Origin of the sequence: Paenibacillus rigui, assembly GCF_002234615.1 — a bacterium.
In the GTDB taxonomy this organism is placed as follows: domain Bacteria; phylum Bacillota; class Bacilli; order Paenibacillales; family NBRC-103111; genus Paenibacillus_S; species Paenibacillus_S rigui.
Window position 1 is genome coordinate 1 of the sequence record NZ_NMQW01000022.1, and the last position, 57671, is coordinate 57671.

The window sequence follows — 57671 nt, forward strand, 5'->3', positions numbered from 1 at the left end:
GGTTTTGGAGTTTACACAAACCAGCTAATATAATGTCAATAGGATTGAGATAGATTTTTAATTTGTTTAGAATGATAAAAAGACAATATGAAACTAATCCCAGTCCATAACTGGAATTAAATGGTATTCTGTCTTTTAGGACTATGAGGAGAAGTAGGGAACGGAACGAGTCAGCATGGCAAATATGATATGAAGCAACTTATTGGTGCAAGCAATAAGTGCTACACGATGAGGCTTTCCTTCGAGCCGTTTTTTATCATAGAAAGCCCGAATTCGCGTATGTCTGGCTGCTCCTCTAATCCCACAAAGAACGGCTAAATATAAGGCTCTTCTTAACCGAGTGGACCCACGCTTCGTAATACGGTTTCTAGTAGCTGTAAACTTGCCAGAAGAGAAGACACTTGGATCTAAGCCTGCGAAAGCTACTAGCCTTTTAGCATGATCAAAGTTATTAACGTCGCCAATTTCAGCAATAATTGTAGCGGCAAGCTTATGCCCTATTCCAGGAATGGAGCACAACAAATGATAATCTTCCATTTGCGTTGCCGTAACTTGAATTTCTCTTTCTAAATGAGAGAGATGTGTTTGATACTCCATCAACAAATCAATCATAAGCCGTAAAGAGATAATTTGACTGTGGTTAGAAGAGTCTATCCATGAGACTGTTTTTAGCTGCAGTTACAAGGGCCTCCGTCTTCTTAATCGCCCAAGAATTTGATCGATTACATGAAGAACTGATGGTGCGTGTGATTTCTTCTATATCAGACAAAAGGACTTGTTCTGGCGTTGAGTACTTCCTTAACACCTGCAACGCAGTTTTAGAAAATAACTGACCAAACAAGTTAGTGTAAAGAGGGAATAGTTGGTCCAGTATGGACTGGAAATTAAGCTGTGCTTGTACATAAGCATGAGTAATCATCTCATGTTGCCTACTTAAAAAACGGAGCTCTATTTGTTCGCTTTGTTTTAAAGGTGTAGTTTTTAACTCCTCTTTATAGAACAATTCAGCTAGATGCTTAGCATCTTCTGCATCCGTTTTCACTTTTCTCAACTTTGATTTTCTTGCCCGTTGAGGAATTAAAGGGTTCAGGACAATAACCTGATAAGCTTGTTTTTGAAGAGCAGCCACCAGTCCTAGATGATAATGTCCTGTCGATTCCAAAACAATAACAGGCTTTCTCCCTGTCAAGGCGTACACTTCCTGAAGCTTTAAAGTGAAGTTATGAATGCCCTCATGTGTATGCAAGAAGCGAAACGATTTCCCCAATGGTATATTGCGCTCAAGAAAAATGAAACCTTCACTTTCTCCTTTTGATACATCAATACCAACAACAGGATTCATAATATCCTCCTCAAATAAAAATGACCGGATCCTACTAACCATTGCACGACCATAGCTTCGCGTGTTATACGAGATCTATGTCTCAACCAGCCCAATCATGGTTTGTGCAATAGCAGGTGAACAGTTTGTGTAACGGGCTAAGAGCCCACCTATTTTATCGTTCTCACCGGCTAATGCTAATTTTAACGCAAAATGAGGTTAACCAGACAAACTGGTTAACCTCATAATACGAAACTATTTTACAGACTCCTGGTATACTCATATTGTTCAATTTCTAACAATTAAAGTAGTCTTTCAAAAAGTCATAGAAGGATGACCATGATTCTTGTAACTCTCCACTTAACAATAATTCGTCGCCACCCTCAAAATTAACCTTGTAGACTTTATCCGTTAAAGTATCAAGAACCAGTACCGTATTAGCTGACATCTCACTTAAAACAAGAAATTGCTTTGACCACCCATGCTCTTCCCGAACAATATACGTATATGACTCGATGTTATTTTTCTCCTCAGCAATATCAAGCAACTCAAATGGCACGTTTTCTTCCCAAAACGGTCCTGCATACGTATTGTAAAATTGACGAAACGCATTTGATACATTAACACCCAAACGAGTAAGAGCCTCATGTACTACATTTCTATTTTGACGTTTATACATGTCTTCTTCAAGGATATTTTCCAGACCGTCAGGTAACATCTATTCCCCTCCAAGTTCAATACTTCCCCGTTTTTTCCAGTAATTAATTGAGTCTACTTTTTGGAACGCTTCTCTAGTTGCTTCATCCATAGGGTAAAACGGATTCAACTTACCTTTATATGGATGCAAAGGCGGTCTTTTCGCATTACTTATGTTATGGTATCGAGTTGATGCTTCAAATAATGGCCCGATTCCTTTTTGCTGTGAATGATGTAAAGTTGCTACATTGCCTGCATCATCTAGTATTGGTGCTAAACCATATTTGGCGGCGGCTTCTGCATTGGTTAAACCACGTCCTTTTTTTGCTCCTGTTGTTCTAACCATTTTCCAATCAATATCATTTCGTTGGTAAACCTTATAGGTGAATCCTGTACCATCCTTACCTGCATTATACTCTACGCTTCTTGTAAAGTATTTATTGTTCTCGTAGTCCTTGAGGTGGCGATAGGTATCATCTCCCGTCCCCTTAGCAGCAGACTTCTCGGCATTTCCCGTAACTTCAATATACTGAAGCTGTCTTTCATTTTTAGGCAGGGCCTTTCCTGCGTTGCTTCCCTGTAAGATTGCGCGAAGCGGAGCTCCGTTGGCAGTTTGCAATCCCGATTGAAGCTGTGATTTAAAAGATCCGTCTAGCTTCTGTATGAGTCCTTGCGCTTCCTTCAAATACACTTTGCCAAGATTGCTGCCGTATCCAGCTAGTTGTTTAACATAGTTGCTGAACCCTATACAGCCCCTCATCAGCCACGGGGTCGCAACCATAAATCCTCCGCTAAGCAACATCCCATCCTTAAAGGCTTCGATTGATTGTCCTAAATTCGGATTTCGTCCATCTAATGTCTCATTTAACACATAGTCTGTGTAGTTGGTTGCGCCTCCTACAAGTAGCGTTGTACCGATCCCTAATGCAAGTTGTCCGGTTGTCTGCACTGCCAGTGCTTCGGCTCCTACAACGCCACCAACTGGACCGAATACTGCTCCAACCACTAGACCAATTAATGCACCTCGCGCCGCACTTTCCAGGTACTCTCCCAAACTACTACGCGTGTGATTCGCCCGATCTGCCGCCGCGGTTCTTGCCACAGCCCCGATTGCTCCAAACGCTGCGGCCACTAGCGCTGCCCCGACTACCGCTCCGGCTCCGAACGTGGCCACTGAGACCGCGACAGCCGCTACTACCACTACTACCGCTACTGCACAAACAAGCAGCTTCCCCCAGTTGAACTTCTTTTTCTTCTCCGGTTCCGGAGGAGGCGGCGGTGTCCCCTGCTTCGGCTCGTCGTCAAATGGCGTGTAAGTGGCGCGGTCCCTTCCTTCCGCCTTTACGTTCGCGCCCAAGAAGTGGTACTCGCTCTCAATCGCGAACCCGCTTTGTGCGCTCAGCTTCTTCGCCATCAGCTGGCTCTGCGCCCGGATCACTATTCGCTTGGGCGTATACAGCGAGATGTCCTCCATCGCGTTCAGCGTCAGCTTCTTATGGCTGGTCAGGCTGACGCCCGTCGCATCGTCGAAGCTCAGCTTCAGCGGCTCCTTGCTCCCGCCTGAGATATGGACCGCCGTCGGCGTGATCTCCAGCTCGCTGCCGTGCTCCGTCCCGAAGTAGCGCTTGCTCGGGTCGCTCGTTTTGGCATGGCTTCCGCCATCGGTACGCACCGCCCCGACGACGATCCCCTGCCGTCCTTCGGCATCAGGAATGTACAGACTCGCGCGAGTCCCCGCCTTGGGCATGCTGTACATCGCGCTGCCTGTCGCCGGTGCGAACGGGTACCAGTGGGCCTTGTCCTTGGGCTGCTCCGGATCAACGTTCAGATGCAGCTTTACCTGCTCGCCCTGAACCGCCAGGACTTCGCCTTCCAGCGATATGCCCGTCAGCTTCTCGTTGTAGATAGAACTCCTGCGAATCCCGTCTGTTCTGGATAAGCGGTACGTATACTTGAACTGTCCGCGGCTCATGCGGCCCACCACTTCGCTTATGACCATTCGCTTGTTGCGAAATTCGAGCTCGTCCCCCAGGTTGAAGCGTTCCAGGCTCTCTATCTCATAATAAAAGAAATCCGTATCGTGCAAGCCTGCCTCATAACCACCGGCTCTCCGAAAGGCCAGCAGGTCCTTGTTTGCCGTATAGGGCGTTTCCTTCGGCAAACTGATGCTCTTTCCTTGCGGCATGCCGAAATACAGCTTGGGTCTTGCTTCCAATATATCACAGACGATAACACTCTGAAAGTGGCTCGCCAAGCGCTGAAGCAGCTCCCAGTCCGTCTCCTCGTATTGGAGGACAGGGAATCCAATTGCTGCATCCTGCCCCACGCTGCACAGCACATCATACCCCTCATAGGTACTGCCTATTTCTGCCGTCAGCGCTCCATACGTCATCTTTACATCCTGAAAGGTTCGCCGCCTCTTGTGCGCATCTAACCTGCAGCTGCCCGACAGCCCCTCCAGCTCCAAATGATGCACGCCATTGGCATGTGTCGTCTTGATGGAGCTCACGAAGCCGTGGAACAGCGTAGTTTCGGACGGCCCGTCACTTTCATAGACACGGATCTCATCGCTAGCCGTAGCTTGCATCGCCGCGCTTACGTTGACAGCCTCATCTACGATGCCGCGCAAGGTCAGCCGTCCATGCTCGCCAGGCCTCCAATGTATCTGTACATCCTCCAAACGGTGGATCGGAAATGCCGTTTGGACCCGGATTTGCTCAAAAACCGCCAATCTCCTCACCCCCGCTTCGTTTACTCATCCTGCTGGCCATTGTTTACAAAAGTAATCTGGCCTTTATGGCCACAGACCAACAATGATTCCGTCGTCAACGCCGGCTTCCCCTCCACCTTCGCCGACGCCTTGGTCTTCATCCATTTTTCCAGCAGCATCGGACGGCACGGTGGACCGCTGATTGTCGCGCCTTCCTCGCTGATCAAGTAAATCGTATCCCCGGTTTGATTCGATGGGCTTTTGCATATGCCGAAGTGCGGCACGTTGACCGTGAACTGCTTGTCGTCCTCGTTCATCATCGGCTTGCCGTTTACATACGACCCGTGACTCTCCGGCAGGTTGATCCGCCGTTTGTGGGACCCGCAATCGCATTGCATTTTCGCCCCCCGAACGATGTAATACTCGTTTTCTGCCATCCTTGCTCCCTCCTCCGCGTCGCCGGAGCCAAACCGGCCGTTTTCTCCGGTTCTGCTATTCTGATTCCCCTCGTTTCTACTCAGAGCTCGCATACCATGGTTACGCTCTATTCCATTGCCACCCTCTCCAAGCGGATTCCCTCAAAATCCCGTCGCAGGATGCTCTCCGCCACATCCAGCCGAACGACAATCAGCGGCTTGGCGCTTTCCCGGACTCTCGCGATCCTCTTGCCCTTCATCTTGTCCTTATGCAGGACAAGCTTCTTGATCACGCTGCCATCCCCTACGCGTTCGCTGCTTGGACCAAGAGCCTCGACTTCCTCGAAGATTGGCAAATAGTAGCTGCTCTGCCGATGATGAGTGACGTCCACCAGCGGAGTCATTTTGAATAACGTATCCGGTACATACGCTTCGATCAGCCGCTTTAACCGTTCGGAGACCAGAAACAGCTGGCCGTCCAGCACATCCGAATAGCAGCTTTCTCTCTCCGCCTTGACCTGGAAAATTAACGTATCCGCAATCTTATGCGCGCTTGTCCAGCGGATATCCCGAATGTCGAGCTGCTTCCTTACATCGAGCAGAATCGGTGCGTCCGATACCCGCTCATCTTGCTTCAGTACAAAATAATCCATTATTCGTTATCCACTCCAATGGTTCCGCCGTTTGCCGCTCGTTCTCCGTCAACCAGCAACTCGCTTTGATCTCGAAACTCCCCCATCATCCAACGGATATTCGGAGACTTGGCCACCTGCCTATAAGCGCTGCTGTTCAGCAGCAGCGGCAGCATCGATTTCATAAACTCGACGGTCAGCAAATGATATTTTACCGCCTCGATCTGCTGAATTCGGGCCAGGTCCATCGGAGTTACCTTCCTTGCATAAGCGGTTTTCGCCGTCTCCAGCCCGGCCATTCGACGAAACAGCGGTTCGAAAATAAAGTCCGCCCTCCACAGGGCCGAACAATCGACGGTGTCCAAGTACCAGTTATGGTCATGAACATCAATCCGGTAGCAAGGGATGTTTTCCATGATGCCGGTCCGAAGCAAGGAAATATACACATAATGGATGTCGCCCTTGGTCCCCTGCTTCTGAAGCTCCGCTGTCCGGATCCACACCGTGTCGAATGTGTCGCAAAGTCCCGTTTCTATGCTCTCCCCCTGTTCACTCAGCGCCTTGCCAATAGGCTCCAGATCCTCCAACCACTTGTCGAACACATGCCTTTCCAAGAAGTCGTCCAATGCCGCTTGCCTGCTCATCCCATTCATCCCGCTCACCGCCTGCTTCTAAACAATATTGACCTTGCCGCCGCTGATGGTCACTTCTTCATTAATGTCCAGGCTGGCATTCGCCTGCTTCAGGTTAACGCCCTCTTCCCCCTGAATCAGCACCTTGGCGCCCCCCGTAATCTCGATATCGTCTTCGGCGGAGAGCACAATCTTTTTATCGCTGTTGATTTCAATGCCGCCCTCATCCGTCAGCCTCATCAATAGCTTGCCGCTCCCGATAATTTCCACAGAGCCCGGTTGAAACACAATTTGCTTGCCGTATTTGGTGCTGATGCTTTTGACCTCCGGGTTACTCCGCTTTGCAGGATCCGAGGATGCGGTATCTACGGAGCTTGCTGCAAATGCGTGCTTTTCCTGCGCGTCGGGAAAATAAAGCCTTACCTCATCCCCTACCTCCGGCATGCAGTACCATCCGCTCCCGTCAGGAGAAGAATATACGGTAGAATAGGGGAACCAGATCTCCCCGCCACGACCTCCGTCGATATGAAGGCCCACCCGAACCTGATCCTTCGCTACGCCCGTAATTTTGCCGAACAACGAAGCCCCCGCCAAGGCATACGCAAACTCCGTCGGTATTCGGAAGCCGTCCCGTTCCTTGAGCACATAGTGGTGGTTCAGCACCCCGCCTTCGATACGGGACTCCACCCGGAATACGTAAAGTGTCCGCTGCAGAAATTGGACGGGACTCCCCAAACCTATGATCTTGCTGCTGCTGACCTCATAGCTGATGCTGTCCTGCTCGCTCCAATCGTCGATGCCGCCCCCGGACTTCCGTTTGTATTCCTCCAAGTCTTTTTTGATCGTGTAGTTATAGGCCTCCAGCGTTTGCGGTTCCCCCGAATCCGGCAAGCCTGCGGCGAATTTCACGCCGGTTTGGGTACCTATCGGTACAAGTGGGGCATGAAAATGGGATGCAAGCCTTCTCACAAACTGCCAATCCGTCTCCTGATACTGCACCAGCAGTCCGCCAATGCTTTTTCCTTGCGAAGCGGTATCGCTCACATCCGCTTGCGGATATTCCGCGATCAAACCGGCAAACAAATCGCTGTACAAAAGTCCTGTGTTTTGAAAGGAACGCGTCCTTTTCTTCATATCCAGCAGTACTGTTGAACTGTTAGCTTCCACCGTCAAGGTTCTGACGCCCCGGACAGCCCGAACCGACAGCTGCGTCACTACGCCTTCAAAAAGAACTATGCTGCGTTCCTCATCCTGCACGGATACCTGAATCCGCTCCTCGTCGTCAGCCCGTTCTACATATTGATCGAGCTTCTCTTCGGGTACGATACCGCTTAACCGCAGCCGGGTATGCTCTCCCGCTTGCTGAACAAGCTCGAAATCCAGCAGGCTTTCAAACTCATAAGGCAAGACAGCCAGATTGGCATAGGTATGGACCTTTTCACTCATAAAATCGCGTCCCCTTCCTCCTCTTTTACGATGCTTATCGTACGGATCACCTGAAACGCCGTATCCCGCCAATCCGCATAATCCGCATATAGGCAGCAAAAGGTGCCCATGACCGTCTCGCCTTCAAACTCAAGGAAGAACATGATGTAGTAAACGTAACCATCCAAAGCCGTGCCCTTGAATTCAAAATAACCGATCGGCTTGCCGTCTGCGTATTCAGTCCCATCCGAATAAAACACATTGGACGGGTTGGCTCTCTTCATCATGGCTTTCATACCGTCCGTCAGTTCTTCGACCGATTCATCATCCAACTCCTGATCGATGCGGGTCAACGTAAAATTGATAACCCCGGTTTCATCGCTTTGGATGATCTGCGGGCGCTGCTCGTACGGATATTTGAGCTTCCTTTGCTCCTCAGGCATGTCCGAAAAATCCCTTGGAATGTATATTTTGAGCTTATCCTCGAAAAAAACCTTCTGTTCGAACTCGTAGTACCGCTGCCCGACACGGACAGGCCCTGTGCGAATGTCGCTGGGCTGTCGTTGTTTTTCTGCTTCGTTCAGAAAGGCCAATATTTTCTCATCGGCGAATTCCATTTGTTCCCCCTCCTTTGTTCCGCTTCCAGCTCAATTCAACCCTTCAAGCTCCTGCCTGCGCTTGTTTAGAGCCTTCGAAGCCTTAAAGCACCGGTCTTCGCCTATCTTTTCACACAGCAGTTTGACCAGCTCGGCAGTCCCGACATAATCTATCGAAACCCACGCGGAACGTCGTGCTCCCTTCACAAGGAGCTGCCCTCCGAAAAAACGCGTATGGCCCACTTCCGTAATGTCCGTGAAATGAATCATCTTTGCACCATACCACCGATAAAAGCGCAAACCCTGCTCCGTAACGACAACTTTGGAAAAGGTAAAGACAATGGAAAGAAAACCGAGCAGCACTAGAGCCGATCCTATACCTAAAACAAATAAAGCCCTCTCGTCCACTTCGAAGCTATCGTCAAACTGTTGATATACTAATAAGGCAAGCGTCATAAGAAAGATCAGGTAGGTAAGCCAGCGAATAAGCGCGCTCTTTTTAAATACCATTTCTCCTCTTGAATTTCTTACTGCAGGTTGAAACGGATACCCTATGTACTTTTTAGCCAATGTTCGTTCCAATGATGATTGCATACTTTTACTTTCGCTCCTTCAATAAATTAGTGAATTCTTCTAGTCCACAACCATCCGTCGGGGACCATGGGGTCTGGAATCCGGCACCCGTCGGCTCCCCCCCTGGGCTTCATCCAAAATGCGCACCAAATACCTGTGAATTTGGACATGATCATATGGCTTATAACCCATACCGAGCCGCTGGCTTATATAATGCAGAACCAGCTCCCGGTCGACGGCTCCCTGATTCATGCACTGCATGGCAAAGGCAATGTCGTATGCGTTCGTGCTCCCCTTCTCCAGCAGCTGTGCCGCATAAAACCGTGTCACCGCCGGGTGAAGAGAGCTCCCTCCGCGCCCTGCGTATTGCACATGAAGGAGGTTCCACGTGTTGTATTCGGTGGCGAAGTCTGCAAAGCTCTGATAGGCCGACCGCAGCTTCGCCCCTTCCTTCAGCTTAAACCGCCCGAGCTCCAGCTCGTTGCCGCCCACCTGAACCTCGTCGTCGAGCACAAGCGCTGCCCCATAGTGTTGAAAATCAGGCTGCTCCTCCGGGTCCTGAAACCGGATCTTCAGCAGGGTGTCCCTGCCTGTCGCACGATAAGGGACGCGGCATTCGTCCTGGAGCAGATAGATCCAGCCCCTGTGCTTGACGATCCCTCCGGTGACAACCAGCCACTCATCCTCGATACGAACGTCAGTTCCTGAAATGACACCATCCGCGTAATCCTTGAAATACAGCTCGGTGAATTGCCTCGGGTAATCCCGCAGGCTCTCCAGCATTGACCGCTTCAATATCCGGCCCTTCGTGAAATACGGATAGACGTTAGAGTACATCTCGTTTATTTCCTTCCGTCAAAAAAATCGAGCTCGGACAAGCCGTTCTCAAACGCAAAAAATTGCTTTTCGCCCCAATACAGCTGTTCATCCCTTCTTGCAACAGGAAGGACATGAAAGCCCCAGGCATTCGCCTCCGCGAAAACAAAATATTTCGCTTCCCCGTTCACGATGGAATCGGTATCGTCCTGAGGAATCTTGCCGCCGTAAGCCTCGGCAATGTCTTCATGCCGTATCGGCCGGTAGCGGGACGCATCACCGGCATACACATACTTGTGCCGCACCTCTCCGTCCGCCCCCGCCAAATAAAACTCGACCTCCGCCGTGCCGATCGGCCGGGATACCGATCCTTGAACGCGGTTCAGCCTCTCTTGGCTGCTGATCAGCAGCTTCTCCTGCCGATCGTGGGTGAAGGCACTGACCGAATACGGAATGACCGGCGCATGGTTCGCAATGACGGCTTCGATCGTTCCGTTCTTTCGCGCGCTCAGATAACGGATCGCTCCCCGAAGGCAGGCCAGCTTCAAATCCGGTACCTGTCCGGCATGCTCCGTCTTGCGTCTGAACTCGATGCTGCGCCCGGCGACGAACTCCTTTAATGCTTCCCGGAATACGTCAATGGTGCACGATTGGCCGGTAAGCTTGATAATGGAATAATCCTGCAGCCTGCCCTGCTCGTAGTAATCCTCCAGAAATTTACGGACAATCTCGTAAATGTCCGCTTTGATCAGTTGATTAATTTCCTTAATGTTGAATATGACATCCGGAAACTCGTACACATCCTTCATTTCCCCGTTCGCCTGTAAGGATAAGCACCAGCGGTCCACCGCTGTAATTTTCAGATCGTTTTCCTGCCGGTGCTCGTTCGCGGATTCGAACCGGTTGCGGATAATGCCGGTCTTGCGAAAAAACTCCTTCTTCATCGCATCCGCCATTTCCCACAAAAAATAAAAATTGCTTTTGACCCGCAAATATTCCTCGCGCGTCCGGTTTTCATATTCCTTGAACCGGGTCGGAATCAGCGCCTCCGCTTCAAGATAAGCGGCTTCGAAGGCACCGTATACCGACTTCACTCCAAATTCATCCACATGACGATACAGGTCCGTCCCCGGAATAGCGATCAGGCTGTCGATATCGACCGTACTCCTCCGGCGGCTGTAATAGTCGGCAAACACAATTTTCATGTATTGGAGAATACGAAAGGTGATGTTGTTGCCGCCGAAGTTCGTATCCCCATTCTCATAGGCTGTCTGGATATCGATCCGGTACGAGAGGGGGCCGTTCTCGATCCGAAACCGGCAGGAGGAGAGATCCGTCGTTCCCCCGCCGCAGTCGATAACGAGCGCATGATATTCCTCGCTGTCCACAAAGCTGTTCTTCTCCATCTGATCAGCGATCGTGTTGTACAGCACCGCCATTCCTTCATCCAATCCATGTGCGGCTTCGATGCTGTATTCCGGCAGCAGCTCGCGAAACATATCGTTGAATTGGGTTTTGAGCTTGACCGGACTGGAAATATGCAGCTGCCTGAAACGGCATTTGAATTGATGCTCCGCCATTTCTACAACATGGCGCATATATGCCCTGAGGATATCGCTTCTTGGGACCATGGCAGTATTCCCATGCGCGTCCATCACTTCTTCCATCTGCCTGTAGCTGTTAACCCAGCGCTTAATCCCTTGAAAGACGGTACCATGGCTCGTGTAGCCGCTTTTTTTCATCGATTTCTGGGCAGCATAGCCGAACAAATATCGGATGTGACCCGCATCCGAGCAATCCGCTACACTGACGATGGTCGGCAGCAGCTCGATCCACTGCTCCTCCTTGGAGGTTGCATCGGGAAAGGCCACATAATTGATATCGTTAAGCCGGATCGTCCGATTCAGCAGATCATGGTCCGATGGCGCGGAAATATACCTGCTATCGAGATAAGCCCCCGCCGTCGTATTCGTCGTGCCGAAATCGATGGCCAGCACCGTATCCGTCTCCTCCAGCTCCCGGATGTCCAAATCCGCGATCGGAATGCGGCAGTAGTGCAGATTGACCGGGGGCAGAGGCCTCTCCTGGTCATATGTCTTATAGATATATTCCGAATCCTGCTTGCGGAAAAACAAAAAGCTGTAATTTTTATTCGCTGTCCTGCGAAACGGAATGTCCCTGGATGCAGCCAAATAGTAGGCGCCTTGCTGTGAGCCGTCCTTGACAACATGCATAATGCCGCAAAGCTCCTGAAGATCGTTGATGACCAGTACATTGGATTCGGTAAAAATACCGGGCAGCTCAACCCGGTACCGATCCCGCCGATCTACCGGAAGTCCGGTATAAAGCGTTAAGCGCGCAGGCGCCTTAATACTCCCGTCATCGCGAAGCGGCGTATTCAGATACCGGCTTAATGCAGCCTCCACTCTCTCCATCCCGTCTTTTCGATAGCTTCTTATGATCAGGCTCGTTTCCGAGCTTCTGAATTTCAGAATCGTTCGAATAAGCGCCTCGCGATCGAGTGTGCCTGACAGCCCTCCGACAAGCTTTTCCTTGTGCACGATATTTCTTAATTGAAGGGTCGTCATGTCTGACAGCTCATCCCGGGAATACTTGATAACGGACTGTTCCCCCGGCGCTCCGTTCGCAGGCGAATTCAGCTTGTAGCCATAGCTTTTCATTCATTTCCATCCTCTCAATAAATCCCGATACGGTCCAACTGCATCGTTTCCTCCACGTCGATGATACCGAAATGCTCCACCCAGTAAGTCTCCGTATGAAACCGCACAGGCAAAAAGATTTGCTTGATCAGCTCCAGCTTCGCCCGGGCCGTCTCCGTCTCCGGCTGCCCGACATAGAACAACAGCTCGTCCTTTTCCTCGCAATTGGCATAGATCGTCGAATGCCTGAACAGCTTTCGCATCGTATCCTTCAGAAGATAAACGGCCTCTCCCGTTTCATACAGTCTCAACAGGTTGCCGGCAACGATCTCGCGTTCCTTCTTATCCAGCAGCCTGATCTTCCTCGCGACGTCAGCTCCGAATATTCCGGCCTCCAAATCGTCCAGCATAAAGCGGATATAAAACTCGCGCCGGTTCATGCCCTGAAGCAGATCCATATCCGTCACAAAGTGGATGACGATATCGAAAAGCGCCTGCCGAAGCTCCTTATCTTCTTTATTGTTGCTGTCAAACAAGTCCCTGAAAATGTCATAAAAACGGTAATACGGGTTAATCTCTACCAGCTTATCGACTGTCTTGGCGTTCAGCGTCTCATTACTGAGCTCCATATAAGGAGAGAAGACCTGAGCCGGGGCAAAATAAAGCTCCCGCTTCCTGATACCGGTCTGCTCCGCCTTGATAACCAGATCCCAAACGTAATTCAAGCCCATTCCCCTTCGCACTTATATTCGGGAAAATACATTTGAACCTCCGATACCAGAAAGCTCATCATATCTTGATCAATAAAGCTTGTGCCGCCCAGACGCCGGAACCGCAGCCGCATGATCTTCTTATCGCTCTCCACTCTCACGTTGTCGCTGATAAACGGGTTCATGCTGTAGGTGGACGCTGCGCCTTCCGTCCTGTCGATAATGTCCACCTGCTCCAGCTCCAGCCCCTCCGATGCCTCGAAGGAGCTGACGATTCGCATGATCTCGCCTTGGGCGCGGACGGTTATCGCCTGCTTGCGAGCAAAGCCGCTCGTAAAGCTGTTTTTTTTCTTATTGGATACAAGCCGGTAAGGGAGACGCCCGAGCTTGGTCGGCACAGGCTTCGTCATTTTGAGGACGCTCCATATGCCTGCCTTTTCCTGCGGGGACACGATCGTCAGCTCCTCCGGCGAGCGCTTGATATAGCGGATCGCTTCCTCCTCCCCGTCCACCAAATAACCGTGCTCCGTCCCCGTCTTGCGCAGTGAAAGCACATGCTCGAAGTTCACCTTGTCCACCGCCGGGATCGGAAACCCGACATTTTTCAGCTCCAGCCGCTCGATATTCCACATTGGAACCATGTGCAGCTTCTTGAAAGGATCAAATTCCTCCAGGTGAAACCGGATTTCGGCAATCTCCTCATCATCCCGCAGCGTATCCTCACAGCTTGTCCAGATGACGTCGAAAAATTTATGGGCATAAGGGAAATTGACTGTTTTCCAAGGCATGTTATTTTTCTGAAAAACGGTATACAGCCGCTCCAGCTCGTTCAGATATGCCCGGTTTGGCCGGAGGCTTACGGTCACGGCATGTCTTCCGTTCGCAGTTACGGCCTCCCCGGTGAACCGTCTCCTTCCGTCCAGCAGCGTTCGTAGCTTACTATACTCGCATTGCAGAAATACCGTCATGAGCACCGGTTCTTCATGGCGTCTGGCTTGGGCCAATAACCCCTTAAGTTCGCATGGCTTCCGCTCTGCATCCTCCGGAATAACGGGAAACAAATACTCGTGGATCGGATCCATTTCCTCCTTGGGGCAGACCGTGACATAAATGTCATGATGGTCTTCACGGGCTTCCATTTCCATGAACACCCTCTCTTCGAGCTTGCGATTCAAGTCCTCCTGATACTCCACCAGATTCAAGAAGACGCCCGTCAGGATGCTTTTCAATAGCTTGCGCTGTTCAAGGTCCTCGATTCTTGCCAGTCTGTCCTGAACGATGTCCTTCATGACAATCTATTTCCCTCCCTCATTTGAACCCGTGTTACCGGGAGCGCTGCTCTGTACTGCGACTGCCGGATCCTTGGCTCCGGCGGCCGTCCCTTCAGTACCGGCTCCCTGCTCAGGCTTTGCCGAAGGGGGCGGCGTCAGCTTCTCCTGCGCCTTCGTTATTTTCCGTTCTACACCCAGCACCTTTTCCAGCAATCCGATTTCCTGATAAATCTCCTGCGCCATCGCAAAAGAGGAGATGGACCCTTCGAAGTCCTTGGCAGCATAGCTTTGGTCGCCTTTCTTCTCCAGCTTGTCGGCATCCAGCTGCCTCTTCTCCTTCTGGACCCCGGCCATTTTGGCATCGGCGGCTTCCATTTTGCCGGCCAGCTCCTTCTCCCCGCCGGAGAAAGACGCTGCAGCCGCTTCCTTCCTAGCCTTGGCGTAGACTTCCTTGGCTCCCTCATAGTCTTGCGCCTGGAGCTTCTGATCTCCCTGCTGCATCAGTTCGGTGACATGAAGATAAGCGCTTGCTTTGCCGATCTTCTCCCCCAAATCCTTCATGTCATAATCGTCCTGCGAGCGCGCTTCCTTTTGCGCCTTCTCGTAGCTGGACAAAGCACCGGCATAATCGCCGTCCTTGAAGGATGCGTTCCCATCCACAATCAGCTGCGCCGTCCTTTGCTTTTGGCTCAGCAATTGCGTATGCAGCTTGTCCGACAGCTTCTTCGCCGCATTCCGTGCTTCGCTGTATTCCTTCACGGCATTCGGGTAATTCCCGTCCTGAACAGCGGTGTCTCCGTTCTTTTCATGCTCGATCAACGCTTCCACCGCTTCGGCCTTTGCCGCCGCAGCCCGCGCTTTATAATAAAAGGCTATTCCTCCAACGATGAGAAGAGGAATCAGCACTAATGCAATCGTTTTTATAAGCTTCCACCTGTTTTTCGGGGGCTCCTGATATACTTTGTCCGCATATACGGCGGCAGCGGTATAGTTAGGGACTACCGCAGGCTGTTTGCTGAGCAGCACATCCTCCAGCATATCGATGAAATCGGAAGGCTTCTGTGCCTCCTCCAACGCATCCAGCATCTCGGCTCCGTCCACGCCTTCCCATAGCCCGGACGTACAGAGAAGCACCACATCCCCATCGGACAACGGAGTCTTCTTCGATACAAACGGAAGAAATTCATTTTGCTTCCCTACATACCACAACAGGTTATTTCTTTCATCATGCCGCTCCAGCATGTCCTCCGAAATCTTCTCCTCATCCGCCATCACTTGAGACAAGCTTTGGTCCTTGCTTCTTGCAAGCAATCGACCGCTGCGGAAATGATACATCCTCGTATGCCCGGCGACCGCCCAAATCATTCGTGTATAATCGGTGACGATCAGGGTCAAGCTCGATTTACGTCTGAATTTCCTGCTCTCGATTTGCAGCAGCTCATGCGCTTCCCGCAAATAAGCATAAACCGCACGCCGGGAGAGCTTAGGCATTTGCATAAAATGACCGAGAACGCACTTTACGGCCAGCTCGGCGCTTTCCAGCTCTTGCTCCGAATCCAGACCCTGCGCAATGACATAGCAGGCCAGATCCTCCAGCTCCGTGCAGGCAAAGTAGTCCTTATTGCGGATCGAGGTACCTTCCTCCGACAAAAAGCTTAAAGCAAATTTGCTGTTTTCCTTTCTCATCCTTACCTCCCGCTGCTCCGGCTCCCGCAGCCTCTCGAAGGGCGCAGGCCAGGTTACCAGCCTTTTTCCAAAATGACGATCGTTGCATTATCTTGATGCTTCAGCTTCTTCTCCTCGATGGCGGCAATGATCTCCTGGGCGGCGTCGTAAGGGGAAAGCGGCTTGGTCAATATATCCTCCAGCTCTATCTCTGTCAGCGTGTTATAAATCCCATCGCTGCACAAGATAACTTTATCCCGCTTCAGCAGCCGGATCGGCTCCGAGCCTATCTCGATGTTTTTGAACGCCTCATAGCCCAAATAGTTGACCAGCTGCTTCCTCATCGGGCTGCCCAGCGCCTCTTCCCTGCTGATGTCTCCTGATGCGTAACGTTCCTCCAGCACCGATTCCAGTGTGTGCTTCGAGTTCACATCGATAAATTCTCCATTGCGGAAAATACGCAGCAAGCTATCCCCTACAGCGCCCCAATAGAGCAAGCCATCCGAGATTACGGCTGCGACCAGCGTGGTCCCTCCCTGCGCTCCTTTGAGGCTTTGCATCACTTCTTTATTGGCCAGAGCTGCGGTTTCCGTAAAATAGCCGGTCATATCGCTTGCATGCTCCAGCTTCAAAAATTGCTTGACGAACGTGCTCACCGCCGTCGTGCTGGCTGCACGGCCTCCCGATAATCCGCTGATGCCATCCGCCAGCACGGCTATCGTTCCGTTCGGACTTACGATCGCGGAAAAATAATCATCCTGCTCCTCACGCTGCCCCATCGTCTGACCGTTGCCGATAACAATTGGCTGCTCCGCCTGCGAGCGCACCAGCGCCTGTCTGACCATCAGCAAAATAATCAGGGAAACGCCCAAAGCCAGCAGAACCACATAAGGGAACGCACCGGATTGCGACAGCATGCTCATCCTTCCTTACCTGCCTCGTTGTCCCATTCAAAGTGAACGCCGCATAAGGGAATAAACAAAAATTTGCTCCTGCCGAGCTGAACCACGTCATACCCCGTCAATTCCACCGGAGTGTAGACCGCCTCATTGTTGTGATAAGCAAGCCCCGATGCGTCTCCCGGCAGCAAAAAAAAGTTGCGTTTCTTCGGATCGTACACAATCACCGCATGGTTCCGTCTGGAAATGGTGTTATCCCCGATCATCCGGATATGCATATCCTCCGACCGGCCGATAAAATTTTTCTCCGCAATAATCCGGTAATCTTGTCCAAGCTGCGGTCCTTCAATGCAGACCAGCCATCCGGTCACCGGCTCGATCCCCTCGGATTCTCCCAGGTAGGGCATCGTTTTGTCATCTTCCTGCACTTTCGCTGCCCTGGAGCTATCGCCTTTAGATGCCGGCTCCACCACCATACTGCAATACGGGCATACGCTCCCGTGCTTTCTCGTGCTGAACATGTGTCCGTTGGCGCATCTTGTCAAACTCATCGTATCCATTCCCCCGTATTGATCTTTGTCGAACCGATTGCCCTGCTTACTTCACCAACAGCCTTGTATTCGCAATGTAAATGATATCCCCCGACTCAACCTTGTGCGGCGTCTCATTCTCCAGCACCTGCTTGGGTCCGCCGGCCCCCTGCTTCTTCAGGCCGACTCCGTTTCGCGAGTCCAGGTCTTCCAGATACCAGACTCCCGACGCAAAGTTGAGCACAGCATGCTGCTTGCTGATTAAAGACGCATACTCCGCTTCCGACAAATCGATATCGGCCTCGTTATCGCTGGCGCTCTTACCGATTAAGAGAGAAGTTTCCCCCTGGATGAACCACTCCTTGACTCTTTGTCCGTCCTCATTCAGCAGGGCCAGCTTGGAGATGGCCGCAGGGGACGCCAATGCTTCCGGATTTGCGGAAAACCGGTGCTTCTTCAGCATGAACGCCGCCACACAGGCCATCAGAATGAAAGCCACGATCAGCTTCAAGCCGCTTACCGGATTCCATATATACGTGTACGCCAGGGTTATTACCACAAGCAAACCGATCAACAGATCGATTGCGGTCACCCAAACGGATTTTTCTGCATTCGGTTTCAAGGAATCGGCCGTACCCTTCATATCCAATACCCCCGTTGAAACTTTATTTTTTCTTCATGCCAAAATACTTCTCGAACAATACTGTCGTATCGAGCGGATTTCCACCGCTTTTCTTCTTCAAATCCGCTTCACCCGTCTTCGGGTGATAACCGAAAAATCGTTCAAACTGCTGTTCCATCTCTTTCATATCCCAATGAGGCTGTTCCTTCCCGGAACGTCCTGCTCCTGCCTGGGAGCCCTTACTTCCTCGAGGCGCAGTGTCCCCCTTTGTTTCCTTCGCGTTCAGCCGGGCATCGTACGCCTCCCGTGCCGAACCATCAGATAGCGTCTGATAAGCTTCGCTCACCTGCTTGAACAATAGCTCCGATTGCTTGCTGCCTGCGTTCACATCCGGATGATGCAGCTTGGCGAGCCGTTTGTAGGCCTTCTTGATCTCTTCAGGAGCAGCACTGCGCTCAACCCCGAGAATTTCATAATAATTGCTCATTGCATTCGTCCTTTAGATCAGAATGATATGCGAAAAATAGATAAGGGGCCGCAGCCCCTTATCCTGCTTTTGCTGGCAGCACCAGCCGAAACCCTAATCGATTAAACGGCGTAGCCGCCTTCAATCGTCGTGAATTCCGTTTTGTCTTTCTTTTGCTTAATGAAGATGCTGAAGGAGCCTACGCCCTCGGTGTCACCGAAACGCTCGCTGTAATCAACGACAAACGCATTAGGGAAATACACCTTGCGAATAACTTGGTCAGCTGCAATCACTTCCAGCGTAACTTTTCTGTAGCAATCCGCTTTTTCAGCCGGAACCAGGGACCACAAAGCCAGCTTCATTGTATCGTCAGCGCTGTCGCCATCGGTAGCCGTAATGATTTTACCGGTAATTTTCAAAAATGCACCTACATCCGTCGATCTTGCGTTGGAATCGTCCGGCGTATCCGTTTCATAAGCTACGGTTTGGATGTTATCCAAGCCCAGCTCGATTGTTTCTGCACCTTCAACTTTTAATCTGAATCCCATTGATAAATCCTCCTCTAGTGTGATTGTCTTTTTGGTAAGCGCTATGCGCTTCCTTGATTTATGTTGAAGGGTGAGCTTATGAAAGCCCACCATTAACATCTGTTTGAGCCTTGTCAGCCATTGCATCAGGCTTTGACAGGGGTAGTGCCTTTGGTGATCATGACTTCAAGATTTTTCACGTTGCCATTGAACACCAAATCGATATGACATAGATTGCTCTTATCGTCGATAATGTAGCTCATATCATCTCCGTCATGAATAATGGAGTTGACGAACCCGCGTGTGCCAAGCCACCTGCTCTTCTGGCTGTTCGGGTTGTTGCTGAAAAACTTGACGATGTTGTCATGCTTGAAATCTCCGGTCTGGAACCTGAGAATCCGCTCGATATAGGTGCTGACCAGTGTCTTGTACAACGGATCGAAGCCTTCCTCCGCTGCAGCAAGGCTTCTTGCCTTGTACACGGTGATTCGCTTGATATCCTTGCCTTGAAGCTGCGCATTCTCCGACGAGAATACAAACCCGAAATTTTTACGGTTGATCGCGTCCTTAATATTGTTCGTGAACCCCGAAATTTCCTTCGCCATCGTCGTAACGGCACGAAGGCCGTTCTCTCCGGCTTCGATATCGAAGCGGACGCCCGGGAAATCCCTGCTCACATTTTTGAACGTTTCCCGTAAATATTCGGCACACTGGTAAGCCGCTACAATACCGGCCCCGACGTAAGCCGCACCGACATAGACGCCCTCGATCCACAGCTTAAGGATATCCTCCTTCTCCTTGGACAGCTGGACTCCATCTTCGGTTTGCAGCATTTTACTGTCGATCACGACACCCGACTTATCCTTTGGAATGATCGTGAAGTTAGGAACACACGGCACGGCGAATTCACTGTATTCTTTCCTGACCAGCACGCCGCACTTGTCAATATATTTATCAATGCCGGAGGTAGCCATGCTGTTGAACGTAGTTTCCTCTCCGGTCTCAAAGCTGAAGAAAACCTGGACCTTGTAGTCTTTAATGACCTGCAGCAGCATCGATAACGACTCCATCGTATTCCCGTCCTGCTTCGCTACCTTCTCGTTGCCTCTGAACCTTTCTCTGCTGACCTTGGATGCGTCGGAGGATTCCATTTGCACCGAAGGAACAATACCGAACCAGATGGTATCCGAGAAATCGTTTTTCGAGTTCACCGTGTTCAAGTACGTTTCCAAGCGCGGAATATTGCTGCTTTTCACAAGCAGGTCCAGCTTGGTGTTCGTAATGAGCAGCGACGGCTGCATGCCTTTGTTCTTGGTGGAATATTGGTCGAAGTACATTTTGACACCGAGTATTTTTTCGACCAAAGGCTTGACGGTCTTGACGAATTCGTCCTTGGCATTTTTGTAAAACTCCAGGTACGTATTGTAGTTTTGTACTTCCTTCTCGACATCGATTTCACTTTGTACGGCAGGCAGCGGGCAAAACGTACGCACTACCAGATCCTTCACGTAAGTGGACGGTGTATCGGATACGGACTCGTAATCGTCCTCGAACACGCCAATCAAGCCGGTGCCTCCGTTGTCATCCGCTACCATCAGCTGCAAGCTGTCATTCTTCGGGGTTTCAACAATTTTCAACTCACCCGTCTCACCGATCATCAGCTGACCGATCTGGATGACCTCGGACTGATTCTCTTCCTGGGAGCCGCCCAGCAGAAGCCTTGTCTTGATGTCTTCAATCGCCAGAGGAAGCATCGCCATGACGTTGTTATAGTTTTTGCTGGCATCCTCGAACATGATGTTCAGCTTATCCCCCAGGTCCAGCTTTTTCGGGTCATCCTCGTCCAGCTTGTCGTATTGCCCGTACAGGTAATGAATTTCTTTGCGCACCTGCCGGATATCGTCCATCACTTTCTTCGGCGAGATCATGTCGAGCAAATTTTCAAACTTAAAGTCCACATTCGTGATGCCTTGGCTCCGCTTCGTATCGATCAAAGTGAACAGCATCTTCAAGAAATCGTTAGTTTGGTCAATTTTGATCTCGGAGATGCTGTCATCGGAGATGCCCTCCGGTTTTTTGAGCGTATACATGACCTTCTGGTTTGCCGCATTGAAAAACGAATACACGCTCGGTGAAAATTTATCCAAAAATTCATCGAAGCTTTTGACAAGCAAATGCTGGTTAATTTCTTTGATCTTATCGTCGCTGAGGCTATCGATGCCTCGAACATCCCCTACGATTGTAACCAGATCAAGCTTCTCGGGATTCATTTCCTCGAACAGCATGGTTCGATTGGTTTGATTAATAATGTCCATTGTGATGTGTCAGCTACAACAAAATCCGTCAGCCTTACCGGCTTATGAATCTTATAGCCTACTCCTCTCCATCCGTTTTTGAGTGAAGTCCCAAACATAGGTCTTATCATAGATTTTTTTGTTTTATTTTGTCAACTATGGATTTTTTATCTAAATTTCGACACGATTCAGGACCTTTTGCCCATTTTAATTCACGATTCAATTGATATATGCTGTAATAACCTTTCCCAATATTCCAATGTTTTCCTGTCCTGAGTCCATTACTGAAAATGTGAGTTATTTAACAAAAATGGTTATTTTTGCTTATTTTTCCCGGTTTTAAGTATGTCGGCATTGCGCCTGATTTTTTGAATACTAAAAAATATGTCAAATTTTCGAACGAAAGGTGAGGGAATGTCGTGGTTAGGAAAAAAATAAACTGGAAGCGGATCGGTTGGATATTCATATCCTTGACCGTTTTCTTTTGCATGTCCTTTGATTCGTCTGCCGGGGCGGCCCTGGCGCAGAGCAGGACGGATAACGGAGTCGATGCGGTGTTTGTAATGGACACCAGCTTCTCTATGAATGCGACGGATCAGGAGCGTATTGCTGCGGAGGTGGTCAATATGTTCATGGATATGAGTGAGGCCGCCCGCACTCGTATCGGCTTCGTCGCTTACAATCACAAAATTGTGGAGTCGCAAGAGCTAACCTCACTAGCTAACGAGGACCAGAAAACACAGCTCAAGAAAAAAATCGCAGGGCTTCGTTTTTCCGGCTATACGGACCTTGGCTTGGGGTTAAGCAAGGGGGAGGAGCTTGTAGAGGGAAGCAAGGAGGGTACCGCCTCCCGGCCCTTTATGATCTTATTGTCGGATGGGGGGACGGACTTCGGACCTGTTTCTTCGGGAAGAACGGTAGAAGACTCCAACAAGGATGTGGAACGCGTTATCGGAAAAGCGCAAGCCGGCGGCTTCCCTATCTATACCATCGGGCTCAACCATGACGGCTCCGTTAATGCTCCTCAGCTTGAAGCCATTGCGAGCAGCACCGGCGGGGCATCCTTCATAACGGAAAGCGCTGCGGATTTGCCTGAAATTTTCAACAAGATTTTTGCCAAGCAGATTCGATCCACCCTGGTTCCCGTTGCGACGATAACGGCGACCGGAGAGCTTCAGGAGGTTAACGTCCAGATTCCGAACTCCAGCGTTAACGAAGCGAACATCATTCTGCTGTCCGAGCATCCAATGATAGAGACGCACCTGTATTCCAATGCCCAAAATGTGCGTTTCTACAAATCGGACAAGTATTCGCTCATGAAAATGCCCCAGCCGCAAAAAGGCAGCTACCTGTTGAAGTTCAAAGCCAAGGCGGGCGACCTTGTCAAAATCAATCTTCTTGATAACTACGGGCTGCAGGCAAAGCTCGAGCATGACTCTGCTGTCAAAGGCGTTCCGGTGAAGGTAATCTCCTCTCTCCTTCGTTCGGCGGATGGAGCTCTGCTTACGGATGCCGATGTGTACCAGTCTGTGAAATCCGAGCTGTTCATCCGGGATTTGAGTTCAAATCAGGAGGAGCGCATTTCGATGAATCCGGGGCAAAACCGCTATGAAGCCGACCCGACCTTCAAGCACTCCGGTAAGTACCAGCTCCGGCTGCGGCTGAGCAGCCCCGACTTTTACAGGGAATCCGAGGTAAGGGAGCTGGATTTGGTCAACAACCCCCCTGAAGCGATTGGGGAAGGTGCTGTCACGCTGAACAAGGAAGATGGACAAGTCACGGTAAACTTGGCCGACCATTTCCAAGACAAGAATCAAGACAAGCTGAATTATACAATCAACTCGAACAGCAACGAGAAGTCCGTTTCGGTACAGCTGAGCGACGGGAGCTTACTGGTTACGCCTATGCATACCGGGAATACGACACTATCTCTTACCGTCACCGATCCCGAAGGAGGCACCATTACTTCAGACCTAAATATAACCGTCCATTCCATATGGACTCGTTATCTCATTGCAGGAGGCGTGCTGCTTGCCATTGCGCTTGCCGGCGCGATAGCCTACCTTCTACTCCGCCCAAGGCCGAAATTCAGCGGTCGACTTGAAGGCTATTTTCTGAATACGGCTAGCGGTAATGACATCCCTGTCAAGTATTGGCCTCTGTCATCTTTCGAGAAGCAAAGAACCATCCGTCTTAGCCAGCTGTTTGCCAGTCTGGATATTAACGAGCCCTTGCCGGAAGCGGAGAACATTTACTTGGAAGCCGGGAAGAACGGCACCCTGATTCTGAAGCATCATACCCGGTGTGCGATTGAGAAAGGGAAAAAGCCGATTTTCAAAAATAAGAAGGAACAAATACGTTATAACGATAAAATCTATATTACGTTCGAGGATTGCATAACCGAAATCGAGCTGCGGTACAAAGAAGTAAAACCCAACTCTCTGTCATAGAGGCGTTGGGTTTTTCTGTGTTTCCTTTCGCTTTGAACGAACATATTCCAGGTACAGCGCAGCTTTCAGCAGCCACAGGGAAGGGCATCTTTTCTGTCTTTGGACAGCCAGCCCCCATTTGATCATATGCGACAGCACAAAACCGATTTCCTTGTTGACAGCTCTGACTTCCGGAAGGGAGTCCTTGAATAGTCTTTGAGATACATCGACGGGAATCGTTCCCGTCAAGCAAAAGTAAATCACGGCTGAAACGCTGAATAGGTCCGAAACCTTACCCTGCCTCGACTTTTCGGAATACAGTTCAAGCGGCGAGAACCCCTTCGTAGTAAAAATGGGATGTTCATTCAGCTCCCCGCAGCCTACGGCCGATCCGAAATCCAATAGCTTCGGCTTGCCATCCTCAGCAATGATAATATTGCTTGGCTTGCAATCGCGATGAAGCATTCCTTTGCTATGTATATAACCAAGTGTATCCACTAACGGCAGCAGTGTATTTTTCAACAGGCCCGATAGAGAAGCCGGCCTCCCTTCACGAATGTAGCAGTCCAGCGTCACCCCAGGGCAGAAGCCTGTCACGAGATACCTCGTCCCGTTTTCCTCGAAATGATCTATATAATCCACAATATGTTCATGGCTCAACTGCCGAAGGAGGTCTGCCTCTCTTGCAAAAGCTTCCATCAGTTCACTAAACCTGCCTATATTCGATGGCTTCCGGCACACTACGGTCCTGCCGTCCGTATCTCGAAGAGCCAGTGCCTTCGGATAAAATTCCTTGATAATCAGCAGGTTTCCGTTCGTTGCATGGCTTCCGAGATAAACGACGGATAGCTCGCTGGAAGCCAGGCGTTCAACAATCTGGAATGTCCCTTTTGTAACGGTACCTGCTATAAGTGCGGTGTCATCTTGGGTTGGCGTCAATGCGATCCCCTCCCTTCAGCCATTGGTTTCCCGCCGGCAGCCTCAGTTCTTCAAACATGCCCTATTGTAACACAAAATATTTTATTTACTTTTCACGATTTATACAAATCTTGTAACAAAACACCAAAATGTGTCGCATGTCACTGATATTATTTATCATTTAAGGTATCTTTAGAACAAGATAAAGATGGCCGGCCACCCGGCCAGGAAGGACGGATGAGCGGCTTCAACGGACTGCTCATGCTCTCCAGCAATAACAAGGAGCGAGGCCAGAGAATAACGAAACGAGAAATAACAGGATAAGCATATAAGATAGCGGTCATACATAAATTGCAGGAAGTGGGCAGCGAACGTTAGATGCCGTCCGCTGCCACATTAGGCTGTTTATTTTCCGCCCTTATCCAAGTATTCCTGGAGCTGCTTTCTCAGCTCCTCGCGGAGTTTATCCAAGCCGAGACCCTTCAGCTCCTGGTTCAGCTTGCTTACTTCCCCTGGATAATCCTTAATCAATCCCAGCTTCGCTAATTGATTAAAGTTTGAGACCTTCGGTGTCACTTTTGCAATTTCATTTTTGACGGGCTCCGCATTAAAGCGGAATCCGCTCAATTTTTTGGTAAAATAGGTATCCGGTTTGGCCGAATAGGCCAAGTACTTTTTCACCGTATCGTCCAGATCGGCATTGATACGAACATAGCTCGGGTTCCATGTAAGCTCATAGGCAGGGAAATTACTGTAGTCCGCATTCAACAGCTTGTATTGATCCTTGCCAACCGCCTGCCAGTTCTTACCTTCGACACCCAGCTCGAATAGATCATGATTTTCCTTATTTTGGAATATCCAATCGAGTACCTTCATGGTCCGGTCGATGTTTTTCGACGTTGTCGGAATGACAAGGGAGTTATTGGCCACGTAGTTGGTTCCGATACATTCCGATTTCATCTCTCGTTGGCAATTGTTGTACACGAACATTTCCAGCCCGGCATTCGGAATCGAATCCTTTAATCGTTTCTGCAAGGCCGTATACCCGGATACGGTCCCCTCGGTGGATGCCGCTTTGCCGGATGTGAAGAAGCCTGCCGGATCCTTCTGGCTCACAACATCCTTTTCCAAATATTTGTTCCACTCAACATACTTGGCAAAGCTTGAATACAACAGCTTCGTATCATTGTACGGGGCCGGGAGCTTATCAAATTCGGATTGAGGATCCCCTGCTGCCACGAGACCGTTGACCTTTTTGCCGTCTGCCGATAAGGAGATGGTCCACCCGATCCCGGAGCCGAAGGAGTCGGAGATAATCGGAGTATCTTTCGTAAATTGAAGATCATGAATTTTGTAAAAGCCGCGCTCCCCCCGCAGTGCAAGCGGGACGATATTTTTATCCAGCTCCTGCACCTTATCGTAAAACTTTTGCAGGTCGTCATAGCTCTGTATCGGCGGCAAGCCGTACTTCTCCCGAAGGTCCTTCCGAATAAAAATAACATCTGTATCATACCAGTACTGGGTCAGCGGAATCGTGTAGTTATGGCCGAGTATTTTGTTTTTCTCCACCATTTCAAGTGAGAACGCTTTCTTTAATCCCGGATAAGCATCGTTGTTGAAGTATTTGTCCAGCTCCTGATACAGACCCTGGGAGACGTGATTGTTTAAATTCATAAACGGGGCGTCAAACATGAGATCGACTTCTTCGCCGGCAGCCATCCGCAGCTTGGACTTTTCTTTATGATCCGCTCCGCTCCACTCGATTTTAATAGACGTATTCAACGTATCCTTCGTTCGCTTTTCGAACTCCTGAAGCACCTGCGGCATATCCTTAGGTTCGTCTTTCCATAGCATCCATTTTAAAGTGACGGGACCATCGGCCTTCTCTCCGCTTTTACCGGCTTCGTTATTCGTATTATTTGCGCAAGCTGCGCTGCTTGTGACAACGGCTGCCGCCAAAGCGACAGCACCTATTTTTCTCCAGCTTTTCATGTGCATGAACTCCTTTAATATGAAATGAGATACTGAACACCGATATGCATGGCAGTCTAAGCCGTTAGCCTTTCACTGCCCCGACCATCAAGCCTTTAACAAAATACTTTTGGACAAAAGGGTAAACCAGAACAATCGGGCCAATCGTAACAACCGTCGTCGCCAGCTGCGTGGACAGCTTCGGAGGAAGCTCCCCGACAAAGCTGTAATTCGCCGATATTTGATTCACGAATTCGATATTGCGGATGACATTGATAATGAGATACTGCAGCGGATACAAGTCCTTATTGGAGATATACAGCATCGCTTCAAACCACTTGTTCCAAAAAGCAAGCGCATAGAACAAGCCGATGGTCGCCATCGCCGGCATCGAAATAGGTAAAATGATGCGAAACAAAATATATAAATCGCTTGCTCCGTCGATTTTGGCGGATTCCTTCAAGGAATCGTCAATGGATGCGAAGAAGTTGCGGAGGAGGAACATATTCCATGGACTAATCAGCGCCGGAATAATAAGCACCCAAATCGTGTCCTTCATCCCCAAATACTTGGAGATCAGTATATATTCGGCCACCAGCCCGCCCTGAAACAGCATCGTAAAATACACATAGAATGCCATGTGATTCCTGTATTTAATGCTTTTGCTGGAGATGACGTAAGCAAGCAGGCTTGTAAAAACCATCGCCAGCAGCGTTCCGACGACCGTGACGAAAATCGTGACGCCATACGCCTTGAAAATCGTCGAGTCCTGCAGCAGCAGCTTGTAGGCAAGCAAGGAAAAGTCTCTTGGCAGCAAGGAATATCCATCCTTCAGCAACGCGCTCTCACTCATGAATGAGCTCGAGATCACCATCACGAAGGGAACCAGGCAGTACATCGAGAACCCGGCCAGGAAGCCATAGAACAACAGGTTCACAAGCCGGTCCGATAACGGGGATTTCATCAATTCGCTTTCTCCTTTCCGCTGACCGCTTCTATAAGAATTAGAAAATGGCGGATTCGCTGTTGAATTTTTTGGCGATCTGGTTAACGGTGACGACGAGAATAAAGCCTACCACGGATTGGAAAAATCCGACCGCTGCCGCCATACTCATATCGCCCAAGTCCGTTAAGGCTCTGTAAACATAGGTGTCAATAACATCTGTCGTCGGATACAGCAGCGGGTTTCTGCCGATGATGGCATAAATCATGCCGAAATCGCCGTAAAAGATTTTTCCGATGCTGAGCAGCAGCAGCAAAATGACCGTTGTTTTGAGCAGCGGCAGCGTGATAAAGGTAATTTTCTGCCATCGGCTGGCGCCGTCGATCGAAGCGGCTTCATAAATATCGGGATTTATTCCCGCAATGGAAGCCAAATACACAATCGAGCCGAAGCCTGCGCTATGCCACACTTTCATCAGCATCAGCAGCCACGGCCAATGCTCCGGAGATTGAAAGAACGCAATCGGCTCCCCGCCCCATGAGACGATCAGCTTGTTCACCATCCCTGTATCGGTGCTGAGCAGCATCGTAATCAGCATCGCGACAACCGTCCAGGAGATGAAATGGGGTAAAATAACGAACGATTGCGCCCCCTTCTTAAACCAGCGGCTGCCGATTTCCGTCAGCATCACGGCAATGGCGATAGAGATCACGGTCCCGCTGAGAATAAAAAGAAAGTTGAGATAAAGCGTGTTCCACACAATAAGAATCCACTCATCCGTTTGAAAAAAATACGCAAAGTTTTTGAAGCCTACAAACTTACTGCCTGTAATCCCTCTCGCAGCCTTAAAGTCCTGGAAGGCAATGATCATGCCGCCCATGGGCAAATAAGAAAACACGAAGAAAAAAAGCAATCCCGGCAGCGCCATTGCATACATGAGCTTGTTCCTGGCAATTTCGTAGATGAAAGCCGCCAGACCGGTTCGTTTTTTTCTGGGGAGCAGCGCTTGCGATTCATTAACTGATATCGAGCGTTCCATCGCTGACCTCCTATGATTCGTCATACTTCACAGCCTCACTATCACAGGATTCCGTGCGATTGCCTAGTCCGAAATTGTTGATTTCCTTTCGATAATCAGCAAATTCAGCCTTTCAAAAAATAACACTTCCTTCAAAACCTGCGAAAACCGGCTGTTATCGTCCTTAGGATGCTTGATCTTTGCGGTAATGATCCGGTGTTTTTCCATACTTTTTCTTGAACAATACGAAGAAGTAGCTTGTATTTTCAAACCCGACCAGCTCTCCGATTCGCTTGGCCGGTTCGCTCGTCCGAACCAGCTGCTCCTCCGCCTTCTGCAAGCGAAGCTCGGTAATATACTGGGATACGGAAATCCCCATTTGTTCTTTAAAAATTTTGCGCACATAGTTCGTGGACAGTCCTACGATCTCAACAAGTATATCGAGATTCAAATTCGGGTCAGTATAGTGCTCGTGAATATAGTCCAGAATCCGTTCCACCGATTTGCGCGTTTTCCCCATAAATTGTTGATCGCGCAGCGACATCGTACGCTCACAGAGCTCGACAAACCGGGCCTCGAATTGCTCCAGCGAATCCGGCTGCCGAAGCTTGTTGCGAAGCGATTCCAGCTCATAGCGGATATCGTCATTAGACAGATCAACCATCGCCGCTGTCGCCCGCTCCGCCACAAGGACCAACTGGTTCAGAGCCAGCATCATCTCATCGAATTTATTCTCCCGGATGCGGTCGATGAATTCCGTGAGGGCTTCACGCCATTTGTCCGCTTCACCGGACTTGACTCCATCCATCATCTGCTTCTCCAGATCCATCGGGTATTCGTATTCACGGAAATCCATGAGCGTCTCGGCTGCGAAAGGGATCAGATCGCCCGTACCGAACGAGAGACGGTACTGGGTCATATGAAGCGCCGGGCTCCAAGAGGTTTTGATCTGCCCGGCTCCATTTACGCTGGGTCCGAGTGCGGCGGTGACGCTTATTTTCAAATATTGCTTTACATAGACGGTGATTTGTCTGAGCATCGATTCCATCTGCTGTCTCGATTCGGCCCCATCGTCTTCGGTACAGATAAGGAGCGCCAAAGTATCGTCGCTGACGTCCACCACCTCGACATGATAGGTCGGGGAGATCACCTCGGCGGCTATATTGCCTGCGCCGTATTTCAATAAGGAAATATCGAGCAGATCGTAACGCCCGAACAACTCCGCATACCCGTCAAGCCGCAGCACACCCGAGGTAAAGGTATCATAAGGGAATTGGATGCCCAGCCCGCTCCATTTGCTTTTATCCTCTTGCTCCCGTCCCCCTGTTCCCTGTAGCAGGGCACGCAAAAACTCCGTTTTTTTCGCCGGAACCGCTTCGGTTTGAAGTCCTCTGATTTTCTCTTCAAGCGCCGAGAAGGAACGGGCCAGCACATCGAGCTCATGAATGGGTTGAGTCCCTGCAACCGAAGGAGCATCGGCAAGGAGCTTGTGAACGAGCCTATAAATCGGGGAGTAGATGGTTTTCGTAAAGAAAAACGCGATGCCCAAAGCAATCGTGGCAAATAAGACCGTGACCCAAATAATAAACGTTTTCAATTGATAAATAGGCGCGAGCAGCCGGTCGTAATCCGCCAAGCCGATGAAGGTCCAGCCCAGCCTATCAGACTTAATATAGGTCGTTAAATACGTTTTGCCATCCAGCTGATTCTCGAAGCTGCCGGATTTGTCTGACGCCGCCATGATCCGTTCCATATCGCTGCGGTCCTTTAAATTTCGGTTTAAAAAATGGCTGTCGTCATGGGAAACGACGGTGCCTTTTTCATTGATAATAAAGGTTTGAATCACCTTTTCCTGCTCCCCGCGGTTCAGCAGCTGCTGGAGCACATTTTGATCCAAATTGACAACCATGGCTGCATCCATCGATCCGTCGGACTTGAGATTGCTATAGACGACGGTAATCAAATTTTTCTCCGTTGTTTTATCGTTGATCTTGAATGTCTCGGTTCTTGGAATAAAATAATCCAGACGGTACGGCTTGTTTTGCTGGAGGATCACGTTCATGCCCCTATCGAAAAACTGCTCCATGGAGCTTGTCGTATTTAACGTGGAAAACACGGTGTTGGCTCTGAAATTGTATACATACAAGGAATACACAAGCGGATTATTGGCAATCAGGTCAGAAAGCTGCTGGTTGATGGCTCCTGTCTCGACCGTATTGAATTGATGTCCATACATGGCGGACAAGATCTTTTCGTTTTTGGAGAAGTGGTTGTAAAAGTTGTTGTACGTAGAGGTCAACAGCAGGTCAGCGGTATAGTACGACTGGTGCACTTTATCTTCAGACGCCTTGGATAAATTACGGCTTACGTCCTCCGACACCCGGTTGATAATAACGACGGAAAGCACGCCAATCAGCACAAAGCCGATGCACACATATGAAAAAATCAAGTTAAACAGCACGTTTTTTCTCTTTAACGCTTCTTTCCAATGATTCATTGCCTAAAGCCCCCTTTTTTGGGCTGCTGTGAACCAACCGCCCGCTTCTGAAAATAGCCATTCCCTGCAGCTGCAACCGCGCAAGAAATGGCTCTTATGATTGATGAATTACATCATGTATTGGATTGTCCTCATTATATGTCACTCCGGCAATCGAGGGATTGCTGAAATTTAAGACATTTATGCGGTTTTTTTAGAAGTTTTTTTGCCAAACCCGCCCAGACGGTCTACCAGCCGATCAAACGAGGCTCTCCCTGAAATTTCATGTCCTCCCGGAAAAATATCGCTGCCGAACCGGTCCGCGGCGTTCAGGGAGGCATAGAGGCTTTGAAGCTCTTGGATAGCGGCTCTTGCATGGGAAACCGGAAAAATCGGGTCCTGCTCCCCTGATTCGACGAATAAGTCCCGGGGGGCAATCAAGCCGATCAGCTCGGGCTGCTCGGTATACAGCAAAAGGCCAGGAATGTAATTGTCAATGCAATGATGCATGCCGAGGATACTCCCCTTGAACGTATTCGTATACCCGCAAAGCACGGTCGCTCGAATCCGTTCGTCCAAGCCGGCGGCGAACGAACTGATAAGGCCACCGCCGGAGAAGCCGAAGGCACCGATTTTGCCGCCATCCACGTCATCGCGTGATTGCAGGTAATCGACGCATCGAAGCGCCTCATAGATCCGCATCCCGGCCAGGGTCCGGCCGTAAGCGAGCAAATGAGAGGCAAGCGTACCGCAGGAGGTCGGACCGCCGCCCTCCGGATTTGCCAGCAATAGCTCGGACTGTCTGCGAGCTCCAAAGCCCATGATTTCGGGGAACGCCACAAGCATCCCCCGTCGCACTAACTCTACGGCGAACCGGTTATGGATCCCCGGATCGTCCATAAAGCTGCCGTCATAAGCCATGCCGACCGCCTCATGCTGCCCAGTCGAATGTCCATGACATGCGACAACGGCCGGCCAGGGTCCGTTTCCCTGCTTCGGAATCAGCACCAGAACGGGAACTGTAACCGACTCCATCGTCGTATACTGAACGCGCTCCAGAACGTAATCCCCATAGTCCCGGCTGTCCAAAAGCTCCGGATTTAATGGACAGCGGACCGCAGGGAATTTCCCCAGAGCTTGAAGCACCTGCTGTCGGAGCGCCTCCCTGTACACCGATAACGCGCGGTCTCCCTTGCTTGCCAGCAAACGCTCCTGCTCCGCTTCCTTATATAAACGGTTAAGAAATGCATCTGTGCTCCAGTTCATCGTCTGCCATCCCCTTCTTTATGCCAAATCCCGGGCTTTAGGCCGAATCCAGATCGCTTGCCCGCCGCTCGGAGCCATGTACGCCTGCAGCCTGGAGCTTGCGTTCACCTCGGTGATCCGCATGGAAACCCCGGTCCGGGAAGCCTTGTTCAGCAGATCGTCGTTATACGTCGTGGCAAGGTAAGCTTTACCCTGCTTCAGAAAGTCGAGCGGCAGGTCCAAATCTCTGGCCAGCTCATTTGTAATCGTCCCGATGAACCACTCTTCACCTTTGCGCCTCGCTATAGCGGCATATTCCCCGATCTGCCCTGTCAGAACGCGCGTCTCGTCCCACACAGTCGGAAGCCGGTCAAAAAACTCCGTTTCCGGCTCCCCTTGAGCATCGGCCGGTTGATCATACCAATATATCGAATGAAGCGGACTATAGGCGATGACCGACATGGCGAGCTGATGGGCATGCGTTGTCTGAATCCGGTCGCTGTAATAGCAAATCGTATAATCCCCGCAGCCGGCCAGAAATCGGGTAAAAGGCAGCGTGGCATTGTGTCTTGCCGTCGGCATATGCTCGTTGCCGCGAATGCCTTCGACCGTCAGCATATTCGGGTACGTCCGCGTGAAGCCTGTAGTCCGATAGGCATCGTGAACATTGACAAGCAGCTGATATTCCGCGCATTTGCGGATGCATTCATGCAGCCATTGAGTCCAGTATTGGGGGCCCGTATTGACAAAACCGAACTTCAAGCCCTTGATTCCCCATTCCTTGAACACGGGAAGAAAACGGTCGATCTGGTGCTCCACAGCCCTTCGGTCAAGGTAAAGGAGGATGGCGATCCCTTTGGCCGCCCCGTATTGAACCAGCTCCTGCACGTCAAGGGTGTGGGTTCTTTCCCCTTCCTTCTTATTGTAGAACCACACTTCATTCACCGGGCGGGTGCAATCGGAGCGGTCATCGAACGGATCACCGTACCATCCCCAATCGAGCATGACATACTGAAGCCCGCGCTCCGCCGCAAAGTCGACACATGCCCTGCCCCCCTCTTGGGATAGAGTCATCTCCCGGATAAGCTTTCCAGGGACAATCCACGAAGTATCCTCCAGGGCGCATGGCTCGTTCAGATTCAGCACGAGGTAATTATGCTCCAGCAAGTCTCCCGGCCGGTCTCCGACCAGAACAACCCTCCATGGCGAGCTAAAAGGCGCCTGCGCTATCACACTTGCTTGGTTCTTCTCCTCAGGCAAATTCTCAGACATCAGACCGTAGCCCTCGAAGCCTGTCAGCAATCCGCTCAGCGTGCTCTCGATGATCCATGGACTTGCGGGATGCACAGAGAAAAGCGTCCTGGAATAATTATCAAGCGCCGCCTCCGTTATCGCTATATAGGTTCCGTCCGGATAGACAACCGTCAAGGGCCTTTCACAATTCGGCTTCAAATCCCTCACGGACACTTTCGCATATTCCCCTTCAGCTCCATGCTCTTCGTAAGCCCAAGAGCCTTCGGGAACATGGAACTGGGAGTGCTCTCCGCTGATCGTGAAACGGCTGAGCGTCTCCTGTTCGGGTACATGGTACCGAAATGCCAGGCCTTCATCGTACAACCGGAACTCGAGGCGCAGCTGTCTTCGGTTTCCGTCCTTTTCCTGCAGGTGAATCGCAAGACGGCTGTAACGGTCGGGGATGACATCCCGCTCCCCGTAAAGCGGCCGCCATTCCTCTGCGTAGGAGTCGCGGTGTACATCCGTCACGGTAAAGCCGTCCAGGAGGGACGGATCTCCATCCAATTGCAAGCCCAGTCTGGAGTCCAGCAGCAAGGGGCGATTTTTATAAGTAACGCTGTACACAGGAATTCCGTGGACTCCTTGTTTTTCCTTTAAGGTGAAGAAGAAGGACAGCAATTTGTTGGGCGATGTCATTGACCATGCTTTCATTGTTAATTCTCCTGTTCTGTTCCATGTCATGAGTTCTTCTCATCGTAGCTTGACTGCGGCCAAACGATAAGAGCCTAAAATTCAAAATCGTTTTAATTTGCCGCTGTGCGCGATATCAAATTGTAAAGAATGTTTTAAAATGTAGCTCACTTCACTTAATGTACAATTTGGCACCCAGTATACCGCAGATAAACGGGGAAAAGTTGCCATTCTATGCGTAAAAATGTTCAAATCTTGCACTCATTTTGTATACTGGATAGAAGACCATTCCACGATGAACAGAGGGATCCTGTTGAACTATCTTTTCGAGCGGGTCGATTTGGGGGACAAGCCGCTGCTGTGGGGAGGATACAAATCCAAGAGCAGCGAGGACTTTGCAGGCTTTTATCATTGGCACCAATGCTGCGAGATTTTATTGATTTCACCTCGATCCTTATCTGATAGAGCAATTGCTGCGTCCCTTTCCGGCCCGGCATACGCTCTTCAGCAAATTATGGAAAGGGCATACGAGGGAACAAGCTATCGATGTAACCCCTGCTGCGGATTATTTGGAGCAGGCTTTCGATGTATACGATCAGGTTTGTCTCCACGGCGGAGGCGTTGCCGATGAGGAAAGGATGATGCTTGTTCTCCAGATCATGCACGGCATTTCGTTTGTGAAGGAACACATATTTCGTACGGAAACGGCGGATGGAAGGACAAGACCTTTAAATTACGCGGAAACCATGATGCAATGGATCGAGGAGCATTACTCGGAGGACATACAGCTGGAGGATATTGCAAACGCGCTTCATTTGTCCAAATTTTATGTGTCCAGGCTGTTTCAGGACGAAACGGGCGGCACTATCAAGCAGTATTTGACCGCAAGACGAATTAAGCAGGCCTGCCGGCTGCTTCAGACCACAGCTCTGCCCGTGGAACAAATAGGCGCGGAGGTGGGCATTCCGAACGCATCCTACTTCATCCGTTTATTTAAAAGAGTCGTCGGAACGACTCCTTTAAAATACAGAAGGAAATGAGACACGAACCGTTCATTTATGAGGCTGCTTTTTGGTATGCGCTAAAAAACAGCCTGCCCGGCCGGGAAAATTAGCGGAGTAGACGGAATCGTTCGGTGGAAGGCAACAGCGATTGGATGAACGATCGTACATGCCGGTTTTTCAAGGTATCCCCTGCAGGGCAGGCTGAGCTTGTCGTGAAACGCGCTCCATATGAATTTAGCAAATGGAATCCGTTAAGAAAAGATGCTTCAACCGCTGCCCAAGCCGCTAGGAATCATCCTACCGATTCCTCCAGCTGCATGAGGTTGTATAGGGCTTGTGCCGTTTCGGCACGTGTCGTCCATGCCTTCGGCCGGAACGTTCCATTGCCGCTGCCGTTCATCAACCCGTTCGATGCGGCGGCAGCCACTGCTTCCTCAGCCCAAGCCGATATTTGGGCTTGATCGGAGAACGAGGATGGCGCGGAAACCGAAGGCTTGTTCAGCTTGGCGTAAGTCATTGCCCGGACGAGCATGACCGCCATTTCCTCCCGGCTGAGCCTTTCGTTCGGAGCGAACTGCCCGTTGTCCCGGCCCTCGATCAGCTTGGCTTCATAAGCTGCGTCAACCGCTGGTGCAAACCAATCGCCCGGCGACACATCATGGAATCGGGCCGGGCTTCCGGCAGGCAATCCTAGCCATCTGCTGACCATTGCCGTAAATTCGGCACGGGTTGTGCCGGATGCCGGGTCAAAGCGCCCATCCTCCGGCCCGCTTGCAATATGACGCGCGGACAGTACGCTTACTGCTTCGTATGCCCAATGACCTTCGGGGACATCATCATATGTCAGGTGATATTCCATCACCGCGTAGGTACCTGCAGGCGCATGCTGAGCCGTAATCACATGTCGCGACGGATCGATGCGTCCCCCCAGATACTCCCATTGATTGGATTGAGGATCCAATCGGTAAAGGCCGAGCAGCCGCTCATGGATGCCAGCGCTCTGATAGGGAACCGTCAAATCCCCAACGGCTGTCCTCTCTCCGAGCGAGGCTTCGGTGCCGTCCGGCGCCACGAGCGATAAGCTGAAGTGCAGCACATCGGATGCTGCTTTCATCGAAACGGTACCGTGCTCGAGCTTCCACGCCGCAAGAGCTTGCCCGGACGAAGCCGAATCAAGCGGCTTCAGCCGGTACAAAAGCCGCGATTGACCGAGAAGCCGGCTGTCCACCCTGCGCATTAACGCTTGAAGCGCAGCCTCGGACGGGATGGAAACTGCAGCCCCCGAAGCGGAGACAAAGCTCAGCTTTCCTTGACCGATAAGCCCTAATATATCCGCAGGCAGCAGCACCTGCTGCGTGCCAGAAGACAACGGCACAACGATTCCATTATCGTTCCTGAGCAGCTTTAATTGTTCCAGAGTGACCGTCACTTGACTTGAGGCCGCGTTCCCGGTCGTTTCGCCAGGCACGGTCACGGGGCCGCTTGTTTGTGGAGCGCCGCTCCCGCCGGCACTGTTTCTTTTGCCTGACAGGGTGTGCAGCTTCACCTCCGTCCCTGCCGACGCATTCCCGGCAGCATCCTTGGCCACGACCTGCAACGTGTATTCCGTATTCGGCTGCAAACCCGTAACCACATAATTTATATTTGCTGTAGACGCTATTTTCGTCGCACCGTTATAAATCTCATAGCCGGCTACGCCTACATTATCCTGCGATGCCGTCCATGCCAGCTCGACGCTCGTCGTAGTCGTATTACGTATCGCCACCACCGGGGCGCTTGGCGCTTCCGTATCCGGCACGGGCTGGGAGCTCCCCACCGTTGCCGTAATGCCAAGAAGGCTTACGCGGTCCACTACGCCTGCATTCCATGCCGCAGCATAGGCATCGCTGACCTGCAGCACCGTATCCTTGCTTGGGTCCAATACTTTAAAGCTTAGCATTGCAAACGGCCGGTTGCTTTCCCCGGCACCCTCACCGATTTGCGTTGCCGCATAGAAGAGCCGGTGGCCGTTCTGCAAATGACTCTCGAAGCCGGTAAGCTGCCCCTGATCGGTGGCATACACCGAGCTGTTCACATCAACGGGCCGTGCCTGGCCCTGGAACAAACCGCCTGGACTTACGGCCTGCAGCTCCAATACGGCAGGGTCATAGTCCAGCCCGGCCTGCACTGCATACAGCGCATTCCCTCCGTTAGCCCACAGGTAAACCTGAAGCTCTTGTTTCCCTCTGCTGGGCAGGGTGAGCTCAGCCGCCGCTCCCGGCAGCCCTACGGTTACGGCGGCCGTCAATTGAACCCCTTCATAGCTCGCCTGAATCGAGGCCGTTCCCATACCGATCCCCGTTACCCGTCCTGCCGGGTCAACTTGAACGACCGAAGGGTTCAATGAGATAAACAGCGTTCCTGCCGTCACATCCTGTTCTTCCCCTTGTGCGTTCAGCAGCTTTACAGCCACTGCATGCGTCAAGCCCGGCTGCAGCACATACGCCTCCGAATCCAAACGCAGCGAGGATACCGACACACTCGCGAAAGTCGATTTTCCTCCGTATACAGCGGTAATGACCGCTGTTCCCGCCCGCTTGCCCGTTATCCACCCCTGCCGATCGATGCTGACAACGGCCGGATCCGACGAAGTATAGGAAGCATACGGTGTAACATCGGTTTGGGATTGATCCGAATAGACTCCCGTTACCACCGTTTGATGCGGGTCTCCGACATGGAGAGCATAAGAAGGGCTATCCAATCGGACAGCAGCAAGGACCGGAGTCACCGATACCGCTGCCGATGCCGCTTTGCCCCCGTACACCGCGGTAATGACTGTGCTTCCCGGCTTGCGGCCTGTGACCAGGCCGTCAGGACTGACCGAAGCAATCGTCGAATCTGCTGACGAATAGGAGGCATAGGAGGTTACATTGCGCGGTCCGTCAGAATATACGGCTGTCACCACAGTTGCATGAACGCCTCCTTTCGGCAGGCTGTAGCTCACTGTATCCAGCTGCAGCGCATTCAAGATTACATTGTCATCCACTCGTACGACGGATGAAGCCGTTTTGCCTGCGTATTGTGCGGTAATGATTGCCTTTCCTGCCATAAGTCCGGTAACGCGTCCCCGCGTGTCCACCTGTGCAACGGCCGGGTCAGAAGAAGCATAGACGGCGCCTCTCGTCATATCATTAGAACTGCCATCACCATACTGGGCCAATACGGATGAAGCATGCGAATGCCCAATACCTAAATGATAATCCCCATCCATTGACAACGAATAAGGCAGCTCAGCAACCTTCAAATCATCGACATAGAGGGTACCGGTCTGATTCGTGCCCAGAGCAAATCGCAGAAACGTAACCCCGCTTGCCGCCGTTCGAAAAGCAAACTGGCTTGCCGCCAGCTGTCCATCAATATAGACATCAAATTTACTTGTTGCGGTATTCAAAACGAGCTGTATATTATACCAGGCTCCTGCGGTGAACGATTGCAGCTTCACATTCGTCCCCCCGTTATAGGCCCGGATAAAGCCGGCATCGAAGGTGACACTGACCGCATTCACGCTGCTGCTGCCGTTATAAATATACGGTGCCGATTTATTGCCGGCCTGTTCATCGCTTTTGGCCCGGTAAGATACGACAACCGCCCCGGATGCATTGAAATTTCTGCGTTCGGCGATCACATTGCCTGCGGTGCCGGTTTTTTCCACCTTTAACTGCATATCACCTGCGGCCATCGGGTCTTGAACGATCTGAACCGTTCCCACACTCGTTCCGGACGAAGCCGTCGTCAAATTCCAATTGGGATCGTTCAAAGCTCCTGCCGGGTCATTGTCAAAAACGTCGTCCACCGGTACGGAGGCGGAGGCCCCGTAAACCGTCGAAGTCCATCCCGCCGCCAGGCATATAACGGAATATAACGATAGCATCACCGCAAGCATAAGCGCCATTTTTTTCTTCCAAAGCATGCTGCTTCGCACCTCCTCATCCTATGGTTTATTCAGATAAACTCCGAGCAAAGATAAATCCACAATATCCACTGCACCATCGCCGTTAAAATCATAGGTATAAGGGAATTGTGCCTTACCCTGACCTACGCTTCGCCCCAAAGCTTCCGTAACACGGATGAAGTCGTCTACCTTACCCGGCTGTCCGTTCAACCTGACGGATTGAGCCGTTTTATCGAGAAACATATCGTTCTCTCCGTCAATGACCAGCTTCATCCCTTCATCTTCAATAACAATCGATTGCAGGACGTCACTGCGGTCCGCGTAGGCTTGAACCGATTGGACCGTAAAGCTACCGTTATCCGTATCCGGCGCATATTTGGCAACGAAGCAGACCCAGTCTCCCTCATGGTAATCCATTGCGGCCGGAGCATCCGTCAGCTGGACCATCACCTGATCGGAATTGGCAAACTGCACAATGGAGCCGTTATTGTCCGACGTTCTCACATTGGTCGGGTCCCATAGCGCTTTGGTATACAAATCATCCATCACCTTGCCGTTCGTCGTAGTGAACCCCGGGCTTAGTGCATTCAGATCCGCGCTCGACAGCCACGTCGGCTTGGCCGTTCCTCCTGCCGGAGCGTTCACCGCCTTCAGGATCGGCCATCCGCTCACTTTGGCGGTACCCATCCGCATCACCGGCGCTGCAGCGTCTCCCGTATCCGCGGTCAAATCGAGCAGCGGACTGCCGTCAGCCGCATAAATTCCGTTGATGCGCACCCTGCCCGGATCGATACTGCCCGGTGTATAAGGAGCGTCGGACACGGACATATACGGCAAGCCGATGAGCTGATTCAGCGATTTGTAGCTTTGCTCCGAGCTGAACCGCACGGCAAGCACATTGTACAGGACCGTTCCGTTCGTCACGTAATATTGGCGCGTCCTATTGGATTTCGTACCGGTAATTCCCGCATCTTTACGCACATCATAATTTGGCGTTGCAAAATTCGTCGTCGTGGATTTCACATCGTCGTACTGCCAACGATCCTCTCCATCCTTGAAATACATGCCCATCACTCTGTCGATCTTCGGACCTGCGGCGGTTCTCGTCCCGGTATCAATCAATTGCTCGGTAAAGTCCGTTCCGGACACCGACAGCGTCAACGGCTGGCGGTTGCCGTTTTTGAAGTAGGCGGACACGCGGCCTTTTCTGAACGTATAATCCTCCTGCTTCTGCTGCTCCGTCTTCACCCAGGCATAGCGGCTTAACGTATGATGCATCGCCACCGGACCGTGTACGGCAATATGCCCGAGGTTCGCCGTGTCCCCGTAGGATGGCGTTGCCGAGGCCAGGCCTTTGATCAAGAAACGGCCCAAATCCGAATTCAGCACCTGTGCCCAGTACGACAAGCCGGAGAAATTCCCCATATTGAAGCTGGAGCCACCCCCTTCATTATGCCGGGAGCCCGCGAAAATCCACCCGTCCGCGCTCAATCGGGAATTGAAATACTCGGCCATTTCCTTGCCATCATCGCGAATGATCTGCTTCAGGCCTTGAAAGCCCGCGTCCTCCTCCGGAATTTCGTTGATGATTTCCGCCAAATCGCTGAGGGATACCCCGGCGTAGCTCACATCAAAGCCTCTCACCTCATAGAAAATGGCCTTGCCGTCGACAACCTCCCTGGCTTTATCCCGAAACGCGATGTCCGGCAAATTGGTTCCTGGTATCCCTTGGGTGTAATACGTATAAATTTGATTTTTCAGCGCCGCATCATCATATAGTACCGCGAGCTGAATACCGCCCAGCAGGGCGACAAGCGCCTGATTCTGAGAGTTTTGCGTGCTGAACTTGGTCACCCGGGTCAGCCAATCCCACATCGAGTAGGCTTTCGCCTTTCCTTCCGACAGCTGCTCCGGCGTAAATAGATCTTGGCCGTAGGTCAAGGCGCTGGCCAAATTGTGCAGCCCGAAGGCCGTCGTCGGATAATCGGCGCCAGTCGTGCTTCCGCTCACAGAATAAGGCATATACGCCGCTCCGCTGTTCGCGACCAGCACCTTATCCGCATTGGCAGGGTTGTCCGCCGTCTGAATCCGGTTGTGCAGATAGAAGTCCATGGCTTTCCTCGCCTGCTTCGCCAGCCGTTCATCACTCTTGCCTGTCAGCTCCCAGACATAAGCGAACAACCCGGCAGCCCCGAAGCCGGCCTCCGTGCTGCTGGCCTGCTGATCCATCCCGATAAATGCGGCATTATCGAATACGACGGTGCCTGCCGCATGGTCCAGCATAAGATCGACATTCAGGGAATACACCGGATACGGCGTATCGAAAACTCCGCTAATCTCTCCCCAGCTTCCTCCCGTAGCGCCCCCGTACATGATGTGACTGCCCAGAATGACGTTGTTCTTGTCCTTAAAAGTAATTTTGGCGGCAACCCCCCTGCCATCGCCTGCTGCCGACGTGAAGCCCGGCAAAGTTTTATACTTCACGGAAAACATACGGTAGTCTCCGCCAAACTGCCGGGTCCCATTGGAGGAAGCTGACACCGGCATGCTCAGCGACGCCTGGGTATCCGTAGAGCTGGAGGTAATCCGGCCTCCGTTTCCCGCTACCCCCGGTTCACCCGAAGGAACGATTACGGCATTCGGTCCTTCCCACTGCTTGCCGCCCCAGACAGGCGTAGCCGCATCAAAGCTCGCGTTTGGAATGGCGGCAGTTCCTTTATTGGAAACCTGCACACCCGCAGTACCGGAAGCCGTCGAGATTGACGTATCCACCCGCATGAGCCGGATGCCGTCCCAGTAAACTGTCCCTTTCGCTCCATCCACTCCGGCTTCAACGACAATCTGATTCGGCTGAACGGAAGGTACCGTTACCAAGCCGCGAATTTCGGTCCAATCGTCCGTCCCGCCCTCCGGCTTGAACATATACGGTGCTGCCAGATCGGCGCCGTTCGCATCCTTGAACGATATGCGGGCAAATACGCCTTGCCCCGAAGGAGAAACGGCAAGCTCTTCCGTCTTCACGTAAGCGCTCAATATCATCAGGCTGTCGGGCTTTAGCACGACGGAAGCCGGCGCGGTATAGTCCACGAGCACATCCAGCGGATTGGACAAGGTCTGCCTGATCGTGCCGGCGCCCTCTGTTAGCGCTTCCATTTTTATCATATGAGAGCCTTCGAACGAGCTTTGCAAATCGTTTACCCAGCTGAATGCGGGCGTGCCCTCCGGGGTCCAGCTGTCCGGCATACTCGCCGAGCCGGTCTCGAAGCCCGGATTGGAAACGACGTTCCCTGTCACAAGACTGTTGGTGCTTGCGTTCACCGTGACCTTCTGCGGAAAATTATCGATTCGCCCGTCCGGCTGCTGGTTCGCCAGGAGGTTCGTTGTAAAAAACTGCAGCTGCTTCTCCACAGCCGCAGCATCCGGAAACATCCGGTCTACACGGTCCAGAAATAAATTAGCGTCGGGAGTTATGGAGCTTATGGAGCTTATGGGGCTTATAGCAGCCTCAGCCCCCCACGATATACTGGGCAGTGAGGAGACTGTCAGGAGCAATGCCATGACCGTCGAGCCTATCTGTGTCCATTTCATCGAAATGGCCTCCTTTATTATGGGATATGCTGACATTGGAACGGTGACGACAGGCGTCAGGCAGGGCGGAAACGGGAAAAGCGCCGGTCGTCTGCTTCCTCGCCTGCCGCCACTGTACCCAACAAGCTTTTACTATGGCTTCACTTCTTCGATCAGCTCGCTGATCAGCATCAGTGCCAGCGCCTGACCGTAAGGCGTGGGCGTGATTTTCACTTCGTTATATGCTTCCACCGTCGGCATAACCGGGGTTCCGCCGGATACACCGTGCACGGCTCCGTACACATCGACGTGGATCATCACCGCATCCACCGCCTTGAGCGCGGCTTTGCGAAGCTCCTGCTGCAGCGCGGCATCGTCGATGATCCCCGTGTGCAGCGCAGCCAAGAAGCCATAGGCGATCCCTGCCGTCGCCGATGTTTCCAGATAGAAATCAGGCCGGTCCAGTACAGTGTGCCACATGCCGTTCGCTGTCTGGAGCCGGGCTAGTCCCTGCACCAGCGCCGTGTAGCGCTGATATACCTCCGCGGGTATATCTGCCAAATGCTTCACACTGGCAATGATCTCCGGCACGCCGAAGGCGACCCAAGCATTCGCACGCCCCCAGCGGGCAGCTGACATATGGCTGCGCGCGATACCGTCGAAGCCGTGGAACAATACGCCTGTCGCGTCATCCTGCAGCAGCTGCAGGTGAACGGCGACCTGCTTCACGGCTTCCTTCGCCATCGCTGCATCCCCGGTCAGCGAAGCAAGCCGCGCGAGGAACAGGGCGCCGACGACAAGCGTGTCGGCCCACAGCTGCTCCGGGAAGTCGACGCCTTCGGTCACTGTATGCTCGAAGCCGCCCTCCTGCGTTCGCGGCGCCTCGCGCATCAGCCACTCGCCGTGCTCTTGCACAAGCGGCAGCCAAGCGGCTGCAGCTCCCGGCTCCGCACGCAGAAGCTCGGTCAGCGCAGCGAACGGCGCCGTTGAATTGATGACGCGCTGCTTGGCGGCCTTCTGGCGGTTATCCCGCATCCAGCGCCACACATAGTCCCGCACCGCTGACGAGCCGGACGCCTCGCCGTATTTGACAGCGGCGATCAAGCCGACGCCCGGCTTCCAATCCCAGTTATTCATGTTTCGCTGCCAATCGTTCTCCGGTGCCGTCACCATGTATTCATATACCTGCTCCGCTTTACTCAGCAGCTTTTCCCGGTTCATTCTTTCATTCCCCCTCCTGCAGCTTTTGCCTCTATGGCATTCCGGCCTACCGGCCTCATCCCTTCACCGAGCCAATCATCGCTCCCTTGGCAAAATATTTTTGCAGGAACGGATAGATCAGCAGGATAGGGACCGTGGCAATAATAATCATCGCCATCTTGACGGTGACGCCGATTTTGGGCACGTCACCGGACATCGCGGCATCCACAGCTTCATTCGTCATTTGCACGAGAATTTGGCGAAGCAGCACCTGCATTGTCATTTTGCTGACATCGCTGTTATACATAACCGCCTGGAAGAACAGGTTCCACTTGGATACGGCATAGAACAGCGTCAAGGTAGCGATCACGGGCAGTGAAATCGGGGTTACAATCCGGGCCAGGACGCCGATATCGTTGCTGCCGTCAATTTTGGCCGACTCCTCCAGCTCGGACGGGATGGAACGGAAAAAGCTGACCATAATCATCAGATTGAACACGCTGAGCGCACTTGGAATAATGAGCGACCATAGCGAATTCAGCATCCCGAGCTCTTTTACCAGTAAATAGGAAGGAATAATGCCGCCGTTGAACAGCATTGTGAAAAAAGCGATGAACAGCATGACGCCCGTACCTTTCACATTTCGCTTCGACAGCGGGTATGCAAGGGTTATTGTCAGAAGCATGCTGAGCACCGTTCCGACAACTGTCACAAACACTGTGTTGTATAAGGTTTGAATAAATTGGCGGTTATGAAAAACCGTATCGTAGGCAACCAGTGTCCACTGCCTCGGCCAGAACAGCAGCTGCCCTTCGTAGACGAGATGCGGCGTGGAGAACGACAGCGTGAACACGTTCCAGAAAGGGAATACCATAAGGATCGCCATCAAGCCAAGCAAGGTATAATTGAACGTTTCGAACCATCCATTTTTTTGTGCCTTCATAGGAAGCTCTCTCCTTTCTTCTAAAATAAATAATTGTCGCTAGTCTTCTTCGCCACAAAGTTGGAGCCCAGAATAAGCACAAGACCAACCAATGATTTGAATAAACCGACCGCAGCCGCAAAGCTGAAATTCCCCTGAAGCACGCCGGCCTTGAACACATACGTATCGAATACTTCCGCCACGCTGCTGACCATCGGATTGCCCATAATAAACAGCTGGTCAAACGACAGGCTCATGATGTGCCCGATCCGAAGCAGCAGGAGCACGACTACGGTGTTCATCAGGGCCGGTACCGTAATTGCTCTCATCTGCTGCCAACGATTCGCCCCGTCGACCCGCGCTGCTTCGTACAGCTCAGGGTTGATGCCGGCGAGGGCCGCCAGGAAGATGATCGTTCCCCAGCCCGCTTCCTTCCAGATGCTTTGCAGCGTAATCATCCCCCAGAACAATCGGGTATCCAGCAGCAGCTGCACTTTGGGAAAGCCCATCCAATGAACCAGCTGGGTCAGGATCCCCTCGGAGTTCATTAACGTAATCGTCAATGAGCAAATCACTACCCACGAGACGAAGTGGGGCAAGTAAATGATCGTCTGAACCGCCTTCTGGAACACACCCTGCCTCACCTCATTGAGCAGCAGAGCCAGTACGATGGGCGTCGGGAAAAATAAGATCAGGTTCAGCAGGCTGATTACAAGCGTATTGCGCAGCACCAGCCAGAAATCGGGATGCTTGAACAATCTGTCAAAATGCGCCAAGCCTACAAAATCGCTGTGCAGAATGCCTGCGAACGGATTATAGTCCTGAAACGCCAATACAATGCCATACATCGGCACGTATTCGAAAAGCAATAGAAACGCCATCCCCGGCAGCGCAAGCAAATACATGTACCGGTCGGTCCACAGCTTCCTCCAGAGCCGGCTGCGCCGAGACCGCATTGCCGCTGCCGGCTGGCTGCCCGGCAGGGCGGCTTCCGTCCTTGTCGTCATCGTAATATCACGCTCCTGTGAAAAGCTCGGGTACGCTTCGCCAGATGGAAGCGTACCCGAGATCATGGTATTATTTGCCGTCCGCAGCGGCGATTTCCTCCATCCATTTCGTGCCTTCAAACCGGTCATACCACTGCTTGACGATGCCATCCCAATCCTTCACGTCAACCGTACCCATAATGACTTTTACGGTATTGGTATTAATAAAGGCGTCCGCCTCCGCTCTGTATTTTGCACCGGTCGGCGAGAATGCGAAGTCCAGAGGCTTCGGTATTTTCAAATATTTTTCCAGCATCTTGTTGCCGTCGACGATGATCTTCTGCGCTTCCTCGGAGTTCTTCTTGCTCACGAACACCTCTTCAGTCGGCTGAAGCGGCAGCGTCCACAGGAAAGCCCCCGGCATATCGCGTGCGATCAGATCGCTTTTCACCTCGTTTTTGCCGTCTTTTTTCGTAAAGTGAACGCCTTCGGCCCCATACACATTGAAGCTTTGCCCCTCCGGACTTGCGCCGAAATCAAGCCATTCCATCAGCTTTTGCATCTTGGCCGGATCCTTGGCCGCATTTTTGGAAATGAACAGGCCGCCGTAATTTACGCGTCCGGTAGCGCCTTGCTGGCCCGTCGGTCCCTTAACAGGCTCGAACGGAACGAGCTTTGCCTTCGGATTCGTCTTCTTGAAGTTGTCCTCGAAATCGTTCACACGGGAAATGTATTGGAAGAACATCCCCGTCTGGCCTTTGCTGACCAGCTTCGATTCAGCAGTTCTGCCGTCCGTCACTGCAAAATCCGGATCGATCAAGCCGTCCTTGAACGCCTTGCTCATCCAGGCAAGATACTCCTTGAAGGCCGGAGTGGCAAAGTTCGGCACATATTTGCCATCCTGCTTCACCCATTTGTCCTGAATGCCGAACGGCTCCTGGAGACCGCTAGCACCGATGAACGCGTTGTTGGCATAGCCAAGCTGAATGCCGTACGTATCCTTTTTACCGTTTTTGTCCGGGTCGCTCGTCGAGAACGCTTTGGCCACACTGTACAGCTCATCCATCGTTTTGGGAGCCTGCAAGCCGAGATTGTCAAGCCAGTCTTGACGAATCATCGGTACATCGCCCGTCGCCACAGGGTTACGCACATTCGTAATGGCCCATGTTTTATTCTGATACTTCGTAATGTAAAGGTCCTTCTGCTTTTTCAAATTCGGATACTTATCGATATAGTCGTCCAGCGGTACGATCTCCCCTGCCTTAATCATCCCAACGATAAAATCGTCCATTGTCCGCCAGGCGAAGGCATCCGGTACATCGCCGGAAGCGATCTGTACGCGAATTTTCTCTTTATATATTTCATAGGCGTTAATGTTAAATTCGAATTGAACGCCGAGCTTATTCTGCAAATATTTCAAGGCTTCGTTGCTGTCAGCCGAGGTGCTCGGAATCGTATTTCCGTAATCATACGCCACCTTCAGTTTCACGGGACCGCTTGGCGTTTTCGCCGCATCCTTCGCCCCTTGCGGTCCGCTTGAAGCATTGCCGCCGCAAGCTGCCGTTACGGCTGCAAGGGAAGTAATGAGAACGGCACTCGCCGTTTTTTTCCAAAACAAGCTGTTCATTAACGTCATGGTATGAATACCCCTTTTCATCGTACATTTTACCTGTCTGTTTGTTTGGATCTGTTCCTGCCTTCTAAACTACATGGTTGCGGCCGGCCTGCCCTGCTCTTACTTTAGCCTCCCTGGACTGGCGCAGCAATAATCATTTGCCGTAAAAGCACCATAACTCGCAAATGACCAGTACTTCATACAAGGATAAACGGCTTCGCCATCTTTCCGGATGGCATGCGTTTGTCTAGGTAGACGAAGATTGTGAAATTTAACTTTCTTATCTACGAACAAATCCAGCAGTGACGCGGCTTTCCAGGCGACTAATCATTATGTGCAAATCGTCATTTTCTACGAAATGATACTTTCTATGCTATAATCGAACGGGTATATTGTAACGTAGACAGAATTAGAAAAGGGGAATCGCCATGCGGCTGCAGCGCTCCAAGAAAGCACAAACTCTCATCATCATGCTGCTTCTGACCTCCCTCTGCATTACCGTTATGGGGTTCACCGTGTACCGGATCGCAACGAACGCTTTAACGCAGGAGGTCCAGAGCGCATACCATGTTTCTTTGCTGCGCACACAGGACCGTGTGGAAAGCTACCTCAAGCAAATCGATCAGGCCGTGCTGCAATTCGAAAAGCTCCCGGCGCTTGAAGCGCTTGCCTCCCCGCAAAAGGAAGAAAACAATCTTGAAATTCTGAATCTGCTGGAAACGATGCTGCGCATGCAAACATCGCTGGAGGATGTCGATAACATTGCGCTGTACCGTCTCAGCACGAATCGGCTGTACAGCACCAATCATCAGGTCTCCTCCTATCAGGACGATTATGCCGAAGTGATCAAGCAATTCGAGCAGCTCCAGGTCAACCAGGCTTTTTTCAACAGCAACGTCAAGCAAACGCCGACGACCGTATATGTCAGAAAGCTGCCGATCTTTCAGAGCACCAAATCCTTCTACATCATTATTCATTTGAATCAAAAGTTTTTCGATCATATCCTGGGTGCCCATAACGAATCCAAGGGGACGTATTTCATGCTGGACGAGCATGGCAGCCTGCTGCAGTATCGCGGCGATTTGAACGCCGAGCGGCTTTTGAAGGACGTCGTCCCTATCATTACCGAAGAAAAGCCTGCATCGGATGAGCTGTTTACCGCCTATTTGCCCCCGTCATACAACGGCTGGGTATTCGGCTTCGCCATATCGAATGCGGAATTGTTCATGAAAATGAACGGTATCCGCAGCGGCATTTTCATTCTTGCAGGCATTCTGCTCGGCCTGGCCATTCTGGTCACCGTTTTATCGACGAACCGGCTGTGGCGCGGCTGGAGCGACATCGTCTCGCTGCTTGACGACTCGACTGCTTCGGGGAGCAGCAGGCAGCGCGCGAATCCAAGCCGAGGGAACGGCGCACGCCCCTCCGAGGCAGCCTCGCTTGCATTGGACGAATTCCGGCAAATTTACGATAAAATGCAGCGCATCAAGGATACCCGCGACGAGCTGAAGGAGCAAGTGAAGGAGCTGACGCCTGAAATCCGGGAAGCGTTTATCCGCAATATGCTGCAAAAAGGACTTCGTTCCGAAGCGGATCTGGAAAAGTGCCGACGCTACCACATCTCGCTTCTGCCAGGCAGCTACAGCTGCTATTGTGTCGAAATCGATCAGTATAAGAGTATGGCCGAGCTGTACTCCGAGGTGGACCTGTATTACTTCCGCTACGGACTGTCCATGGTCATTCAGGAGGTCATCGATGCACACGGACAAGGCGTTGTTTCCGCGCATGGAGACGGCCGCTTCCTCGCCCTCATGACCGTCCAGGAATCCGCCCCAGAGAAGGCAAGCGCTGCGATGCTCGAATCGGCGTCCGCCATCCGCAGCTTCATTAAGCAGTATTTCCCTTTCACCGTATCCATCGGTGTCAGTCTTGTCCGAAAGGACTTTGCCTATATGAGCGTATCGGCTCAGGAAGCGGAGGAAGCGTTAAAGCATAAGCTGGTCACCGGCACGAATGAGGTGATCCCCATTGCCGAATTCCTGCCCGACACAACGAACGGGGAGCAAGAGCCCCTGCCAATCTCATTTCGAGAGCTGGAAAATGACCTGATCTATGCGATCCGTTCGCTCGACCGGGAGCTGGCCTACCGGTATATCGATGGATTGAACGCTCTACAGGGCTTGCGATCCATTAGCTACCAATGGCTGCAAAGCCAGCTTACCGAAATGGTTTTTTCGATTTACCGTACTTTAGGGGGATCGCTTCGCAAGCCCGTAACCGAACCTTTAATGATTGAACTGATGGAGCTTGCCACACTGGACGAATGGACCGGATGGCTCAAAACGCAAGCCGTCAACCGGCTGACTGCGGGGCTGGCACAGGAGCATCTCGAGCATATGCAGAAGGTCGCCGAGCAGCTTACTGCCTATATCGATACGCATAACGAGGAGGACCTTCGGCTGGAGGGCTGCTGCAAGGCGCTGAATGTGCCGGTCTCCATCGCCCGGCAGGCGTTGAAGGAGGTGCGCGACACCACCTTCTCCGAATGCTTGCTGCAAAGCCGAATCGCCAAAGCACAGCGCTGGCTGGCCGAGACGGACATGGGCGTCGAGGAAATCGCCTCGCGCCTGCAATACAGCAATGCGCAGAACTTCTCGCGCACCTTCAAGAAGGCCGTCGGCGTGCCGCCAGGGCATTACCGCCGAGGAATCGGGTAAGCAGACGGCAAAAAAACGCCTTGCGGCGTCCTCGAGTAAACCCTATACGTTTGTGCGCGCGGAGGGAGTCAGGAGTGGGGTTCCGCCCGCTTCTCCCCCCCCCACTTCTGACCCCCTCCTCTACTTTGTGCTTTGTACTGCTGCTTTAACCCCCTATCCGGTCTGAAAGCCGGTGTTTCTATCCGTGAAGGCGAATCGGACTGCTCACCACATACCCCCGCTCGTCCGTCATCTGAAAAAAGCACGCCCTCGCGTTTTCCGGCAGGGCGGCTGAAATTTCTTGTACGCTGGGATCAATATGCGCTTCCGAAACTTGCCAATGAATGTCAAACCAGCTTGATGTATCCGATGTGTGGAGCAATTCCGCTTTCGTGACAGGCATGTCGCAGGCATAAACTACTTTTGCCTGCCGATCACGGATGTACGAGCGGATGACCTGCGGCAGCTTCACGCCGCCGAGCGCTATTTGATCCGCAAAAGCATAAATTTCCTGCGGCTTCCAGCCCTTTGCGTGAGAATGACCCAAGTCCAAATGAATGCTCATCACGGATTCCTTCAGGCCATTGCGTGCCGACTCATACGATTTGCTGAACAAGTGCAAAGGAAAATGAGGATCATCGCTCCAATGGACCCATAAGGTAGGAATCGCTATCCGATGCAAATAGGCGGACGGGTCCCAAAGCCGTTTGATCTTCTCCGCACAGGCCGGCGGCATGGCAGTAAAGCTGCGGCCGTACTGGTTCTCCGCCTCGAATAAATAGCCGCAGCCATACACAGGTATGGCAAATGCAAAGCGATGATCCACTCCGGCGACAAGACCCGTAAGAATGCCTCCCCATGAAATCCCATGTATACCGATCCTCCCGGGATCGACGCCATCCTGAGTGCGTAGAAAGGAATGCGACAGGATCACAGCAGCCACAGCATGATACATCCACTGCTCGGCTACAGGCAGGGCATAATCGGCAAATTCCCCTTGACGGCACGGGCCGCTCCAAGCGTGCTTTGGCCATGCTCCACTTTCCGTTTTTTCCGTCGGCCAATGCCCTTCTACATCCATCGCAATTGCAGCGTACCCCCGGTGGGTCCAGATGCGCACCCATTCCTTGAAGGCTGTCCCGCCTCCGCCGTGCACCAGCACCATTGCAGGGGCCTTGCCTCCCGACGCGGAAACCTTTGAAGCCTGCGGCAAGCCATAATAGGCAAATACCCGGGTCGGTTTTCCTTGATATGGCAAGCCTTCGATCCATAGAGCGGACACATCGTCTTCATCCATTTCGGATACTGCCGTTACCTGAGGCGTCGCAAACAGTTCGGCAAGGTTCCAGGGCAGCCGCATTTCCGTACCGGCCTGCGGATTCGGATTCGGATTGCGATTCGGACTGTCATTCGAATGCCGGTTCATTGGCTGTCGCCTCCTCCGCATGAATGTTCCAGAGCGTCACCCACAAATGCAAAGCTTAGCTGCACAGCTTCTCCGGCTTCCAGGCAAAGCTGCAGACATCTTTGCTTCTGCAGCTCCCTTCCGTTTAAGCACTGGACCGGCTGCGGGAGCACTACCTCAACCGTCTGGGAGCGACTTCGTGACATCAGCTCCAATTGAACGGAACCTGTATCCCGGTTCCATGCCACTGTCACCTCCACGGCTCCGCGAGCCAGCATGGGACCGGCTTTGCCTTTTCTCCAGCGGGCAGGCAGTGCCGGGAGAATATGCAGCTGCCCCGGAAGAGAAAACAGCAGCATCTCTTGTACAGCGGCACTCCAGCCCATATTGGCGTCAATTTGAAAAGGGGCCCAATCCTTATCCAAGCCGATCCCCATTTTCCGCCAATCGTTATGCAAGGTAAAGAAATTATTCATCACACAGGAGCGGCTTAGAAGCTCCAGGCATTCCAGCGCCAAATCGCCCTCGCCCATCCGGGCATAATGATTGGCCATGTGGGCCAAGGACCATCCGGTTTGCTCCCCTAACCCGATAGCAAGCCGTTTTTTCGCCGCGGCCATAAACGCCTCATACAGCTCGGGATCGCTCTCCCGCGTAACCTCTGTACCGGGAAACACGGGATAAATGTGCGATTGGTGCCGGTGGTGGTCATAATCCGTAAAATACGGGTGCATCCATTCTTTCACGGATCCATCCTCATTTCTACAGTAGGGGGGGATGCGTTCCAGCATCGACTTCCACTTGTCGATTTCAGCAGAGTAAGCGCCGATCGCCTGCGCCCCGTCGATCAGGTGACGAAGCACTTCTTTGGCAATCGCGAAATCCATCGTTGCATTGACGGTCGTTTCCGTTAAAGGCTTATCCATCGGGCCGCTCCGATAATTGCCGGGTGCATTCTCCGGTGAAATGGACGGACAGCTGATATAATATCCGTCCTCGCCCACGATGAAAAAGTCTTCATAAAAGAGCGCGGTTTCCCTTAGAAAAGGAAGCGCACGGCTGCGAAGAAACGCCTCGTCTCCAGTATACAGGTAATAATCGTAGTAGTGCTGCGCTACCCACCCCGCTCCTCCCGTCCAATGGAGAATGTGGGGCATCCGATGCTTCAGCAGCCCGGAGTCGGGGGCCGTCGGCGCAGGAATGTAAATGCCTCTGCATCCGTAAAGGCAGTAGGCATTGGTGCGGAAATCATCCATCAGCCGCTCCATATAATCGAACACGGTAAGCAACAGCTCCGGCATATTGCCGGATAGCGACTGCCAATAGATCATCTGCAGGTTTTCGTTCACCATGTTGAACGCCCACATCCCTTCGTATTCGCCGCACCATAACCCGTACAGGTGGCAGGGATGGCCGCCTTCGCGGGAGCTGGAGATGAGCAGATACCGGCCGTACGCCCACATTTTCTCCATCATTTCGAGCGGTGTTTCGCCGCGGTAGGCTTCCAGCAGAAGCTCTTCGTTCGATCTCCGGGGTCCTTCAGCCTCCTCAAGCTCCAGACGCATTGCATGGAACAGACGGCCGTGCTCCTGCGCATGCTCCAGCAGAAGCTCCGCGTACCCCGTATTCAAATCCTTTAGCTCCGAGCGAATCCGTTCCCATGCTGCGCTCCGTTCTTCTTTCACAAACAATTGAATGGTCAGCAGCAGGCTTTCCCCTCCGCACACCCGCAGCATCCCGTTGACCTCCTCCAGCGTCCCACCCTTGGAGTCAACCTTTGCCACAGCCCCAAAGTCGGTCTTGTCGTCATTGGTTGCCGCAAAGAACAGATACTCCCCGTCGATATACGTCTGCAGATGATCCGGCAGCACCGTTGTCGGCTTGCGCATATCTTTCAGGTCATGCAGGCCCATGCCGAATTCGACATGCAGCGGTTCCCCTTCAATAGCTCGTATTTCATATACGATCAAATCAGCCGGGCGGGAGACGAACAGCGACCGCTCATACCGGGTCTCCCCGTCCTTCCAGGTCACCGTCACTTCGCCGGTCTCCATATCCAACCGGCGTTCATACTGCTTGAAGCCGTACTGCGACGGCATCCGCACTTTCAAATCACACAACGGGAGCGGCCATGACAGCTTGGGCTGGTACCCCAATTGCTCCAGCGTATTCGGTAAAATCCGGTTCGCCTGAACCGCATCACCGGCTAGAAGCAGGCCTCGAGCCTCCGGCAGTTTTTTGCTGATGTCCGGAAGCTCAAGCGTCAAGCCGCCGCTCCATAAATCCTCGTGTGTCAACAAAACCGTTTCTTCCCTTACATGTCCATATACGGCTGCGCCGATTTTTCCGTTGCCTGAAGGAAGGGCTTCCCTCCACCCGGCGCCCCACCAGGAGCTTGGGTAATGCATCACCAGCTCATTTTTGCCTTTGGGCTTCATGAATCGCAGTCACACTCCTTGCTGACGGGGTCTCGATAACGGCTTCGGATCCGGTTAAAATATGATCTATTTCCTGCACATCCTCCGTTGTGAGCTTCACGCCGGAGGCCTTGACGTTATGCTCAACCTGCTCCGGCCGCGAAGCGCCGATAATGCAGCTGGAAACATTCGTTAACCGCAATATCCAGGCGAGCGCCAGCTGGGCCATGCTGAGCTGATTGCGCCCGGCAATGGCCGCAAGCTTCTCTACCTTGATCAGCAGTTCTTCCTTCATGAATCCGGCCATAGCGCCATTCTGCTCCGGATCCGCCGCCCTTGAATCGGACGGGACCGGCTGGCCCGGCTTATATTTTCCCGTCAACATTCCTTGAGCCAAAGGCGAATAGACGATTTGACCGATACCTTCCCGCTCGCATAAGGGAACGAGGACTTTTTCGATGCCTCGTCTTAACATATTGTATTGGGGTTGATTGGAGACGATGCGATGCAAATTCAACGCCTGAGACGTACGAACGCTGTCCAGCAGGGATTCGGCTCCCCACATACTGACGCCGGTATAGAGCACCTTGCCTTGCGTGATCAGGTCATCCATTGCCCGCAGCGTTTCCTCGAGCGGTGTATCCGGATCGTAACGGTGACACTGGTACAGATCAATGTAGTCCACACCAAGCCTCTTCAAGCTGGCTTCGCACTGCTCCACGATATGCTTGCGGGACAATCCCCGTTCATTCGGTCCATCCCCCATCGGTACACATACCTTTGTTGCCAGAACATACGTGGCCCTTGGGTATTTGGACAGCGCCCTGCCGACAACCTGCTCTGCCGCCCCCAGCTCATAAACGTTGGCCGTATCGAATAAATTAATGCCGAGCTCATAAGCTTTATCGATGATCGCTTCCGATTGGCCCTTATCGATGGCTCCCCCGTAGGTAAGCCAGCTGCCCAGACTGATTTCGCTTACCTTGAGGCCGCTTCGGCCTAACCGCCTGTATTTCATGCCTTGACCTCCCTTTCGCTTCCTTGCTCGGTTCCTTCCTGTTTCCAAGCTTGATCTTAACAGGATGGTACCCGCTCTTCATTATCCGCTCTTAACGTGCCATGTCTTCTTTTAAGGTTCAGCTGCGGCAGGGACTTGTCCTAACCGCAAGCCGGAAGGCCGGGTCTTTCCACCACGTGCGACCCAGTTAAGCAGAAGGTTTATATGGTTAAAAGAAACCGCACGGCCTAATGGCTGTGCGGTCGGGGGATGCGTTACAGGCTATACGCTTCGACCTCGTTAAGGGTCGGCACGTCGGTTGCCGTCGTAATATAAACGCGCAAATAGCGGGCGGTGACCGGTGTGAAATTAACCGTCTTGCTCGCGCCGATCGTCGTTCCGGCCGTCCCGGCGATATCCGTAAAGGTGATGCCGTCGGCCGACGACTGCAGCTTGTAGGACGATACCCGCTGGTATGTGATTTCCTTGAGCACAACCTGACTGTACGTCGCAGCGGTGCCGAAATCGACCGTAACCCATTGATTGTTCAGCGAGCCGCTTGAGGCCGACCAGCGTGTGGAGGTGCTGCCGTCGAACGCGTTTGCCGCCGGATAGGATGCGCTCCAGGTTGTCGAGGCACTGTACGCTTTCCCTAACGCAAGATTGCCTCCTGCCGCCGGTGTCGTTGCGGAGGCCGTATTGCTGGCCGCCGATACATTGCCGGCTGCATCCTTTGCTTTGACCGTGTAGCTGTAAGCGGTCGAAGCCGCAAGCCCCGTATCGGTGTAGGCTGCCGTGGCTGCCGTACCGATCAAAGTGCCGCCGCGATAGACGTCATAGCCCGTTACGCCTACATTATCGTTCGATGCCGTCCAGCCCAGCTGGATCTGGCTGCTGGACACTGCCGTCGCCGTCAGGCCCGCCGGCGCTGTCGGGGCCGTGGTGTCCGGCCCGCTGGTGCTGTTGTAGACTTCCAGCTCGTTGATCGACGGAACGTCGGCTGCCGAGGTAATATACAGGCGTACATAACGGGACGTTACCGGCGAGAAGCTGACCGTCTTGCTCGCGCCGATCGTCGTTCCGGTCGTCCCGGCAATATCCGTATAAGTCGTGCCGTCCGTCGAGGACTGGAGCTTGTAGGATGACACCCGCTGGAACGACGATTCCTTGATCACGACTTGATTAAATGCAGTGGCGGCACCCAAATCGACGCTAACCCATTGGTTGTTCAAGGAGCCGCTTGAAGCCGACCAGCGAGTAGAAGCGTCACCATCGAACGCCTTATCGGCCATATAAGATGCATTCCATATCGTAGAGGCGCTGTACGTCTTGCCCAAGGCGATATTTCCCGAGGCCGTGGGCGGTGTCGTTGACGAAGAAGGGCTCCACCAATTGCCTGATACAACTATCATCGATAAGAGTCGGATGCTGTTCTCGTAATATCCGGTTGAGGTCGTAGATGTACTTGTCATATTCGTCCATAAGCTGTTCAGCCACGCCTGGTTGCCCGAATCGATCATGGCGCTGACCGCAAACGGAGCAATAAAGGCTTGAACGCCCGAAGAGGTACCGGAAAGCGCGTTCCCGCTCAAGGAATAACCGTCCTTGATGCTGCCGGGATTGCCGGACGTTTTCGTTTGAATCCAGGTATTGAGCTTCGTTAATTCAGCAAGTGCGCTTGTATCTCCGGACATTAAATAATCCGTCGTAATGCGCCAAGGGGTTCTGCATGAATTGTAGCTATAGCTCCCATCGTTCGCACCTTCCAAATAATTGGCGCCTACAGGCGCATAGCTTGCTCCCGTGCTGCTGTTGGCAAAGTCCGGGAGCAGTCCCGTATTCGGACTGTTATTGGCGTACAGCTGGTTGATGATGGCGTACGTTTTGTTAATGACCTGCTGCCAATTAGTATCGCCCGTCGCGGTTTGAAAAGCTTTAAGATGGTTTAACATAAAGTCGGACGGACGCGTTCCTTTGCCGTAGGTCGCATCGGTATTGGCAGCCCAATCCCCCAGCTTCAAATTCCATACGCTGGAATTGATATCCGCCTGCATAATTCCGTTGATGGCATTCGTGGCCGCCGCCAAGTAGTTAATGGCCCCGCTGCTTCCCCACTGTTTATCGGCCAGCAAAAGCGCATAAGCAATGTCCATGTCCCCATCCGTAGCGGAATCGTTCCCTCCGCTGGCCGCCACGATATTGCCGCTGCTGTCCTTTCGCTGCTGCCAACCCATCGTATAAGGGTTATTCGCGCTCGGGTGGGATTTATAAAAGTTGTACAAGGCGTCAAAATGAGCCTTGGCGCTTGAGCTGTACCCCGCCATCAGCGCGGTTACCAGCATACCGTATCCATGCCCCTCCGAAGTGGAGACAATGCTGGCGTCGGAGTCCCCCTCTCCTTCCTTGTTGTACCAGACGTATTCTTCATTCGGTTTGTTCGGGCTTGCGACAATATACCGGCTTACCCATTCATCGTAGTACTGCTCAACGGCAGCATCCATCTGGGCCTGAGTCACGTGATTCGGCTTAATCGTCCCTGCCGTG

Annotated in this window: 39 protein-coding genes and 1 pseudogene (1 of these 40 running past the window's edge); 3 read left to right on the forward strand and 37 right to left on the reverse strand. The window is 52.0% G+C overall.

Translation table 11 applies throughout. The annotated features are described in order from the left end of the window. Positions 1–141 precede the first annotated feature (141 nt). From CF651_RS15270 to CF651_RS15365, 20 genes and pseudogenes are all read right to left on the reverse strand, one after another. Positions 142–1342: pseudogene (locus CF651_RS15270) on the reverse strand (IS110 family RNA-guided transposase). 274 nt (positions 1343–1616) lie between these two features. Further along, positions 1617–2039 carry an SMI1/KNR4 family protein gene (locus tag CF651_RS15275; protein WP_094015736.1) on the reverse strand — a complete coding sequence of 141 codons (423 nt, stop codon included), beginning with the start codon at positions 2037–2039 and terminating at the stop codon, positions 1617–1619. Further along, positions 2040–4748 (reverse strand): HNH/ENDO VII family nuclease, encoded by a 2709-nt coding sequence (locus CF651_RS32300; protein WP_179232824.1) that lies wholly within the window; start codon positions 4746–4748, stop codon positions 2040–2042. Positions 4749–4768: 20 nt separating this feature from the next. After that, positions 4769–5164, reverse strand: coding sequence for a DUF4280 domain-containing protein (locus CF651_RS15285; protein ID WP_094015737.1), 396 nt, complete (start codon positions 5162–5164; stop codon positions 4769–4771). A gap of 107 nt (positions 5165–5271) precedes the next feature. Continuing rightward, positions 5272–5796 carry a hypothetical protein gene (locus tag CF651_RS15290; protein WP_179232825.1) on the reverse strand — a complete coding sequence of 175 codons (525 nt, stop codon included), beginning with the start codon at positions 5794–5796 and terminating at the stop codon, positions 5272–5274. Beyond that, positions 5796–6428 carry a hypothetical protein gene (locus CF651_RS15295; protein ID WP_245855930.1) on the reverse strand — a complete coding sequence of 211 codons (633 nt, stop codon included), beginning with the start codon at positions 6426–6428 and terminating at the stop codon, positions 5796–5798. Before CF651_RS15295 ends, CF651_RS15290 begins: the two co-directional genes overlap by 1 nt. Positions 6429–6446: 18 nt before the next feature. Continuing rightward, positions 6447–7853 (reverse strand): contractile injection system protein, VgrG/Pvc8 family, encoded by a 1407-nt coding sequence (locus CF651_RS15300; RefSeq protein WP_094015739.1) that lies wholly within the window; start codon positions 7851–7853, stop codon positions 6447–6449. After that, on the reverse strand, positions 7850–8449 hold the full coding sequence (locus CF651_RS15305; RefSeq protein WP_094015740.1) for a hypothetical protein: 600 nt from the start codon (positions 8447–8449) through the stop codon (positions 7850–7852). The genes CF651_RS15300 and CF651_RS15305 overlap by 4 nt, the downstream gene beginning before the upstream one ends. 30 nt (positions 8450–8479) lie before the next feature. Beyond that, the gene (locus tag CF651_RS15310; RefSeq protein WP_179232826.1) at positions 8480–9022 is read right to left on the reverse strand and encodes a hypothetical protein; all 543 of its coding nucleotides are present in this window, start codon (positions 9020–9022) and stop codon (positions 8480–8482) included. Positions 9023–9061: 39 nt separating this feature from the next. Beyond that, positions 9062–9838: a DNA and RNA helicase gene (locus CF651_RS15315; protein WP_094015742.1), complete on the reverse strand. Its 777-nt coding sequence runs from the start codon at positions 9836–9838 to the stop codon at positions 9062–9064. Between the two features lie 5 nt (positions 9839–9843). Continuing rightward, positions 9844–12498: an Hsp70 family protein gene (locus CF651_RS15320; protein WP_094015743.1), complete on the reverse strand. Its 2655-nt coding sequence runs from the start codon at positions 12496–12498 to the stop codon at positions 9844–9846. A 14-nt stretch (positions 12499–12512) separates the two neighbouring features. After that, positions 12513–13208, reverse strand: a complete 696-nt coding sequence (locus tag CF651_RS15325; RefSeq protein WP_094015744.1) for an iron-dependent peroxidase — start codon at positions 13206–13208, stop codon at positions 12513–12515. Then, positions 13199–14476: a normocyte-binding protein gene (locus tag CF651_RS15330; RefSeq protein ID WP_094015745.1), complete on the reverse strand. Its 1278-nt coding sequence runs from the start codon at positions 14474–14476 to the stop codon at positions 13199–13201. The genes CF651_RS15325 and CF651_RS15330 overlap by 10 nt, the downstream gene beginning before the upstream one ends. Positions 14477–14482: 6 nt before the next feature. Further along, positions 14483–16144 carry a PP2C family protein-serine/threonine phosphatase gene (locus tag CF651_RS15335; RefSeq protein WP_094015746.1) on the reverse strand — a complete coding sequence of 554 codons (1662 nt, stop codon included), beginning with the start codon at positions 16142–16144 and terminating at the stop codon, positions 14483–14485. Between the two features lie 53 nt (positions 16145–16197). Continuing rightward, complete coding sequence (locus CF651_RS15340; RefSeq protein WP_179232827.1) at positions 16198–17046, reverse strand: PP2C family protein-serine/threonine phosphatase; 849 nt, start codon at positions 17044–17046, stop codon at positions 16198–16200. Continuing rightward, entirely contained in the window at positions 17043–17573 is a 531-nt protein-coding gene (locus tag CF651_RS15345) for an FHA domain-containing protein (RefSeq protein WP_094015748.1), read from the reverse strand. Before CF651_RS15345 ends, CF651_RS15340 begins: the two co-directional genes overlap by 4 nt. Positions 17574–17619: 46 nt before the next feature. Further along, positions 17620–18195, reverse strand: coding sequence for an FHA domain-containing protein (locus CF651_RS15350; protein ID WP_094015749.1), 576 nt, complete (start codon positions 18193–18195; stop codon positions 17620–17622). Between the two features lie 22 nt (positions 18196–18217). Further along, entirely contained in the window at positions 18218–18661 is a 444-nt protein-coding gene (locus CF651_RS33160; protein ID WP_094015750.1) for a J domain-containing protein, read from the reverse strand. A 101-nt stretch (positions 18662–18762) separates the two neighbouring features. Beyond that, positions 18763–19188: a membrane-associated protease 1 gene (locus CF651_RS15360; protein ID WP_094015751.1), complete on the reverse strand. Its 426-nt coding sequence runs from the start codon at positions 19186–19188 to the stop codon at positions 18763–18765. A gap of 125 nt (positions 19189–19313) precedes the next feature. Next, complete coding sequence (locus CF651_RS15365; RefSeq protein WP_094015752.1) at positions 19314–21482, reverse strand: transcriptional regulator; 2169 nt, start codon at positions 21480–21482, stop codon at positions 19314–19316. 398 nt (positions 21483–21880) lie between these two features. Here CF651_RS15365 and CF651_RS15370 point away from each other — a divergent pair, with 398 nt between their 5' ends. Then, the gene (locus CF651_RS15370; protein WP_245855932.1) at positions 21881–23911 is read left to right on the forward strand and encodes a VWA domain-containing protein; all 2031 of its coding nucleotides are present in this window, start codon (positions 21881–21883) and stop codon (positions 23909–23911) included. Here the strand turns inward: CF651_RS15370 and CF651_RS15375 are convergent. The 7 genes from CF651_RS15375 to CF651_RS15405 form a co-directional block, all read right to left on the reverse strand. Continuing rightward, complete coding sequence (locus CF651_RS15375) at positions 23906–24829, reverse strand: serine/threonine protein kinase (RefSeq protein ID WP_094015753.1); 924 nt, start codon at positions 24827–24829, stop codon at positions 23906–23908. The two genes, CF651_RS15370 and CF651_RS15375, sit on opposite strands and share 6 nt — an antisense overlap. A gap of 384 nt (positions 24830–25213) precedes the next feature. Further along, complete coding sequence (locus CF651_RS15380; protein WP_094015754.1) at positions 25214–26800, reverse strand: ABC transporter substrate-binding protein; 1587 nt, start codon at positions 26798–26800, stop codon at positions 25214–25216. A gap of 64 nt (positions 26801–26864) precedes the next feature. Next, positions 26865–27743 carry a carbohydrate ABC transporter permease gene (locus CF651_RS15385; protein WP_179232828.1) on the reverse strand — a complete coding sequence of 293 codons (879 nt, stop codon included), beginning with the start codon at positions 27741–27743 and terminating at the stop codon, positions 26865–26867. Positions 27744–27783: 40 nt separating this feature from the next. Then, on the reverse strand, positions 27784–28761 hold the full coding sequence (locus tag CF651_RS15390) for an ABC transporter permease (RefSeq protein WP_094015756.1): 978 nt from the start codon (positions 28759–28761) through the stop codon (positions 27784–27786). A 163-nt stretch (positions 28762–28924) separates the two neighbouring features. Next, a complete protein-coding gene (locus tag CF651_RS15395) occupies positions 28925–31237 on the reverse strand; it encodes a helix-turn-helix domain-containing protein (RefSeq protein WP_094015757.1) in 2313 nt (770 codons plus the stop codon). 180 nt (positions 31238–31417) lie between these two features. After that, on the reverse strand, positions 31418–32482 hold the full coding sequence (locus tag CF651_RS15400; protein ID WP_094015758.1) for an alpha/beta hydrolase family protein: 1065 nt from the start codon (positions 32480–32482) through the stop codon (positions 31418–31420). A gap of 18 nt (positions 32483–32500) precedes the next feature. After that, on the reverse strand, positions 32501–34408 hold the full coding sequence (locus CF651_RS15405; protein WP_179232829.1) for a glycoside hydrolase family 97 protein: 1908 nt from the start codon (positions 34406–34408) through the stop codon (positions 32501–32503). Between the two features lie 449 nt (positions 34409–34857). Here CF651_RS15405 and CF651_RS15410 point away from each other — a divergent pair, with 449 nt between their 5' ends. Next, positions 34858–35427: an AraC family transcriptional regulator gene (locus CF651_RS15410; RefSeq protein WP_094015760.1), complete on the forward strand. Its 570-nt coding sequence runs from the start codon at positions 34858–34860 to the stop codon at positions 35425–35427. 256 nt (positions 35428–35683) lie between these two features. Here the strand turns inward: CF651_RS15410 and CF651_RS15415 are convergent, their stop codons facing one another. The 6 genes from CF651_RS15415 to CF651_RS15440 form a co-directional block, all read right to left on the reverse strand. After that, entirely contained in the window at positions 35684–39340 is a 3657-nt protein-coding gene (locus CF651_RS15415; protein ID WP_094015761.1) for an S-layer homology domain-containing protein, read from the reverse strand. Positions 39341–39361: 21 nt separating this feature from the next. Then, entirely contained in the window at positions 39362–42910 is a 3549-nt protein-coding gene (locus tag CF651_RS15420; RefSeq protein WP_094015762.1) for a hypothetical protein, read from the reverse strand. Positions 42911–43042: 132 nt separating this feature from the next. After that, positions 43043–44110 (reverse strand): glycoside hydrolase family 88/105 protein, encoded by a 1068-nt coding sequence (locus CF651_RS15425; RefSeq protein WP_179232830.1) that lies wholly within the window; start codon positions 44108–44110, stop codon positions 43043–43045. 55 nt (positions 44111–44165) lie between these two features. After that, a complete protein-coding gene (locus CF651_RS15430) occupies positions 44166–45032 on the reverse strand; it encodes a carbohydrate ABC transporter permease (protein WP_094015763.1) in 867 nt (288 codons plus the stop codon). A gap of 20 nt (positions 45033–45052) precedes the next feature. Then, complete coding sequence (locus tag CF651_RS15435; protein WP_094015818.1) at positions 45053–46018, reverse strand: ABC transporter permease; 966 nt, start codon at positions 46016–46018, stop codon at positions 45053–45055. A 70-nt stretch (positions 46019–46088) separates the two neighbouring features. Then, positions 46089–47633 carry an extracellular solute-binding protein gene (locus CF651_RS15440; RefSeq protein WP_179232831.1) on the reverse strand — a complete coding sequence of 515 codons (1545 nt, stop codon included), beginning with the start codon at positions 47631–47633 and terminating at the stop codon, positions 46089–46091. A gap of 407 nt (positions 47634–48040) precedes the next feature. Between CF651_RS15440 and CF651_RS15445 the strand changes: the two genes are divergently transcribed. Further along, complete coding sequence (locus tag CF651_RS15445) at positions 48041–50329, forward strand: helix-turn-helix domain-containing protein (protein WP_094015765.1); 2289 nt, start codon at positions 48041–48043, stop codon at positions 50327–50329. Between the two features lie 178 nt (positions 50330–50507). Here the strand turns inward: CF651_RS15445 and CF651_RS15450 are convergent, their stop codons facing one another. From CF651_RS15450 to CF651_RS31950, 4 genes are all read right to left on the reverse strand, one after another. Next, positions 50508–51734 (reverse strand): alpha/beta hydrolase family protein, encoded by a 1227-nt coding sequence (locus tag CF651_RS15450; protein WP_179232832.1) that lies wholly within the window; start codon positions 51732–51734, stop codon positions 50508–50510. Then, complete coding sequence (locus tag CF651_RS15455; RefSeq protein WP_094015767.1) at positions 51731–54151, reverse strand: glycosyl hydrolase family 95 catalytic domain-containing protein; 2421 nt, start codon at positions 54149–54151, stop codon at positions 51731–51733. The genes CF651_RS15450 and CF651_RS15455 overlap by 4 nt, the downstream gene beginning before the upstream one ends. Then, a complete protein-coding gene (locus CF651_RS15460; protein ID WP_094015768.1) occupies positions 54129–55148 on the reverse strand; it encodes an aldo/keto reductase family protein in 1020 nt (339 codons plus the stop codon). The genes CF651_RS15455 and CF651_RS15460 overlap by 23 nt, the downstream gene beginning before the upstream one ends. A 254-nt stretch (positions 55149–55402) precedes the next feature. Then, positions 55403–57671 carry the 3' portion of a glycosyl hydrolase family 8 gene (locus tag CF651_RS31950; protein ID WP_144029056.1) on the reverse strand. Its footprint extends 125 nt past the window's final position, so 2269 of the gene's 2394 nt are visible here — the last part of the coding sequence; its start codon lies beyond the right edge, outside the window; it ends in the stop codon at positions 55403–55405.

What these genes read in the sequence shown, in the direction of transcription:
- CF651_RS15395 (WP_094015757.1), bottom strand. Translation starts at nt 31,237, where the DNA reads ATGAATCATTGGAAAGAAGCGTTAAAGAGAAAAAACGTGCTGTTTAAC.
- CF651_RS15325 (WP_094015744.1), bottom strand. Translation starts at nt 13,208, where the DNA reads ATGGGCTTGAATTACGTTTGGGATCTGGTTATCAAGGCGGAGCAGACC.
- CF651_RS15390 (WP_094015756.1), bottom strand. Translation starts at nt 28,761, where the DNA reads ATGGAACGCTCGATATCAGTTAATGAATCGCAAGCGCTGCTCCCCAGA.
- CF651_RS15340 (WP_179232827.1), bottom strand. Translation starts at nt 17,046, where the DNA reads ATGAGCATGCTGTCGCAATCCGGTGCGTTCCCTTATGTGGTTCTGCTG.
- CF651_RS15380 (WP_094015754.1), bottom strand. Translation starts at nt 26,800, where the DNA reads ATGAAAAGCTGGAGAAAAATAGGTGCTGTCGCTTTGGCGGCAGCCGTT.
- CF651_RS15385 (WP_179232828.1), bottom strand. Translation starts at nt 27,743, where the DNA reads ATGAAATCCCCGTTATCGGACCGGCTTGTGAACCTGTTGTTCTATGGC.
- CF651_RS15360 (WP_094015751.1), bottom strand. Translation starts at nt 19,188, where the DNA reads ATGGGATTCAGATTAAAAGTTGAAGGTGCAGAAACAATCGAGCTGGGC.
- CF651_RS15305 (WP_094015740.1), bottom strand. Translation starts at nt 8,449, where the DNA reads ATGGAATTCGCCGATGAGAAAATATTGGCCTTTCTGAACGAAGCAGAA.
- CF651_RS15350 (WP_094015749.1), bottom strand. Translation starts at nt 18,195, where the DNA reads ATGAAGGGTACGGCCGATTCCTTGAAACCGAATGCAGAAAAATCCGTT.
- CF651_RS15455 (WP_094015767.1), bottom strand. Translation starts at nt 54,151, where the DNA reads ATGAAGCCCAAAGGCAAAAATGAGCTGGTGATGCATTACCCAAGCTCC.
- CF651_RS15445 (WP_094015765.1), top strand. Translation starts at nt 48,041, where the DNA reads ATGCGGCTGCAGCGCTCCAAGAAAGCACAAACTCTCATCATCATGCTG.
- CF651_RS15430 (WP_094015763.1), bottom strand. Translation starts at nt 45,032, where the DNA reads ATGAAGGCACAAAAAAATGGATGGTTCGAAACGTTCAATTATACCTTG.
- CF651_RS15285 (WP_094015737.1), bottom strand. Translation starts at nt 5,164, where the DNA reads ATGGCAGAAAACGAGTATTACATCGTTCGGGGGGCGAAAATGCAATGC.
- CF651_RS15415 (WP_094015761.1), bottom strand. Translation starts at nt 39,340, where the DNA reads ATGCTTTGGAAGAAAAAAATGGCGCTTATGCTTGCGGTGATGCTATCG.
- CF651_RS15310 (WP_179232826.1), bottom strand. Translation starts at nt 9,022, where the DNA reads ATGCAATCATCATTGGAACGAACATTGGCTAAAAAGTACATAGGGTAT.
- CF651_RS15315 (WP_094015742.1), bottom strand. Translation starts at nt 9,838, where the DNA reads ATGTACTCTAACGTCTATCCGTATTTCACGAAGGGCCGGATATTGAAG.
- CF651_RS15345 (WP_094015748.1), bottom strand. Translation starts at nt 17,573, where the DNA reads ATGAGTTTGACAAGATGCGCCAACGGACACATGTTCAGCACGAGAAAG.
- CF651_RS15300 (WP_094015739.1), bottom strand. Translation starts at nt 7,853, where the DNA reads ATGAGTGAAAAGGTCCATACCTATGCCAATCTGGCTGTCTTGCCTTAT.
- CF651_RS15335 (WP_094015746.1), bottom strand. Translation starts at nt 16,144, where the DNA reads ATGAGAAAGGAAAACAGCAAATTTGCTTTAAGCTTTTTGTCGGAGGAA.
- CF651_RS15425 (WP_179232830.1), bottom strand. Translation starts at nt 44,110, where the DNA reads ATGAACCGGGAAAAGCTGCTGAGTAAAGCGGAGCAGGTATATGAATAC.
- CF651_RS15295 (WP_245855930.1), bottom strand. Translation starts at nt 6,428, where the DNA reads ATGAATGGGATGAGCAGGCAAGCGGCATTGGACGACTTCTTGGAAAGG.
- CF651_RS33160 (WP_094015750.1), bottom strand. Translation starts at nt 18,661, where the DNA reads ATGAGCAATTATTATGAAATTCTCGGGGTTGAGCGCAGTGCTGCTCCT.
- CF651_RS15450 (WP_179232832.1), bottom strand. Translation starts at nt 51,734, where the DNA reads ATGAACCGGCATTCGAATGACAGTCCGAATCGCAATCCGAATCCGAAT.
- CF651_RS15320 (WP_094015743.1), bottom strand. Translation starts at nt 12,498, where the DNA reads ATGAAAAGCTATGGCTACAAGCTGAATTCGCCTGCGAACGGAGCGCCG.
- CF651_RS15460 (WP_094015768.1), bottom strand. Translation starts at nt 55,148, where the DNA reads ATGAAATACAGGCGGTTAGGCCGAAGCGGCCTCAAGGTAAGCGAAATC.
- CF651_RS15275 (WP_094015736.1), bottom strand. Translation starts at nt 2,039, where the DNA reads ATGTTACCTGACGGTCTGGAAAATATCCTTGAAGAAGACATGTATAAA.
- CF651_RS15440 (WP_179232831.1), bottom strand. Translation starts at nt 47,633, where the DNA reads ATGACGTTAATGAACAGCTTGTTTTGGAAAAAAACGGCGAGTGCCGTT.
- CF651_RS15420 (WP_094015762.1), bottom strand. Translation starts at nt 42,910, where the DNA reads ATGAAATGGACACAGATAGGCTCGACGGTCATGGCATTGCTCCTGACA.
- CF651_RS15400 (WP_094015758.1), bottom strand. Translation starts at nt 32,482, where the DNA reads ATGAACTGGAGCACAGATGCATTTCTTAACCGTTTATATAAGGAAGCG.
- CF651_RS15405 (WP_179232829.1), bottom strand. Translation starts at nt 34,408, where the DNA reads ATGAAAGCATGGTCAATGACATCGCCCAACAAATTGCTGTCCTTCTTC.
- CF651_RS15435 (WP_094015818.1), bottom strand. Translation starts at nt 46,018, where the DNA reads ATGACGACAAGGACGGAAGCCGCCCTGCCGGGCAGCCAGCCGGCAGCG.
- CF651_RS15365 (WP_094015752.1), bottom strand. Translation starts at nt 21,482, where the DNA reads ATGGACATTATTAATCAAACCAATCGAACCATGCTGTTCGAGGAAATG.
- CF651_RS15290 (WP_179232825.1), bottom strand. Translation starts at nt 5,796, where the DNA reads ATGGATTATTTTGTACTGAAGCAAGATGAGCGGGTATCGGACGCACCG.
- CF651_RS15330 (WP_094015745.1), bottom strand. Translation starts at nt 14,476, where the DNA reads ATGAAGGACATCGTTCAGGACAGACTGGCAAGAATCGAGGACCTTGAA.